The sequence below is a fragment of the Phenylobacterium sp. genome (assembly GCF_037968635.1).
Taxonomy (GTDB): domain Bacteria; phylum Pseudomonadota; class Alphaproteobacteria; order Caulobacterales; family Caulobacteraceae; genus Phenylobacterium.
Window position 1 is genome coordinate 1 of sequence record NZ_JBBKVV010000107.1, and the last position, 40,847, is coordinate 40,847.

Genomic DNA, 40,847 nt, shown 5'->3' on the forward strand with positions numbered 1-40,847 from the left:
GCCCTTCGTAAACGCAGATGCGTTCGAAAAGCACTAAGCTTTTCGAACGCATCTGCGTTTACGAAGGGCCGTCCCCATCCGGGGGCGGCCCTTTTCGTTGCGCGGTCTCATGAGCGATCAAACCCCGCCTTCCCCGCTGGTCTGGACTGAGGAGGGCCACCCGCGCTCCCGGCTCTATGACGATGTCTATTTCTCCAAAGAGGACGGCCTGGCGGAATCCCGCGCCGTCTTCCTTGCCGGCTGCGGCCTGCCCATCGCCTGGGCCGGACGTGACCGATTCGTGGTGGGAGAGCTCGGCTTCGGAACCGGCCTGAACCTACTGGCCCTGCTCGACCTGTGGCGCACGACCCGCGAGCCTCACGCGCATCTTCATGTCTTCTCCGTTGAGGCGCATCCGCTGAGCGCCGACGAAGCCCGTCGAGCCCTCGCCGCCTGGCCGGAACTGGCCGATCTCGCGCGCCTGCTGACCGACTGCTGGCCAGGCGAGGCCCGCGGGTTTCATCGTGTCGATCTCCCGGAAGTCCACGCCACCCTGGATCTGGCGGTGATGGGTGCCCATCAGGGCCTTGAAGGTTGGCAAGGTCGGGCCGACGCCTGGTTCCTCGACGGCTTCTCACCCGCGCTCAATCCCGACATGTGGGACGAAGCCTTGCTTGCCTTGGTGGCCAAACGCTCGGCGCCAGGGGCTCGCGCGGCGACGTTCACTGTGGCCGGCGCCGTGCGTCGCGGCCTTCAGGGCGCCGGTTTCACCGCTGAGAAGCGTCCTGGTCATGGCCGTAAGCGGGAGCGCCTGGAGGCCAGGTTGCCCGGCGCGCACCTTTCGGCGCCGACGCCGCGAGTGGTCATCGTGGGCGCGGGCATCGCCGGAGCCAGCGCGGCCCGGTCCCTGCGCGCCCTCGGCTGCGAGCCAATTCTGATCGACGCCGAGGGATTTGGGGCCGGGGCGTCGGGAAATCCGGCCGCCCTGGTGACACCACGCCTCGACGCCGGCCTTGGGCCGCTCGCCGCCCTCTTCGCCCAGGCCTATCGTCGCGCCCTGGCGCTCTACGAGGAGGTCCCCGACGCCATCCTGTCCCGCGGCGTGCTGCAGTTGGCCGACGGTGAGCGGGACCTCAGACGGTTCGCCAAGATCTCCGGCTCCGACCTCTTCGAACCCGGAGCCCTGGCGCCGCGCGACGCCAGCGAGGCCAGCGCCCGGATGGGTGAGGCTGTTTCGGCTGGCCTGGACCTCACCGGCGCCCTGACCATCACGCCTCCCGCGGTGCTGGCGGCTTGGGGCGGGGTGGTGCGACGGGCCACCGTGGTCGGCCTGCACCGGTCGGTCGGCGTTTGGCGTCTCGTCGGAGCGGACGGCGCGACGATTGCGGAGGCCGAGGCGGTGATCCTGGCCACCGGCCATCAACCCCTGTGGCCGCAGCCCGAAATCCGTCCCGTGCGTGGTCAGGCCAGTTGGGTCCAGGATTTCGACAAGGCCCCCGCCGCCGCCTGGGGTGGCTATGTCCTGCCGACCCGGCGTGGCCTGCTGTTCGGCGCCACCCACGACCGCGAAGATTTGGGGACCGAGGTTCGGGAGACCGATCACGCTCGGAACCGCGCCACCCTCACCGCCGCCCTCCCCGTTCTTGCGCGCCGGCTGGAGGGTCAGGCCCTGGAAGGCCGGGCCTCGGTCCGCGCCACCACGGCAGACCACCTGCCGCTGGCCGGCGCCGCGCCAGGGGCGGAGGACGGACTCTTCCTGCTGGGCGGATTTGGATCGCGGGGCTTCTGCCTGGCCCCGCTGCTGGCCGAGCACGTCGTGGCTCTGGCTCTGGGCGCGCCCTCTCCAATCCCGGCAGGGTTATCGGAACTGGTTGATCCGGCTCGCTTTCTTCGGCGCGCGATGCGTCGTGGCCGCACTTCCGCCCCGGGCTCCACGCCATAAGGTTTCCGGGACGGTCTTGCCGAGGAGACGAAGATGAAACCCCATTCGCTCACGCTCGCCATCGCGGCCTTGACGCTCCTGACCGGGGCGACGGCGGCGGCCGCGAAGTCGCCTCGAACCTGCTTCCCGGCGCGCAACGTCTCCAACTACGCGGTGGTCAACGAGACGACACTGAACATCCGGGTCGGGGTGCGCGACGTCTATCAACTGAACTTGATGGGCATCTGCCCCGACATCGGCAGCCAGAACCGGATCGCCATCAAGTCCCGGGGCTCATCGCTGGTGTGCTCCCCGCTCGACGCCACCATCGTCGCTGAGGGACCCTTCGGCCGGTTGCAGCGGTGTGAGGTGCGCGGGATGCGCAAGCTGACGCCGGAGGAAATCGCCCTCTTGCCGTCCCGCGAGAAGCCCTGACAAGAAAAGGGCGTCGCCCGGCTGGACGACGCCCTTCAGTTGCGTTGGGAAAGTCCGGCGACGGGAAGCCCGCCGCCGGTCGTTCTCTCTTGTCTAGAAGGTCTTCTTCAGACCGACCTTGAAGACGCGGCCCAGCGGGTTCCCGTTGGTGACGTCGTAGTTGTAGAAGCTCTGGGCGTAGGGCGGATCGGTATCCAGGATGTTCTGGATGCTGAAGCTCGCCGTGGTTTCCCAAGGCAGGTCGACCCGCAGGTTGAGGTCGTGCTGCCAGTAGTCGTCCAGCTTGCCGGTGCTCTGATAGGTGCCGGTAGAGTAGTTGTAGCGGCAGTCGGCGGTGGTGCCGGCGCCCGCATCACCCACGCAGACGGGCGCGGCGATGGTCGTGCCCTCACGGTAGAGCAGCTGGTAACGGAGGTTCCACTTTTCACCGGCGACATTGATGAAGGCCGAGGCGCGGGTCTTCGGGAACGAGTAGAATTCGCCCGTCAGGTCGTGCTTGCCGGCCCGGTCGATCGCCGGAGCGATGACCACAGAAGGATCTTCAAGCAAGGTGGTCTCACCGCGCTTGTATTCCTTCGTCAGGGTGGCTTCGGCGCCCACCGTCACCTGGGTGTCGTAGAAATCCATCCCGAAGAAGTTGTCGAAGTCATACTGGCCGCGAAGGTCGAAGCCGGAGGTCTTGGTGTTCTGGCCGTTGACGATCTTGATCGTGGCTTGCAGCACGTTGGCCTGGGTGGTGCAGACCGGGGCGCCGCCGACATTCACGAAGCGCGCCGCGAAGGCGGGCTTGGCGCAGTTGGCGGCGTTGAGGGCGGCGAGCAGTTGGCCCGCGTCCTCGACGATCAGTTCCTTCTTGAAGTCGAAGGTCCAGTAGTCGACCGAGGCGCTGAAGCCACCGGCCGTGACGATGACCCCCAGGTTGCCGGTCGTCGCGGTCTCAGGTTCGAGGAACGGGTTGTTCTCCGTCACCACGGCGCGATAGGAGCCCGCGATGTTGCGAACGCCCTTGCTGCTGCCGGGCGTCAGAGCCGTCTGGCCCGGCGCACGGAAGGTGGTGCCCGCCGAACCGCGGAAGGCCAGCCAGTCCATCGCCTGCCAGCGGGCCGAGATCCGCGGGTTGGTGGTGGAGCCGACGTTGCCGCCGAAGTCTTCGTGACGCACGGCGGCGCTGACTTCCAGCGTGTCGAGCACCGGCAGCTTGACCTCGGCGAAGGCCGCGCCGACCCGGCGGTCGACGTCATTGTCGGCTTGGGCGCCGAAGAAGACGAACGGGCCGGTGGGGTTCGCGCAGAGGCCCTGCTGGCCGTCGATGGAGTCGACGCAAGGCGTGGCTTGCACGTCGCCCAGATCGGACCAGTCGTCCACGTTGCGATTGAAGCGATACTGCACCCCGGCCGCCCAGGCGATGTTGCCGCCGCCCAGAGCGATGCTGGTTTCCTTGTTGATCACCGCATCGGCCACCAGGATCTGGTTGGTCGCCACATTGGTGTAGGTGCCGTAGAGCCAGGCCTTCATGGCCGGATCGTTGGCCACCGAAGCCACGTAGTAGGGGTTGGCGTTCCCATTGATCGCGCTGGTGGCGATACCGTTGCTGAAGGGGTTGAGGTACTTACAGGCGCCGACGCCGGGGGTGCCGGTGTTGTAGTTACAGCCCGCGCCGCCCAGGCCGTTGAAGGCCCGCTGGATGCGGTTCACCAGCAGGTCGTTGGTGGTGACGATGCCCTTGTTTTCCATGAAGGTCAGGGCCGTATCCCAGCCGATCCCATCCAGGAGCCCGCCGCTGAACCGGCCGTTCAGACCGGCGGAAACCCGGTACTGGGTCTGCTCGATCTGCTGGTAGTCGGCGCCGTCGGAATTCAGCGGATGACCTTCGACGCCGATCAGGCGCCAGGCGGTCTGGCTGGTGGTGACCCCGCCGGCCATGGCCGCGCATTGAGCCGCGGTAAGCGGCGCGGCGCAGTTGGTCCGCAGGGCGATCAGGCCGGGGTTCGACGCCGGCACGAAGTAGCGCGTCTGGTTGTTGTAGCCGGGAGGCGCCGTGGAGCCCGACGTATTGGCCGTGGGGAACTGGGTGGTCAGGTTGGCGGGCGAGAGGCGCTGATCGGGCACATCGTTGCGGTTCCAGGCGATCTCGGCGTGGAACCGGGTGGTGTCGGTCAGGTCGAAGTTGACTTCACCGTAGAGCTGATAGTGATGCTCTTCGTTCACCAAGTCGTTGAAGTTGCTGAATTGATACCGGCAAAGCGCGCCGCCGCTGGCGACCGGCTTCAGGGTGCCGGACAGTTCCTGGGAGCCCAGGACGTTACAGCCGTTGTCGCGGAACAGACCGGCGCCGCTGGGCGTGCCGTACGAACCGGGGCTCGCAGAGCCGGACCAGCCGCCGTAGAAGACCGATTCGAACGGCCGGACAGCGTAGTCGCGATCCTGGGCGTCGAGGCGGCCACGGGTACGGTAGCCCGCAGTCAGCAGCATGTTGCCGTTATCGAACTGCTTGCCGTAGGCGATGCTGGCATCCCAGTCGCCGCCGTCGGAGTCCTTGATGAACGCGTAGTTGCCGTTGAACTCGAAGCCGTCGAGATCCTTGCGGGTGATGAAGTTCACCACGCCGGCCACGGCGTCGGAGCCGTAGGTGGCGGCGGCGCCGTCCTTCAGGATTTCGATCCGGGCGATCGCGGCCGTGGGCATGAAGTTCAGGTCCTGACCACCGCCTTGGAAGGCCGCGGCGGTCGTGTCGGCGAGGCGTCGGCCGTTCATCAAGACCAAGGTGCGCGACGAACCGAGGCCCCGCAGGTTGATCGAGGCGGTACCGGCGCCGCCGTTATAGCGATTGCTTTCCCCAAGCGAGGACTGGGCCGCCGTCAGGGTCTTGACCAGCTGGACGACACTGGGCGCCCCTTGCTTGGCCAGTTCCTGAACGCCGATGACGTCCACCGGTTGGGCGGCCTTCTCGGACGACCCGGCGATGAATGAGCCGGTGACCACGACTTCCTCAACGACGGTGGCGTCCTGGGCGAAAGCGGAGCCCGCTCCCAATGTCAGGGCGACGGCCAGAATGGACCCGCCGCAGAAATATCTGCTCTTCAACATAATCGTTCCCCCTCGAGTGCGCCCTTGAATGTGGGTTTGGGCGTTTTGACTCATGCGAAGAAACAATCATCTGGCGCCGCCCCCCGCAGCGCCAGGGATTTTTCCGTGATGAAACAAAACGGCGTTATGTGTTGCGGCGCACACTAGCCTCTGGGTGATCGGCGATCAGGAAGTCCTTGTTTACGGACGGATTGCGGCGCGTTTGATTCCCCTCACAGGAGCGTCGCGCCAAGATTTCCCTTACGCAACAGCGGCGGTGAAAATTCGGCGAGCCGAGATATGCGACCTGAGGATGCGCGGGCGGTTTTTGAACCCCGCGTGAATTTTCGGAGTGTGCGGCGCCGCATTCACGCAAGGAGGCGCGTTGCATTAAAGACACGGCCAGGCGGAGAACTTGTAAGGCGCCTGCCGTGAGGGAAGCCTCGGCGGCGCACGGCGGCGCGGGCGCACCCGGCATGACGCTCCGGCGGCCGGCGAATCGAAGCGCGGGCGGCCTCAGGTGGGCCGAAAAAGAAAACGCCGCCCTCGTGAGAGGGCGGCGTCCAGTCTCGAGCCTTCGGGGCCGTAGCCCCGAGGCCTTTTAGAAGCGCTTCTTGATGCCGACGCTGTAGACGCGGCCCAGCGGGTTTCCGCTGCCGGGGTCGTAGTTGTACTGGGTGCCGATGGCGAACGGCGGGTCCTTGTCGAGAACGTTCATGACCGAGAGGGTCAGGGCGGTATCCCAGGGCAGTTCGGCCCGGTAGGTCACGTCGTGCTGCCAGTATTCGGCGATCTTGGCGGTCGATTTGACGTTGTTGGCGATAGCGACCGGGGTCGCCTCCGTCTGCAACGTCGAGGAGACGTGGCGAATCTGCCAGCGCAGGTTCTGACCGCCCGACGACCAGTTCATATAGGCGTTGGCGCGAAGGCGGTTGTAGCCCGTGAAGATCGAGGCCCGGTAAGTGCCCGCGCGCTTGATGACGCCCGCCGAGGTCTGGAAGCCTTCAATCGCGTAGGGCGACTCGTCGTAGTTCAGCAGGTAGGTGCCGTCGAAGCCGGTGCTCAGGTCACCGCCAAACAGCTCGCCGACCTGCAGGTTGGCCTGGAAGTCGACCCCATCGGTCTTCACGCCGCCGCCATTGATGTAGTTGGTGCGGTACGAGAGGATGTTGTCGCGACGGCAGGCGCCGGCGAAGGTGAACCGGGCCTGCACGGCGGCATAGGCTGCGTTGCCGCAATTGCCCGTGCTGGTCGGCGCCGCGGCGCCGGCCGGGAACATGATCGCGATCAGGTCGGCCGTGGCTTCCGAGGTCAGGGCGTCCTGGAAGTCGAAGTTCCAATAGTCGACCGTGGCGTCGAAGGGCCCGATCTTCACGATCGCGCCGACGCTGTAGGTCAGCGCCGTTTCCGGTTCCAGGTTCGGGTTGCCGTAGAGGTCGTTGGCCCGATAGGTGCCGCTCGCCGCCGTCAGACCCCGCGTGAAGTTCGTGGTTGTGATGGTGGCGGCCGGCGCCCGGAAGGTGGTGCTGACCGAACCGCGCAGGGCCAGCCAGTCCAGAGCCTGCCAACGCAGAGCGGCCTTCGGATTGAAGGTCTCACCCTGGCCTTGGTAGTACTCGTAACGCGCCGCCAGGGAGCCTTCCAGACTGTCGGTGATCGGCAGGCGGAGTTCGAAGAAGCCGGAACCGACCTTCCGCTCCACGTCGTAGGGACGCAGGTTGGCGTTGAACAGGAACGGACCGTTGGCCGTGGTGGGGCAATAGGGCGAACCGTCGCCGAACGGCGGGCTGTCGACGCAAGGCGTGGCGTTGGCGTCGTAGACCACGTCCGGGTCCTGGATCTGACGGTCGTAGCGGAACTGACCGCCGGCGGCCCAGGAGATGTTGTCCGAACCCCAGAGCTTGAAGCCGCTTTCGCCGCTGAAGACGACATCGGCGACGAACAGCTTGTTGGAGATTTCGTTGAACTGTTCTTCTTCCATCCAGTTGAAGACGGCGGCGCGGTTGGCGACGCTGTCGTTCAGACCCGCGATCGTCGAGCTTGAACCCACATAGTAGGGGTTGGCGGCGACGTTCGAAGTGCTCTGCTGGATCGCGTTGGCGAAGGGGTTGAAGTAGAAGCAACCCAGGGCGGCGTTACCGGCGTTGGTGGTGAAGTTCGCCGTTTCCGCTGCGGTGCACTGGTCCGCATTGCCAGCCCGGCTGCCGAAGCCGCTGAGGCCCAGCTGCAGGCGGTTCACCGAGGTGTCCTGCAGGTTGTAGTTGTAGTCCTGCTCTTGGTAGGTCAGGCCGACTTCCCAACCGACGCCGTTCTCGAACTTGCCCTTGAACCCACCGGCGACCCGGAACGTGTCGACCTTGTAGGAGTAATGGCTGTGGCGATCGTTGGTATAGGGATTGCCGGCGAAGCCGACGGGACGCCAGGAGGTCTGGCTGCCGGCGACGCCATAGAGGGCGGCGTTGGCGGCCTGGCTTTGCGCCAGGCCCAGGCCGGTGGCGCAGCTGGCCGCGTCCACGCCATAGGGTAGGACCGGACCTGCGCAGCTTGCGGTGGCGATCTGGCCGAGCAGGGCCAGCAGGCCCGGGTTGGTGTTGGGGATATAGAAGCGGGACTGCTCGCTGGTGCCCGTGGCCGGGATCGGCGAGGTGCCACCGCCGGGGGAGCCGCCTGAAGCCGCGATCGGGGTCGGGAACTGGTTCGGCCCGGTGATCGCCCAGCTCTGGTTGGGCGTGTCGTGCGAGGCGTAGAGAACCTCGATATTGCCTTCGATGTTGTCGGTGATGTCGACGTTCAGCTTGCCGTAGAGCTGGTAGTGATTTTCGTCTTCGATCAGGTTGTCGAAGGTCGTGTACTGGAAGTTGCACGAGGTCGGGCTGACGATGGCGCTGCCCAGGACGTAGGGCGAGCCGCCGTTGGCCGCGCAGCCGATGTCCGGCAGAGAGCCTGAGAACGCCCCTGCGGCCGCGTTGGCTGCGGAGGTCGCGGTGTTATACTGCCCCGGGTTACCGGTGCCGGCCCAGCCGCCCAGCGGGTTCTCAAGATAGCCGTTCGGGCCGGTGCGCAGGGCCCAGTCGCGTTCCTTGACCGACATCTCCGAACGATGGCGATAGCCTGCGCTCAGCAGCAGGTTGGCGCGGTCGCCCTTGTATCCGTAGGCGATGCTGCCTTCGTAGTCCCCGCCCGATCCGGAGATGCCCTGGTAGTTGGCGTTGAGCTCAAAGCCCTGCAGATCGGTCCGAGTGATGAAGTTGACCACGCCGCCGATGGCGTCGGAGCCGTAGGTCGCCGCCGCGCCGTCCTTCAGGACTTCCACGCGGCCGATGGCGGCGGTGGGCAGCAGGTTGATGTCGACCGACGAAATCGCTTGGGGCGAAGTCGGCAGACGCCGGCCATTGAACAGCACCAGGGTGCGCGAGCCGGTGACGGCCGAGTTCAGGTTGCGAAGGTTGATGGTCGCCGCGCCCGAGCCGGAGCCGAAGCGGTTGTTCTCACCAATCACCGCGCCCGACGACGGGATGGTCTTGATGAGCTGAACCATGGTGGGCGAGCCGCGGTTGGCGAGCTCCTTGGCGCCGATCACGTCGACCGGCAGGGCCGCGTCTTCCGGGCTGCCGGCGATGAAGGAGCCGGTCACCACGACTTCTTCAACCGTGGCGGAATCGTCCTGTGCAGCGGCGTTCCCGGCGAGCCCCATGGTCAGGGCGACGGCCAGGATCGATCCACCGCAGAAATATCTGCTTTTTGACATCAATGTTTCCTTTCCCCCTCAAACGGCCTGTCCCCAGTTTGAAATGCCTGGGAGCTAAGCGGCCGATGAGTGGCGCGATAATCGTGCGTCTCACTTGGGAGCGCCAGAGCCGCGTTCGGAATGTTTCGAGTTCGAAATGGACTTGACCAGACGCTAAGCTTTTGACATAACTGATAAATATATTACCCGGAAACATACCGAGGACAGAAAAAGTTTGATGGATCGCCGGCAGAATTCCTAGGAATTTGGTTTTAAAGGCGTTTTCTGGCGTTCGAATTCTCATAACGACGTTCGGATCGTGCCGGGATTTCGAAAAAACCGGCCGGTCGGTCGGCAGATGACGCGAAGGCCAGAAAAGCCACTGTTGCAACGCGGCCTCACCCTTCGGAAAAAGATTTCGCGGCGGCAGTCCGTCATGACGCCGGGTCATCCGGCGACCTGATTTGGGGCGATCTGCTGGTCTGGTCAGACGCCCCGCCTCAGGGCGCGGCTGGCCCCATGAACAGCCCGAAATCGGTGAGGATGTAGCCGAGCCCCAGCTTGGTGGCCTCGGCGAAGGCGTCGTCCGCCGTCTCAACGATAGGCACGCCCGGACCATTGAAGGAGGTGTTCATCAACACCCCCGGCGCGCCGACCTCGGTCATGGCAAGCAGCAGGTCGTGCAGCAGCCCCGTCTCGGCCCCCACATGCTGCAGTCGCGAGGTGTGGTCGAAGTGGGTCACAGCTGGCAGCGCCTGGGTCCGGCTGCGGTAGTTGAACAGCATGTAGCGCGACTCCGCCGGGCCGCGGTCGAAATAGGTCGCCGACTCGCTCTGCAGGACCGCCGGCGCAAATGGACGCCAGGGCTCGCGGCGCTTCAGGCGGTTCACCGCGGCCCAACTCCCCGCCGAGGCTGGATTGGCCAGGATCGAGCGGTGACCGAGCGCCCGCGGACCCACCTCGCTACGGCCTGAGCAGATGCCCACCGCCTGGTCCCCCAGCAACAGGGCGCATGTCCGCTTCAGAGGATCGACATCTTCCACGCGCCGCCACCCGTGGCGTTCGGCCGCCGCCGAGACATCGGGCTGCAGAATATCGGCCCCGAGATAGACAGCCTCGGCGTAGCTGGCGGGTGGTGCGGGATAGACACCATGAGCGTCGAAATAGGCGGCGACCGCGGCGCCGATCGACAGCCCCTCATCGTTGACGGCGGCTGGAACCACCACCGGGACGTCCTGGACCACCGACAGGTTGCTGTTGGCCGGACAGTTCAGCGCCAGACCGCCGGTCAGGGCGATCTGCTCGTATTGGAAGCCGGCGCGCCGGGCTATCGCCTGAGCGGCGCGCTGGATCGCCAGGACATTGTGTTCCAGCAGCAGCTGGGCCGAGGCTGCAATATCGGCCACGAGGTTCGGCGGGGTCTCGTCGAAGGTGTTCCAGGCCACCAGCTTGGCCGCGTCGATCCGCTGCCGAGCGAACCACCTTTGAATCACCTCGCGCATGCCGACCTTGTATTGGTCGGTGATCTGCCATCGCGTCCCCACCAGGGCGGCGTCGAAATAGATCGGGCGGCCATAGGGCGCGAGCCCCATAAGCTTGCCGGCTCCACCCGAGTCACCCAGGCCGAGCATGGACGCCACGGTGTCGTAGAACTCGCCAAGCCATCCGTCGGTGGGTGTGATCGCCTGCAGCTTCTGTCCCGGCGTCCAGAAATAGACGCCGCCCCCCGCGAAGGACGGGCCAACACCGCCGTCGGCGCTGATGACCAACGCCGGTCGATCAGGACTGACCGCATAGGCTGCATACTGGGCGTGCAGATAGTGATGCTGATAGAATCGGGCGCGATAGGCACGGCCGTCGAGCCGAAGTTCGCCATCGATGTGCATGGCGCGGGAGAGGGCCGGCGTCTGGGCGCCGACCATGGCCATGGCCTCGTAGGACTGGTTGAACCCCTCATTGGCGGCGCTGTAATAGGGAAAATTCTCCCGCACCAGCGCACCGCCCCGGCCGAGGAAGTCGGCGTGCCAGGGGATCAGCCTGCGATAGTGGTGGCCGGCCGGGATGCGGCCGAAAAAGTCTTCGGCGCCCATGGCCTCGCCGCCGGCCATCGTGATCTCGACATCGGCGTCGTGAAACATCGGAACCAGCTGGGTCGAGCACAATCCCAGCAGGACATCAGCGGGCGCGCCCTCCAACAGCTCGCGAAGGTCGTCAGAGGACAGTCCCAGGGCATGCTTGACCCGGGTGCGGCGTTCCTTGTTCAGAAATTGCGTGAGGCCGCCTTGATCCAGCACCGCCCCGCTGGCGTCGTGGCCGAAGTGCAATCCGATCGCCTGCATGAACACCGCGTCCGCTTGATTTGAGCGACCTGTCTCGCCGAACCGGTCACAACTGGCAAGGCGCGCGGCCCTAGGGCCGGAACCAGGGTGATCTGTTGGGAAGTGATGGTGGACGTGACAGGGATTGAACCTGTGACCCCCTCGATGTCAACGAGGTGCTCTCCCGCTGAGCTACACGTCCAGACCGTCAGGTCTCCCTTTCGGGAGCGGAGGCGGCGGTATAATGGAGCGCCGTTTCCGGCGCAAGCGCGGCCTTCAGGCGGCGGCCATCATGCGCTCGACCTCGGTGACGATCTCGCGCAGATGGATGGGCTTGGAGAGCACCTTGGCGCCGGGGGGCGCGCTCTCGCCGGCGGCCAGGGCCACGGCGGCGAAGCCGGTGATGAACATGATGCGCAGGCCCGGATGTTTGGCGGCGGCAAGGCGGGCCACCTCGATGCCATCCATGCCAGGCATGACGATGTCGGTGAGCAGCAGGTCCCAGTCCTGGTCCAGCACCGCCGCGGCCTCTTCGCCATCGGCGCAGGCGGTCACCTCATAGCCCGCGCGTTCCAACGCGCGACTGAGGAAGCCACGGAGGGAATCATCATCTTCGGCCAACAGGATCCGGGGCATGGGTGTTCCGCGCGAGTGGTCTAGAGGCCACACCATAGTGGGCCAGATGTAAACTCGCGATGAACCCTCAAGGATGCGCCGCGCCTGATCGTTTGACCGCCCGTGGGCGACGCCATCATATAAAGGCCAATGACCGCCATTGAGCCCCTTGTCGCTGACGACGCCGCGCCCAAGCCGGCGCCGGCCTTCGACATCTGGCGCGCGGCCCTCGACGGCCAGCCGGCGCCGACACCGCTGGTCTTCGCCTCCCCCCATTCCGGCCGACTCTATCCGGAAGACATGATGGCGGCCACCACCCTGGACGCCGTCGCCATCCGCGGCTCCGAGGACGCCTTTGTCGATGAGCTGATCGAGGCGGCCCCCGGCCTTGGCGCCGCGGTGATCTCCGCCCGCCTGGCGCGCGCCTATATGGACGTCAACCGTGAGGCCTTCGAACTCGACCCCTCCATGTTCGCCGACGAACTGCCCGACTTCGCCCGCGGCCGCTCGGCGAGGGTCGCCGCCGGCCTTGGCGCCATCGCCCGGGTGGTCTCCGAGGGTCAGGAGATTTACGCCCGCAAACTGACCTTCGCCGAGGCGCGTGGCCGCATCGAACTGGCGCACACCCCCTATCACGCCGCGCTCACCCGTTTGCTGGGGGAGGCTCACGCCGCCCACGGCTTTGCAATCCTGGTGGACTGGCACTCCATGCCGGCTGCGGCGGCCAGATCTGGCGGGGGCGCCTGCGACATGGTGCTGGGCGATCGCTTCGGCGCGGCCTGCGCCCCTGTGGTGACACAGAAGGTGGAGCGGGAGCTGGAGGCGATGGGCTACCGCGTCGCCCGCAACGCTCCCTATGCCGGCGGCTACACCACCGAGCATTATGGCCGCCCGGCCCGGCGGACCCATGCCCTGCAGATCGAAATCAGCCGCGGGCTCTATCTGGACGAAGCACGGCTTACGCCCACCGAGGGCTTCGCCAAATTGAAGCGTGACCTGCAGCAGCTCACCGCCATGCTGACCGGGACAGACTGGAGTGGTCTGAAGACCGCCTAGGGGCCTTTCAGCCGCCGTTTCATCCCCGGCCTTCGCACGCCCAGACGTCAGGCCAAAAAAAAGCCGGACCCGAGGGCCCGGCAGTTCATTAGGGAGGAAACGCCCAGGAAGGGCAGAGGCGACATGGCCGCCTCACAGGATTACAAGTACAGTGCGGCGCACAAAACTTCAAGTCCGAATGCGTTGTCGCCGTAAGTTATTTTGTCGAGTCCGGTAAATGTTGTTGATTTTCAATGATATGAAATTCGGGAATGTGCGGTATATGACTTGCTGCATCGCACAACAGCTCAACCATATGGTCAGCGCCCGCGACGAGATTGCGCTGGCGAAAGCCCACGCGCTCGCCTACAAGCCCCGCGCCCTTTCCGAGATAAGAATTAAATGTCGCTCCGCAACATCGCCATCATTGCCCACGTCGACCACGGCAAGACCACGCTGGTCGACCAACTGCTCGCCCAGTCCGGCGTCTTCCGCGCCAACGAGGCGACCGTCGAGCGCGCCATGGACTCCAACGACCAGGAGCGTGAGCGCGGGATCACCATCCTGGCCAAGTGCACCAGCGTGCTGTGGCACGGCGAGGCGGGCGACACGCGCATCAACATCATCGACACCCCCGGCCATGCCGACTTCGGCGGCGAGGTCGAGCGGATTCTCGGCATGGTGGATGGCTGCGTCATCCTGGTGGACGCCGAAGAGGGCGTCATGCCCCAGACCAAGTTCGTCCTGGGCAAGGCCCTGAAGATGGGCCTGAAGCCGATCCTCTGCCTCAACAAGGTCGACCGGCCGCACGCCGATCCCGACCGCATCCTGAACGACGCCTTCGACCTGTTCGCCGCCATGGGCGCGACGGACGAGCAGCTGGACTTCCCGCACATCTATGCCTCGGGCAAGAACGGCTGGGCGACCCTGGACCTGGCCAAGCCCAACGACAACCTGGCCCCCCTGTTCGACCTAATCGTGCGCCACGTGCCAGAGCCGAAGGTCATCGAGAACAAGGACAAGCCCTTCCAGATCCTGTCGGTGCTGATCGAGAACGACCCCTTCCTGGGCCGCCTGCTGACCGGCCGCATCCAGTCGGGCAAGGCCACGCCCGGTATGGCGATCCACGCCTTGTCGCTGGACGGCAAGGAAGTCGAGCGCGGCCGCATCACTAAGGTGCTGGCCTTCCGCGGCCTGAAGCGCCAGCCGATCGAGGACGCCGAAGCCGGCGACATCGTCGCCATCGCCGGCCTGTCGAAAGCCACCGTGGCCGACACCCTGTGCGCGATGGACGTCACCGAGGCCCTGCCGGCCCAGCCGATCGATCCGCCCACCATCTCCATGACCGTCTCGGTGAACAACAGCCCGCTGGCTGGCCGTGAAGGCGATAAGGTGCAGAGCCGCGTGATCGCCGCGCGCCTGCTGAAGGAAGCCCAGTCCAACGTCGCCATCCGGGTTACCGAGACCTCCGACAAGGACGCCTATGAAGTCGCCGGCCGTGGCGAACTGCAGCTGGGCGTGCTGATCGAGAGCATGCGACGCGAGGGCTTCGAACTGTCGATCAGCCGTCCCCGCGTGGTGTTCCAGACCGACCCGGAGACCGGCGATCGCCTGGAGCCGGTCGAGGACGTCATGATCGACGTGGACGACGAGTTCACCGGCATCGTCATCGAAAAGCTTTCGGCCCGCCGCGCCGAACTCAAGGACATGGGCCCGTCCGGCGCCGGCAAGACCCGCATCAGCCTGATGAGCCCGTCACGCTCGCTGATCGGCTACCAGGGCGAGTTCCTCACCGACACCCGCGGTTCGGGCGTGTTGAACCGCGTGTTCAGCCACTACGAGCCCTACAAGGGCGCCATCGACGCGGGCCGCAAGGGCGTGCTGGTCTCCAACTCCGACGGCGAGACGACGGACTTCGCCTTGTGGAACCTCGAGGACCGCGGCTTCATGTTCGTGGGCGGCGGCGAAAAGACCTACCAGGGCATGATCATCGGCGAGAACTCCCGCGCCGACGACCTGGACGTCAACCCGATGAAGGCCAAGGCGCTCAACAACATCCGCGCGTCCGGCAAGGACGAGGCCGTGCGCCTGACGCCGCCGCGCCGGATGACCCTGGAGCAGGCCATCGCCTATATCGAGGAAGACGAACTGGTCGAGGTGACGCCCAAGTCGATCCGTCTGCGCAAGCAGGTGCTGAACCCCAGCCTCCGCAAGCGTCGCGCCAAGGAAGAATAGGGCGCGCCGGGCCATTGGCGCGCGCCTGGCCCGGGGCTCACAAGAGCGGTGGTTGCATGAAGCCATCGGCCCTCGCATAGGGGGTCGAACGCGCCGGAAGCTGTGCTAGGCACGTCCCCGCTCAGGAGCGCGCCATGGCCCATCCCGTCTTCGCCAACCTTCCGACCACCGTCTTCGAGGAGATGTCGGGCCTGGCCCGCGAACGCGGCGCCATCAACCTGGGTCAGGGTTTCCCCGACGACCCCGGGCCGCTGGCGATCCGCCACAAGGCCGCCCAGGAGGTGCTGGAGGGCTACAACCAGTATCCGCCCATGGCGGGCTTGCCGGGGCTGCGCGAGGCCGTGGCGGGCCACTACAGGCGCGCCCAGGGGCTGGACCTGGACTGGAAGACCGAGGTCACCATCACCTCCGGCGCCACCGAGGCCCTGGCCGCGACCTTCCTGGCCCTGGTGCAGCCCGGCGACGAGGTGGTGGTGTTCCAGCCGGTCTATGACGCCTACCTGCCGCTGATCCGAAGGGCCGGCGGGATCCCCAGGCTGGTGCGTCTGGAGCCGCCGCACTGGCGTTTCAACCGGGCCATGCTGGAGGCCGCCTTCAGCGAGAAGACCCGGTTCGTGGTGCTGAACAACCCGATCAATCCGGCCGGCGTCGTCCTGCCCCGGGAGGACCTGGAGCTGCTGGCGGCGTTCTGCATCGCCCATGATGCGACGGCCATCTGCGACGAGGTCTGGGAGCAGGTGGTCTTCGATGGGGCCAAGCACATCCCCTTGATGTCGCTGCCGAATATGCGTGAGCGCACGGTGAAGATCGGCTCGGCGGGGAAGATGTTCGGGCTGACCGGCTGGAAGGTGGGCTTCCTCTGCGCGGCCCCGGCGCTGACCCATGCCCTGGCCCGCGCCCACCAGTTCCTGACCTTCACCACCCCGCCCAATCTGCAGGCCGCCGTGGCCTTCGGGCTGGACACTCCCGGCGACTGGTTCACCGCCATGCCGGCCGGTCTGCAGCGGTCGCGGGACAGGCTGGCGGCCGGGCTGACGGCGGAGGGGTTCAAGGTGCTGGCCAGCCAGGGGACCTACTTCCTCAATGTGGACCTGGCGGCCTCGGGGGTGAGCGAGCCCGACCGGGCCTTCGCCCTGCGGGCGGTGAAGGAGGCCGGCGTCGCGGCGATCCCGGTCTCGGCGCTCTATGAGGACGAGCCGGTCACAAGCATCCTGCGGCTCTGCTTCTCGAAGGGGGACGCGACCCTGGACGCCGGCATCGAGCGGCTGGCCAGGGCGCGGGAGCTGTCGCGGAAGGCGGTCGGCTGACACACATGTCGGCCGTCGCGGATGGAGGAAAACGCACTTTCGCGTCCCTCACCGCCATCCCTTGTGGGGCCTGGGTTTGCAGGCCGTCGGTCCGACCGACATGTGCCGACATGTGACCGCTGAGGCCCCGCTCAATCGCCCTGGAAGCGGCCCGGGCGCTTTTCGAAAAAGGCGGCCACGCCTTCGCGGAAGTCGGCCGAGCGGCTGGTGAGCAGGTACTGGTCGCGGTCCATGAAGGTGGCCGCATGGGCGCCGCCGGCGACGGCGGCGTTGACCGCCTCCTTGGTCATGCGCACCGGCAGGGGCGGCAGGGCGGCGAGCTTGGCGGCCCAGGTCCGGGCGGCGGCCATGGCCTGGCCCTCCGGCGCCACCTCGTCGCAGAAGCCCCAGTCGAGACAGGTCTGGGCATTGGTCGCCTCGCCGAACATCACGAAGCGCTTGGCCCGCGCCGGTCCCACCAGGGCGGTGATGCGCGGCAGGCTGCGCCAGCTCATATTGATGCCCAGGGGAACCTCCGGCAGGCGCAGATAGCCGCCCTCCCCCATGATCCGGAAATCGCAGGCCACGGCCAGGGCGCAGCCGCCGCCGATGCAGAACCCCTCCAGGGCCGCGATCGTCACCGCCTCGATGGCCTCCCAGGCCTCGCACATGTCGGGGCCGGCCATCACCGCCTCGCGGGTCTCCAGCAGGGTCGGGCGCGACCGCTCCCCCTGGCTGGCCAGGTCGGCGCCGGCGGAGAAGTAGGTCGCGGCCCCGGTGAGGATGACGGCGGTGAGGTCGCTGCGCCGCCGCACCGACCGCGCGAAGGCGGTCAGCTCCTCCATCAGGGCGGTGTTGAGCGCATTGCGGGCGGCAGGCCGGCTCAGCGCCACCTCGGCCACCGCGCCCTCGCGGCGGATGCTGAGGTGTTCCCAGGCGTGGGTGAATGGATCCATGGCGGCCTCCCCTTTGGGCAAGGATCGCGCGGGGGGCCGGAGGGCGCAAGGATGGGGGGGCGCCGATCAGCCCGCGATCAGCGCGCGGGTGACGGCCGATAGCGCCCAGGGGTGACGCCGAACTGGCGGCGGAAGGCGGTGATGAAGGCCGAGGGGCTGTCATAGCCGCAGTCCAGCGCCGCACCCGTCACCGAGGTTCCCGCGCACAGGGCGGCCACGGCGTGGATCATCCGGGCCTTCTGGCGCCAGGCGTCGAGGGAGAGGCCGGTCTCGCGGGGGAAGATCCGCTGCAGGGTGCGCAGGGAGGCGCCGGCGGCCCGCGCCAGGCCGGGCAGGTCGGTGCGGTCGTCGGGTGACGCCTGGACCTGTTCGGCGAGCGCCAGGGCGCGGGGGTCGATCGGCAGGGGCAGGGCCAGGTCCTCGCGCGGCGCGGCGGCGATCAGGTCCGCCAGCACCCCGGCCAGCCGCCCATGCTCCGGCACGGCCGGGTCCAGCATCCCGACCGACAGGATGTGCAGCACCAGCTCGCGCAGCAGCGGCCCCACCTCCAGAACGCAGGCCTCGTCCGGCAGGGGCCGGGCGATCTGCGGCGCGACATAGAGGGTGCGCATCGCCACCGCCCCGGCCATGCGGATCGAGTGGGGACGCAGGGGCGGCAGCCAGACGGCGCGGGTGGCCGGCGCCAGCCAGGATCGGCCCTCCGTGGTCACCCGCATCACGCCCGAGCGGCCATGGACCAGCTGGCCCCAGGGATGGTCGTGGTCGGCGATGACCATGCCGTCGGGATAGGTCGAGGCCAGCGACCGCACCAGGAACCCGTCTCCGCTCATGGAAAGACGCCGGGATCGTACTGCATGGCGCCGACGATATTGCCCTCCGGGTCCTGGAAATAGATCAGGTCGCCGACCCCTTCGATGCGGACCCGGGGCATGAGCACCTTGCAACCCGCGGCCTCGACGGCGGCCAGGGTGGCGGCGATGTCATCGACCGCGAAGGTGGTCTCCAGAGCGTTTGTCTTCACCCCCGGCGTCAGGTCGCGGCGGCCCTGCAGGGCGCCCATCACGCCCTCGCCCGCATCGCGGGTCTGGTAGAAGTCGGGCGGCCCCCAGGGGGTGAAGCTCCAGCCGAAGACGGCCTCGTAGAAGGCCTTGGCGCGGGGGACGTCGTCGGCGTTGATGGCGAAGTGGCGCAGGCGTGCGGTCATGGGAGCCTCCCTGTTTGTGGAGGGCAGGATGACTCCGAACGGCGTGGCGCGCTTGCGGGATTATGACGAAGAGTGTCGCCGACGCGCCAGCGGTCTCCGGGGTCGGGACTCAATTGGAGTCGCCGTTCCTTCTCCCCTTGCGGGAGAAGGTGGCCCTGCGGAGCAGGGTCGGATGAGGGGTTTATCAGCCTCTCAGGTTGAGAAGGTCAGGCTATCTGCGGATTGGGGAGTGTGACCCCTCATCCGACCGGTCTCCGACCGGCCACCTTCTCCCGCAAGGGGAGAAGGACCTAAATCGCGTATCACGAGTTGAGTCTGACCCCTCAGGCCACCTCGGGCAGGTCCTCGTCGAAGACTTCCAGGTCCTTGGGGCGAGGCTGGGAGCCGTCGCCGGACAGCCGGGCCAGGAGGTAGCCGACGGCCGCGATCATGTCGTCGACGCTGTAGGGCTTGGCGAGCGACCCCACCGCCACCGAGCGGGCGGCGACGGCCCGGTTGGGCTGGCCGCTGATGAACAGAACCGGGATTCCCATGTCCTTGAGGTCGACGGCGAGCGCGATGCCGTCATTGCGGCCGTAGAGCTTGATGTTGACCAGGGCGAGGTCGGGCTTGCGTTCACGGGCGGCGGCCAGGGCCTCCTCCGGGCGGCTGGTCAGGTCCATGACCTGATAGCCGGCCTCCTCGAAGCCCGCATGGAGCGACAGGGCCGCGAGGATCTCGTCCTCGACGATCAGCAGGGTGGGGGGCGTGGTCATGGCGGCGGTGTCCTTCAAAGGCCCGCGGCGGCCCGGCCGGCGGCGGGCTCATCAGCCTCCTCGTCGTCGACCAGGGCGATCTGGGTGTGGGTGATGGTGATGCGGGTCCCGGGATGGGCCGGGCCGGTCTCCACGGCGGCGTCCAGCTGGGTGGCGAGCGCCTGGACGATGCTGGTCCCCAGGCCGGTGCGGATCAGGCTGGGCTGGGCCGGCATGCCGACCCCGTCGTCGGTGACCGAGAGGCTCCAGTTGGGACCGCGCACCTGGCAGTCCACGACGATCCTGCCATGACGGCCGTCCGGGAAGGCGTGCTTGAGCGCATTGATCACCAGCTCGGTGACGATCAGACCCAGGCTGACGGAGGTGTGCGCCCCGACCATGCCGCCGTCCCCGGTGACGATCAGCGAGATCTGGTCGGGGTCGGCGATCATCGAGGCGGCGATGCTGTCGCAGAGGCTGACGAAATAGGTCTGGAGCTCAATCTCCTCCTCGGTGGACTGGCTGAGCTGGCGTTCCAGGGCGGCCACCGACATGACCCGGTTGTGGGCGTCCTTCAGGTGGCCGCGGGTCTCCTCCGACCGGGTCTTGCGGGCGTTCTGCAGGAGGACGCTGGCGATGATCTGCAGGCTGTTGGCGACCCGGTGGCGGACCTCGGACAGCAGGACCAGGCTCTGGGCCAGGGCGTCATCCTTGCGCTTGTGGTCGGAGCGGGACTGGGTGAGGTCGGTCACCGACACCAGCAGGCGCGGGTTGTCCAGGTCCAGATAGGCCAGCGGCTGGGCGTGGATGACCAGGCTGCGGGGCGGATGGCCCGGCCGCTGGAGAACCAGCTCATGGGCGTCGATCGGGGCGGCGCCCGAGGCTGTGGCGGCCAGCAGGGACAGCAGGCGCGGCCTGTCCCATTCCCCCGCGCCGAGGCCCGACAGCGGACCGCCGGCGGCCGCCTCCACATCGATCTCGAAGACCTCGCCGAAGGCCCGGCTGGCGGCGACGATGTTGAGATCGCCGTCCAGCAGCAGCAGCGGGCCTGGCGAGGCGGTGACGACGGCCAGGGTCAGGCTCAGCGCGGCCTGTTCGGTGGAATGCGGGGTCTGGGCCGCCATCGGGCGCCCTTCAAAACAACTGGAGACTCGCGAAACGAGAGCCGTACCCAGACAGAATATCACGGAGATCTTCGCCCTGAAGCGGGCGGATTATGTCGGATATAACACTCAAGCTGTGGATTTGTTGCATGCCATCCGCCGATAGAAGACGTCCACGCCCTCGCGGCCCACCTCTTCAAAGCCGAAGCGGGCGTAGAAGCGGTTGGCGGGGCTTTCCCGCAGGACGGTGAGGCGGACCTCCCGGCCCGCCGCGTCGGCTTCCGCCAGCAGGGCGGCCAGGACGGCGGCGCCCAGGCCCGCGCCCTGGTAGGCGGGGTCGAGGTAGAAGTGCTCGATCTCCCGGGCCTGCTCACGGGGGACGAAGGCGACGCAGCCGGCCAGGGCGTCGCCGACATGGATCAGGCGGGTGTGCTCGGGGCGGAAGCTGTCGACGAACCGGGCCCGGGCGCGCTGCGGCGTGAAGCGGCCCACGCGCTCCAGGCTGTCGCGCAGGGCGGCGATCCGCAGGGCGACGAGGGTTTCGAGGTCAGCGGCCGAGGCGGGATGGAAGCTGAACACTAGATCCTCCCCCAGGCCGCAGGCCGATGTGGGGGAGGAATTGGGGTGATCAGGACGTCGAGCCGCCGTCGATGACCACGGTCTGGCCGGTCATCCAGGAGCCGGCCTTGGAGGACAGGAAGACCGCGGCGCCGGCGATGTCGTCGGGCTCGCCCAGGCGGCGCAGGGGGGTGCCGGAGCTGGCGCGGGCCTCGCCGGCCGGGGTGTCCCACAGCGCCTTGGCGAAGTCGGTCTTCACCAGGCCCGGCGCGATGCAGTTGACCCGGATATTGTGGGGCGACAGCTCCTGGGCGAGGTTGCGGGCCAGCTGCATGTCGGCGGCCTTGGAGATGGCGTAGGCGCCGATCACCGAGGTGCCGCGCAGGCCGCCAATGGACGAGATGATGACGATGGCCCCGTCCTTGTTGGCCTTCATCTCCTCGGACGTCATGTTGATCAGCCAGTTGTTGGCGATGATGTTGTTCTCGAGGATCTTGCGGAAGGCGTCGTCGGGGATGCCGCTCATCGGCCCGTAATAGGGGTTGGACGCGGCGTTGCAGACCACGATGTCGATCTTGCCGAAGGCCTTGCGGGTCTCGTCCACCAGGCGCTGCAGATCGTCTTTCGAGGAGATGTTGGCGGGGACGGCGATGGCGGCGCCCGGGTGCTTGGCGTTGATCTGCGCGGCCACCTCTTCGCAGGGCCCGGCCTTGCGCGAGGAGATGGTGACCTTGGCGCCGTGCTCGGCCATGCGCTGGGCGATGGCCTTGCCGATCCCCCGCGAGGACCCGGTGATGACAGCGACCTTGCCGGTCAGATCGAACAGCTCACCCATGAGCGCAGCTCCCTTAAAACGTTTGTTTGGTTTCGCGCATTTGCGGGAGAGGGCGACGTTGCGTCAAGGGTTCGGGGGTTGGGTATGGTCCGACCGCTAGCGCGGCGCTAAACGGCCTTGCGTAGAATCTCGTTGATCCGGCTCTGCCAGCCCGGCCCCGACTCCCGCAGGCGGTCGATGAGATCGCTGTCGAGGCGGAGGGTGATCTGACGCTTGGGATTGTCGAGCTTGGGGCGGCCGCGCTTGGTGAGCGTCCCCTGGGCGGGACGCAGGATGCGGTCGCCGTCCTTCAACTCCGCGCGCGCGAAGACGTCGTTGGTCAGTTCGGGCGCGTCATCGGGATCAGTCCAGATGGGCGTTTTCTTGTTCCCTGACATTTCGCGTCCTTGGCGGTGGCCTGCGGCCCACCGACATTTACTGTAACTACAGAAATTCTGGAGCGTGAGCGCAATCCCTGATCGACAAGGGCCGTTGTCAGGCACGCACCCCGCGCCCTAGAAACACTCCCAGCAACACACCAACGGGAGAGCGCCATGTTTTCGCATATCATGATCGGGACCAACGACGTCGAGCGGTCCAAGACCTTCTATGACGCGGTGCTGGGGACGCTCGGCGTGCCGGCGGGGAATATCGACGGCGGGCGCCGCGTGTTCTACCGGACCAAGACCGGGGTGTTCTCGGTGACCAAGCCCATCGACGGCGAGCCGGCCTCGGCGCCCAATGGCGGGACCATCGGGTTTGCCTGTGAGTCCGCCGAACAGGCCGACGCCTGGCATGCGGCGGGTGTGGCCAATGGCGGCACGGCCATCGAAGAGCCGCCCGGCGAGCGCGAGGGTTCGGGCCTGTACCTGGCCTATCTGCGCGATCCGGACGGGAACAAGATCTGCGGGCTGTATCGGATGCCGCGGGCTTAAGACCTTCGGTCCCTTCTCCCCTTGCGGGAGAAGGTGGCCGGTCGGAGACCGGTCGGATGAGGGGTCGCTCTCCCCTCTCCGCGCACCTCGAAACCCCCCAACCCGAGAGGCTTATCAACCCTCATCCGACCCTGCTCCGCAGGGCCACCTTCTCCCGCAAGGGGAGAAGGACCCTTCAGTCGAAGTCGAACATGACGTCGTCGGGGTTGGGGCGGACGCCGCCGGCGCTGGCGTAGAGGGCCATGGCGGCGTCGTTGTCGGCGTTGGTGAAGACGAACATCTCGTCCCAGCGGCCGGTGGCGCCCAGGTCGCTCAGGGCGGCGAGCATGGCCTTGGCCAGGCCCCGGCGCTGGTAGGCCTCGTCGACATCCACCGAGTAGATGAAGAAGCTGGTGGCCTCGAAGCGGCGCAGGACGTGGCCGTAGATGAAGCCGACGGGCGCGCCGTCCTCGATGGCCACGACATTGACCAGGTCGGGATCGGCCAGGTGACGGGACGCGGCCTCACGGCCGATCGGGCCCTCGTCGGAGAGGTCGACGGCGGCGATCAGCAGGGCCTCGTCGCCCGCGCCCAGGATGCGGATATCCATCAGCGGAACGCGAAGCTGAGCTTGGCGCCGAGGAACCGGCCCTGGCTGTCGAAGCCGTGGGCCGAGCCGATGGCCTCGTTGGCGCGGGGCTGCAGGCCGCAGAGGAAGCCGAGAGAGGCCGTGGCGGTCCCAGAGAAGCTGTGGTCCACCGACGTCTTGGCGATCCCGGCTTGGCGCAGAGCGTTGGCCTGGGCGATCTCCGGGGCGATGGAGACGCGGGGCGCAGGCGCGGCGAACACCGCGGTGGTCAGACTGGTCAGGGCGTGGGCGGCGCCGGCCAGGCTGGCAAGACTGGAGAGAGCGGCGGCGGCGGTGAGCAGCAGGCGGGTCATGGCGGGCTCCTTGGGCGTCTATCAGATCAGTTCGCGCGGCGGCTGGCGAGGTTACGTGTCCAGGGGCTAGAAGGACGCCATGATCCCCTGGGAACACCTCGACACCGCCACCGTGCCTGATGAGGGGGGCGAGCTGCGGCTGATGCGGCGGGGCGCCGAATATTCGATCATGGCCGGGTCCATCGAGCTGATGAACAGCCGGCTGAGCGGGTCGGAGGCGGCGCTGGCCACCCTGGTGATCGCGCGGGTGGGGCCCGCCGCGCGGCTGCTGATCGGCGGCTATGGCATGGGCTTCACCCTGCGGGCGGCGCTGGGGGCGCTCGGGCCATCGGCGAAGGTGGTGGTGGGGGAACTGGTCCCGCAGGTGGTGGACTGGGCCCGCGGGCCGATGGCGCATCTGTCGGCCGGTTGCCTGGAAGACCCCCGGGTGCGGGTCGTGCTGGGGGATGTTGGGCTGGCGATCGGCGCCGGCGCCAAGGCCTATGACGCCATCCTGCTGGACGTGGACAACGGGCCCGAGGGGCTGAGCCGCAAGGGCAATGACGCGCTGTATGACCGCCGGGGGCTGGCGGCGGCGCGGGCGGCGCTGGCGCCCAAGGGCGTGCTGGCGGTGTGGTCCTCGGCGCCGAGCGAGGCCTTCACCAAGCGGCTGAGGTCGGCGGGGTTTTCCGTCGACGTGGTCCCGGTCCGCGCCGGCGGCGGCAAGCGCGGCGCGCGGCATGTGATCTGGCTGGCGGTGAATCCGTAACGGCGCTTCCTTCTCCCCTTGCGGGGTCGAGAGCGGCGTTTCGCCAAATCGTTGGCGAACCGCATAGCCGGGCTTGAGTAGCCCGGCTCGCTCTCGACGGTGGCCCTGCGGCGCAGGGTCGGATGAGGGGTCGAAAGGCCTATCGGCATAACCCACTACGTCATCCCGGCCGCAGCGACGCGGAGAGCCGGGACCCAGGGGCCGCAATCAATCCCCCTGGGTCCCGGGTCTCCCCTGCGGGTCGCCCGGGATGACGGATACTATTCTGAGAGGGACGCGCGACCCCTCATCCGTCAGCTTCGCTGACACCTTCTCCCGCAAGGGGAGAAGGAGGCGCCGCACCCCAAACATTACACCCCCGTTAAGTACTGTTACTCGGCTGTCATGTATGTACGTTCGGTAACTCCCTTAAATCTCTGTCATTACCTGGTATTCACAAGACTTCCCAAGTCGACCCTCGTATCTCGAAGTCATCGGCGGCGTGTCGCCGCCCACCACATCGAAGACCTTAGAGGGACCACCCCATGTTCAAGCTGACCCAGACCGTTTCCGGCATCGCTTCCCTGGCCCTGGCCGCCATTCCGATGCTGGCCCTGACCACCGCGGCCCACGCCGCACCGATGAGCCTGAAGGTCGGCGACCTTTCCACCGCCGCCGGCGTGGCGGCCTTCGAGCAAAGCCTGGACAGGCTGGCCACCAGCGTCTGCGCCGCCCAGACCCCCGCCACCGGGACCCGCCTGGTCAAGATGCAGGGCTGCATCGAGGCGGTCCGCGCCGAGGCGATGGACAAGCTCTCCGAGCGCCAGCGCAGCCAGATCGCCGCCTACGGCCGCTCGGAACTCGCCGCCCGCTAGGACGTCTCTTCCTCCCCAGTCGGGGACGCCCAGCCGAAAAGCCCGCCCACCCCGGCGGGCTTTTTTGCGTTTGGCGGCCCCGGCGGCATGGGCCTAGCCTGCCCGCTCAGGAGAACAGCCCATGCCCGAGTTTCGCACGATCGACCTGCCCGACCTTTCGCTGCGGGTCGCCATGGAGGGCCAGGGGCCGCTGGTGGTCCTGGTCCACGGCTTTCCGGAGAGCTGGTACAGCTGGCGCCACCAGATGGGGCCGATCGCGGACGCCGGCTTCACCGCCTGCGCCATCGACGTGCGCGGCTATGGCGGCTCGGCCAAGCCCGCCGACATTGCAGCCTATGACATGGAACACATGGTGGGCGACGTGGCCGCCCTGATCGAGCATCTGACGCCGGGCGAGAAGGCGGTGCTGGTGGGCCACGACTGGGGGGCGCCCATCGTCTGGCACTCGGCCCTGATCCGGCCCGACAGGGTGCGCGCGGTGGCCGGCCTGTCGGTGCCCTATACGGGCATCCCCAAGACCAGCTTCATGGAGCTGGTGGACAAGGTGTTCACCAGCCGGGGCAAGTTCTTCTACCAGGCCTGGTTCCAGAACGTGGGGCCGGCCGAGGCCGAGCTGGAAGCCGACCCGCGCATGAGCCTCCGCAAGTTCTACTACGCCATCAGCGGCGACGCCCCGGACGGGACCTGGCCCAACGACAAGGTCCACGGCCAGAGCCTGCTCGACGGACTGGTGGACCCCGATCCCTTCCCCGCCTGGCTGAGCGACGCCGACCTGGACTATTACGCGAGCGAATTCGCGGGGTCGGGGTTCTTCGGGCCGGTCAGCCGCTACCGCAACCACCAGCGGGACTTCGAGTATCTGAGCACGTTCGAGGGTCGGAAGATCGAGCAGCCCAGCCTGTTCATCGGCGGCGAGCGCGACCTGGTGCTCTCCATGCTGGGGCGCGGCAACTTGCTGGAGATCATGGGCGAGCAGATGACCGACCTGCGCGGCGCCGACATCCTGGAGGGCTGCGGCCACTGGACCCAGCAGGAGCGCCCCGCCGAGGTGAACGCCCGGCTGATTCCCTGGCTGAAGGGGCTCTAGCGGGCGCTCGCCAGATATTGCTCGGCGATGGCGGCGTGCAGGGCCACACCGTGGGCCATGGCGTCCTCGTCCATGACCATGCGGTTGGAATGGCACGAGTGGGCGTGGGCGGGCTTTACGTCCGTCGGAGCGACGCCGAGGAAGACCATGCAGCCGGGCAGGCGTTGGAGGACGTAGGACCAGTCCTCGGCCCCCATCACCGGGCTTGGCATGTCGCGATAGCCCTTTTCGCCCAGCAGAGCGGTGGTGACGCCCTTCACCCGCTCGACGAAGGCGGCGTTGTTGACGGTGACGGGGTAGCCGGCGGTGATCTCCACCGTCCCCTCCATCTCGTGGGCCTCGGCGATCTTGGTGACGATGCGGCGAATGCCCTCGTGGGCCTTGGCGCGGGAGCGTTCGGAGAAGGAGCGCAGGGTGCCCAGCATGTGGGCGCTCTCGGGGATGACGTTGTGGGTGGTGCCGGCCTCGATCTTGGCGATGGTCAGGACCACCGGATCGAAGGCGTCGATGCGCCGGGCCACCAAAGCCTGCAGCGCCATGACCATCTCGGCGGCCACCGGGATCGGGTCGCGGGCCAGGTGGGGGGTGGAGGCGTGGCCGCCCTGGCCCTTGATGGAGATGGCGATCTGATCGGGGGCGGCCATGAAGGCGCCGGGCTTGGAGGCGATGACGCCCGACGGAATATTGGGGCTGATGTGGATGGCGAAGGCTGCGGTGGGGGCAGGCGCCAGGTCCAGCAGGCCGTCCTCGATCATGTGACGGGCGCCGAAGTCGCCCTCCTCGCCCGGCTGGAACATGAACTTCACGGTGCCGGCCAAACGGTCACGGTGGGCGTGCATCAGGTGGACGGCGGAGACCAGCATGGCGGTGTGGGCGTCGTGACCGCAGGCGTGCATGGCGCCGGGCGTCCGCGACTTGAACGGCACGTCGGTGTCCTCGTCCATCGGCAGGGCGTCCATGTCGCCGCGCAGCAGGATGGTGGCGCCGGCCGGGTCGCCCTTCAGGGTGACGATCAGGCCGGAGTTGGAGGTCCCCTGGACGATGTCGACATCCAGGCCCTGCAGGGCCGATCTCACCGCCGCAGTGGTGCGGGGCAGGTCCAGGCCAAGCTCCGGGTGCTGGTGGATATCGCGCCGGAAAGCGACGGTCTTGGATTGCAGGGCGCGGGCGTCTTCCAGCCAGGGGGTGGTCATGGGCGATCCTCCTGGCGGCAGGCTGTCACAGACGGCGCCGGCACGCACCCTCGATGTCAGGCCGAGGTGGTGGCCGGCGCAACGGGAAGGGCCGAGGCGGTGTCGCACAGCCAGCGCTCGGCCTGGACAAAGCCGGTCACCGCGCCGCGCACCATGTCGTCGCCGGCCTTTTCCGAGACCGAGCCCTCACGCTCCAGGATCAGCACGAACTTGCGCCAGCGCTCACCGGTCTCCGCGCCATAGGGGTCGAGGAAGGACAGGCCCCTCATATTCATGCCCCGTGCGGTGACCTGGCGGGCCACGGCCTTGGCGCTCTGGGTCATGGTCTCCAGGACATAGAGGCGGCCCATGGCCTCAGCGGCGTTGGAGGGGGTGGCGATGCGGCGCCCCGACTGAGTCTGCCCGCCGAGGACGGCCAGGTCGCTGGCCAGTTCCACCGACCGGCGGCGGCCGGCATAGCCGAGGCCGACGATGCCCGAGAGCAGCGGGGCCATCACCCCTTCGGCCCCAAGGTGCAGGGCCTGGAAGCGCTCCACCAGCCGGCGGCGTTCGTCCGGGATGGCGATGCGCTCGATCAGGTCAAGCCGAGTTTCCAGACGCAGTTGCGCTTCGGAGGTGGCGGCGCGCAGCCGGGCCAGGACAGTTTCGACCATGACGTTTTCCAAGATATCAGCGCACCCTTGGCTACGACTAGCCGAGGCCCGGGGGCTGTCGATCGCCGAAACGACCGTCAACCGCCGGCAAGCGCCGTCGCCAGCCAATCGATGAAAAGGCTGGCCGAGGCCGACTGGTATCTGTCTCCCGACGGAATAGCCACCAAGCCTTGCCCGAAAACCACGAAGCCGCAGGGCGCGCGCAGCCGTCCGTCGGCCAGTTCGGCGCTGATCAGCCGGCGCTCCACCAAGGCGACGCCGAGGCCGGTGATGGCCGCCTCGATGCAGAGATGGGTGTGGGGGAAGCTCAGCTCGGTCGCGCCGCTCACTCTGCGGCCGGTGGCGGCGGCCCACTGGTCCCAGGCGCTGGAGGTGAAGTCGTGGTCGATGCGGCAGGGCACGGCGATCTCCGCGCCCAGCACCTCGTCGAAGGGGTAGCCCGGCGCGCAGACCGGGCCGAAGGCCACCGGCGCCAGGGGGATGGCGCGGGCCCGGTCGGCGGCGGGGAAGCCCTTCCAGTCCCAGGCGATCACCAGGTCGGCGCCCTCGTCGCGCATCTCGCGGGCCGAGGTCATGGAGAGGCGGACCCGGACCTCCGGGTGGCCCCTGTAGAAATCGGCCAGTCGCGGGGCAAGCCAGCGGGTGGCGAAGGTGGCGCTGCAGGCGACGTGGACGCCAGGACCGCGGGCCTCGTCGCGCGCCCGGCGCCAGCCCTGCTCCAGGCGGTCGAGAGCCTCGGCGACCACGGCGTGCAGGGCCTGGCCCTGAGCATTGAGGCGCAGGCCCGCGCCGGCCTTGTCGAACAGGGGCGCCCCCAGATGGTCCTGCAGCCCGCGGATCTGGCGGCTGACGGCCCCGTGGGTGCGGCCAAGCTCCTCGGCGGCGCGGGTCACCGACCCCAGGCGAGCGGTGGCGTCGAAGGCCCGCAGGGCCGAGAGGGGCGGAAGCTGGCGCATCTGTGAGAATTTCTCACCGAAGACGGCCGACTAGTCAATTTTGTTGGCGGAATTCCTGGGTCATGGTGACGATCTGGTGATGAAAGCTCACATATGACCGCCCTGACCACGATCGAAGACCTGGAAGCGATCTACGGCCTGCCCGGCCCCTCCTCCACCTTGAAGGAGCTGGATCACCTGAATGGAGAATACGCCGCGGTGATCACCGCCTCGCCCTTCGCCGCCCTGGCGACGGTCGGGCCGGAGGGGCTGGACTGCTCGCCGCGCGGCGACGCCGGCCAGGTGGTGCGGATCGCCGATGCGCGGACCTTGCTGATGCCCGACCGGCGGGGAAACAACCGGGCCGACTCGCTGCGGAACATCGTGCGCGACCCGCGCGTGGCGTTGCTGTTCCTGATCCCCGGGTCGGGCTCGACCTTGCGCGTGAACGGCCGGGCGGAGCTGCGGACGGACAAGAGTTTGCTGGAGGCTTTCCACATGGAGGGAAAGCCGCCGCGCTGCGTGATCGTGATCGCCATCGACACCGTCTTCTTCCAGTGCGCGCGGGCGGTCATCCGGGCGGATCTTTGGAATCCGGAGAAGCATGTGGATCCGGCGCGGTTGCCCAGCGCCGGACAGATGCTGAGCGCGGCGAGCGCCGGGGTTCAGGGCGGAGCCGACTACGACGCCGAATGGCCCGCCCGGGCGGCGGCGAGCATGTGGTGACGAGAACGGTGTCGACTACGTCGATCCCCCTCCGACATCCGGCTTCGCCGGCTGCCACCTCCCCCACATCGCGCTGACGCGCTGGGGGAGGATCTTGAGACGGCGCCGACCTAAGATCCTCCCCCAGGCTCGTCGCGCCGATGTGGGGGAGGTGGATCGGCGCGCCAGCGACGAGACGGAGGGGGATGGCCGTAGGCCACACAACCCCCGCCCTCAGTCGCCCGCCTCCAGCATCGCGAAGGTCTTCACCCCCATGGCCAGGAGGCGCGGGTCATTGACGCGGCCGGAGTCGGCCAGCACCACGGCGTAGTTCACCGCCCACCCGGCGGCCCGCGCCCAGGTGGCGTCGCTGGCGCCGTAGGCGGCCATGGCGGCGTGGCGCGCGGCGATGTCCGGCAGCAGCATCCAGAGGCTGGAGAGGTCGGTGGCGCGATCGCCGCGGCACATGTCGCCCCAGTCGATGACGGCGGTCAGGCGGCCGTCCTGCGACAGCACATTGCGGGCGTGGGGGTCGCCGTGCAGCCAGGTCGCCTCGACGTCGATGGGGGTGACCAGCGCGCGCTCCCAGACCTCACGGATACGCGGGGTTATAAAACCCGTCTCCGCCGCCAGCCGGGCGATGCGGGGCGTGAGATAGTCCAGCCGGTCGGCCAGCGGCACGCCGCGATGGGCGTTGCGCGGCGCCTCGGCGGGCGCCGGCTGGTGCAGAGCCTTGAGGAACCCGGCCAGCACCGGTGCCTGGTCGGCGCGCAAAGGGTCGAGATCCACCGGACCGCCGGGCATCCAGGGCAGGATGCTCCAGGGCCAGGGATAGCCCTCGCCGGGGACGCCCAGCCTCAGGGGTGCGGGGATCGGCAGGGGCAGGCGCGGCAGGGTCGGCAACCATCGTTGCTCGTTGGCGATCAGTTCCACGCCGGCCAGCCGACGGGGCAGACGCACGGCCATGTCGTCGCCAAGACGGAACATGTCGTTGTCCCAGCCGGAGGCCACAAGGGTGATGGGCAGGTGGGCGAGGTCGGGATGCTGGGCGGCCAGCAGGCTGCGGGCCAGGGCCTCGCCGATCTCGATCTCGGCGGGGGGGACGCCGACGGTGGTGGTGCGGAGGGGGGCGCTCACCGGGGTGACTCCGTGGAAAAGCTGGTGTATCGCGGTTTCTGTCATGACCCGCACCGCCGCCCAAGCCTGGTATTTTAGCTTTCCGACGCCTCTGGCGGAGGAAGGTCTTGGCTTGACGTGACAGCGTCCTAGACAAGCACCCACCCACCGCCAGTCACCCTGGCGGTTTTTTTATGCCCGCCACGGTGACCTCCCCGACCCGGAGATCCCCATGTCCAGCACCGACGACCTTCGCATCACCAGCCTTACCGAGCTCAGCCCGCCGTCCCAGGTGATGGCCGAGTTCGCCCGCACGCCCTCGGCCAGCGTGACGGTGACCGCCGCCCGCCACGCCCTGCACGCCATCCTGCACGGCCAGGACGACCGGCTGGCGGTGGTGATCGGCCCCTGCTCCATCCACGACCCGGAGGCCGCCATGGACTATGCGGGCCGCCTGCTGAAGCAGCGCCAGCGCTTCGGCGGCGAGCTGGAAATCCTGATGCGCGTCTATTTCGAAAAGCCCCGGACCACGGTCGGGTGGAAGGGGCTGATCAACGATCCCTATCTGGACGGCACGTTCCGCATCAATGAGGGCCTGCGCCTGGCCCGCGGCCTGTTGCTGGACATCAACGACATGGGGCTGCCGGCGGCGGTGGAGTTCCTGGACGTGATCACGCCCCAGTATGTGGCCGACCTGGTGGGTTGGGGCGCGATCGGGGCGCGGACCACTGAGAGCCAGGTGCACCGCGAGATGGCCTCGGGCCTCTCCTGCCCGGTGGGTTTCAAGAACGGCACCGGCGGCGACGTGAAGATCGCCGTCGACGCCTGCAAGGCCGCAAGCGCGCCGCACCATTTCCTGGCGGTGAGCAAGGACGGCCGCTCCTCCATCGCCGCCACTACCGGCAACGAGGACTGCCACGTGGTGCTGCGGGGTGGGACCACCACCAACTATGACGCCGCCAGCGTGGCGGCGGCGGCGGCCGTGATCGAGAAATCGGGCCTGCGCGCGTCGATCATGATCGACGCCAGCCACGCGAACTCGTCCAAGGACCCCGCCAACCAGCCCAAGGTGATGGATGAGGTCGCCCGGCAACTGGCGGGCGGCGAGCAGCGTATCGTGGGCGTGATGGTGGAGAGCCACATCGAGGCGGGCCGCCAGGACCTCGTGGCCGGCCAGCCCCTCGTCTATGGCCAGAGCATCACCGACGGCTGCATCGACTGGGACACCTCGGTGGCGGTGCTGGAACGGCTGGCCGAGGGGGTGCGGGCCCGGCGGCGGGTTGTGGCTCAAGGGGTGAAGGAAGGGGCGATGGCCTGATGATGCTCCCCTCCTGGGGGAGCTGTCAGCGAAGCTGACTGAGGGGGACTTTGACTCTTGTTTTGAGCTCGAAGGTGTCGCCTACGGCGATCCCCCTCCGTCCCGCGTCCGCGACGCGGTCCACCTCCCCCACATCGCGCTGCCGCGCTGGGGGAGGATCTCAGGTCAGCGCCTCTGATTCGGACTCGGTTCGTTCACCCTCAGTTCCATCTGTTAACCATGGTGAATTTTGTGTTAATTCTGGCTTTGTTCCGCGAGCGGAATTACCGGCAGAGCGCCCCGCCGCCCATGTCCAGGTGCAGGTGGTTGGCGTGGGCGGCGTTGTAGTCGGGCGAGAGCACGGTGATGAAGACGCGGCAGCCGCCGTCGCGGATGCGGCGCAGGAAGCGGCCCTTCGGCCCGGGATCGCTCCAGTCCTTCAGCACGCTGATGGTCTCACCGTTGGCCAGGCGGAAACCGGCGACGTCCAGGGCGTTGGCGCTGGCGTGCTCGCTGATCGGACCCTCGGCCTGGCCGTAGATGCGGCGGCAGGCGTAGGAGCCGTAGTTGTCGATGGCCACCACAGCCTCCCCCAGCACCTCGAAGGCGGCGGGCTGCACCACCTGGCGTTCCCAGATGGAGACGGCGAGCGCCTCCTTGCAGGTCATGGAGACGTCGGCGGGCTTGAACGGCGCCATGCCGCCGGTGAAGCGCAGGGCGTCGCGCACCTGGCACATGCCGTCGGCGGAGACCTCCTGCACCTCCTTGAAGGAGATGCCCCCCTGGGTGAGCACCGCGCGGCAGGCGGCGGCGTCCTCGCCGGTGCGGGCGGCCTTGGCCTTGGTGGCCACGCCGACGGGATCGATGACGCTGAGCGTCTTCCAGGGCAGGTGCTGGGCCGGGATGCTGCGTTCGGCCAGCAGGGCCATGATCCCGACGATGCCCCAGATCAGCACCAGGCCGACCACGCGGGCCATCAGGGTCTGGTGGCGGGCATGCTTTTCGATGTGGGGATGACGGGGCGCGCGGTAGGCCATGGGGTGACTAACGGCGAAGCTTGATCATGGTTTCCTCGGTCTGGCGGCAAGCAGCCTAGCACACCCCTTTCCTCACCTTGCGAGAAGCGCCTAGGGTCGAAAATCACTTGGGGGCGGGATGATGAAAACCTTGGCGAGGATCGGCCTGGGCGTGGGCGGGGCCGCGGTCCTGCTGGTGGGTGTGATCGCGGTGCGCACCGCGACCTTCAAGGCGCCGGCGGCGGCCGATCTCTCCAGCGTGAAGCTGGCGCCGGCGGTGACCGTGGACCGGGCCATGGCCGCCCAGCACCTGTCCCAGGCCATCCAGATCCGGACCATCAGCCACCAGGACAGGGCCGATGACCAGCCCGCCGAATGGGACCGGCTGCACGCCTGGCTGCAGGCCACCTACCCCGCCGCCCACGCGGCCATGAGCCGGGAGGTCGTGGCCGGCCACACCCTGATCTACACCTGGAAAGGGTCCGATCCCGCCCTGCCGCCCATCGTGCTGATGGCCCACCAGGACGTGGTGCCGGTGACGCCCGGCACCGAGGCCGACTGGAAACACCCGCCCTTCGCCGGCGTGATCGCGCAGGGCGCGGTCTGGGGCCGGGGCGCGGTGGACGACAAGGGGTCACTGGTCACCCTGTTCGAGGGCGCCGAGATCCTGGCCAGGCAGGGCTTCGCGCCGCGCCGGACGGTGATGATCATCTCCAGCCACGACGAGGAGGTGCGCGGCGAGGGGGCCCGGGCCGCGGCGGCCTGGATGAAGACCAAGGGAATCCGCGCCGAGTTCGTGCTGGACGAGGGCCAGGCGGTGATCTCCGACAACCCGATCACCGGCGGGCCGGTGGCGCTGATCGGCCTGGCCGAGAAGGGCTACGCCACCCTGAAGATCACCGCCCGCGCCCCCGGCGGGCACTCCTCGGCGCCGCCCAAGGACGGGGGTGGGGTGGTGACGCTCTCCAAGGCCGTCACCGCCATCGCCGAGCGACCCTTCCCGATGAAATTTTCGGGCCCCGGCGCGGCCATGCTCACCAGCCTGGCGCCCAGCGGGCCCCTGCCGATCCGGATGGCGGTGGCCAACAGTTGGTTGTTCCGCCCGCTGCTCGTGGCCCAGACCGCCTCGACCCCGGCGGGCGCGGCCCTGCTGCACACCACCATCGCGCCCACCATGCTGAAGGGCAGCCCCAAGGAGAACGTGCTGCCGCAGGACGCGACGGCCTGGATCAACTATCGCATCGCGCCCGGAGACAGCTCGGCCAAGGTGATGGCCCAGGCCAGGGCGGCGGTCGGCGATCTGCCCGTGGACCTGACCTGGGTGAAGACCCCCGACGAGCCGTCGCCGGTGTCGTCGACCCGGTCGCTCGGCTGGAAGACCATCGCCGCGGTGGCGGGCGACCTGGCCAAGGCGCCCGTCGCGCCGGGCCTGGTGACCGCCGGCACCGACAGCCGCTACCTGGCCGGCGTGGCCAACGACGTCTATCGCTTCCAGCCGATGACCTTTTCGCTGGCCGACACGACGATGATCCACGGCACCAACGAGCACCTGTCGCTGGCCAACCTGGAGCAGTGCGTGCAGTTCTACGCCCGCCTGATCGCGACGGCGGCGCGGTAGCCCGCGACGACACGTCCGCCGGTTTCGCCCAATAAAACAGCCGATCTTAACCCTGCAGACCTTGCGATCCGCTGCGGCGCAACGCACGTTCCGTCCAACTCGAGACCTGGAGACGACTTGATGCGCAATTGGCGGTTGGACGAAGACGACGAGGGCGAAGACGGCGCCCGCAAGCCCGACATGCCGATGACGGCGGGCCCGGTGCAGAACGGGCTCTACAAGTCCCGCACGGTGCTGATTTTCGGCGAGATCGACATGCGGCTGGCCGAGCGGGTCACCGCCCAGCTCCTGGCCCTGTCCAACGACAGCGACGCCGACATCCGGGTGATCGTCAATTCCCCCGGCGGCCACGTCGAGAGCGGCGACACCATCCACGACATGATCACCTTCTGCGGCCCCAAGGTGAAGATGATCGGCACCGGCTGGGTCGCCAGCGCCGGCGCCCACATCTATCTGGGCGCGCCGAAGGAAAACCGGATGTGCCTGCCCAACACCCGCTTCCTGCTGCACCAGCCCTCGGGCGGGGTGCGCGGCCAGGCCTCGGACATCGAGATCGAGGCCGAGGAAATCGTGAAGATGCGGGAGCGGGTCAACCGCATGATCGCGCGCGAGACCGGCCAGCCCTATGACAAGGTGGTCAAGGACACGATCCGGAACTTCTGGATGGGCGCCGAGAAGGCCAAGGAATACGGCATCGTCTCGCGCATCATCAGCCGCGCCGACGAGGCCTGAGGATGTCGGCCGCGCCCTGGTGGAAGGGCGCGGTCGTCTATCACATCTATGTCCGGAGTTTCTTTGACTCCGACGGCGACGGCCACGGCGACCTTGCAGGCGTCACGGCCAAGCTGGACTACATCGCCGACCTGGGGGTCGACGCCATCTGGCTGTCGCCGATCCACCCCTCGCCCAACCGCGACTGGGGCTATGACGTCTCCGACTTCGAGGGCGTGCATCCCGACTACGGATCGATGGCCGACCTCGAGGCCCTGGTGGACGCCGCCCACGGGCGCGGCCTGAAGGTGATGCTGGACGAGGTGCTGTCCCATACCTCCGACGAGCACGCCTGGTTCGCGGCCAGCCGCGACGGCGGGGCGCAGGGGGAGAAGGCGTCCTGGTACGTCTGGGCCGATCCGGCCGACGACGGCACCGCGCCCAACAACTGGCTCTCGGTGTTCGGCGGCCCGGCTTGGGCCTATCAGCCGGCGCGCCGGCAGCACTATCACCACAAGTTCCTGCGCCAGCAGCCCAAGCTGAACTGGCGCAACCCCGACGCCAAGGAAGCCGCCATCAGCGTGCTGGACTTCTGGCTGGCCAAGGGGATCGACGGCTTCCGCCTGGATGTGGCCGGCACCTTCCTGCACGACGACACCCTGACCGATAATCCCGCCGTGCCAGCATCCGACCGCACCCGCCACCACTGGGCCCACGCCAGCGAGATGCAGGTTCACCTGAATGACTCGAACCTGCCGGAAAACATCCCGCTGCTGGACGAGATCCGCACCCGGGTGGACCGCCATGGCGACCGCTTCGTGTTCGGGGAGTTCTCGGAGGAGGAGGAGCGCTGCGGCGCCTATTGCACGCCGGAAGACGGCCTGCACTCGGCCTATACCTTCGTGCTGCTGCATGCCCGCAAGCTGAACCCGCAGATCTTCCGCGACCACTTCGAGACCCTGGCGCGCCATCCCGGGCACTGGCCCTGCATCTCCTTCTGCAACCACGACATCATGCGCACCGCCACCCGGTTCGGCGGCGGCGAGGCGATCGCGCGGCTGATGCTGGCCCTGCTGCTGTCGTTGAAGGGTACGACGCTGCTGTATCAAGGCGAGGAGCTGGGCTTGCCGCAGGCCCAGAGCCTGACGCGCACGGAAATCCGCGATCCGGTGGGCGACCTCTACTGGCCGATCTCCAAGGGCCGCGACGGCTCGCGCACGCCGATGCCGTGGACGCCGGGCGCGAACCTCGGCTTCTCCAGCGCCAAGCCCTGGCTGCCCAGCGCGCCGGAGCACCGTGACCTGACGGTGGCGGCCCAGGCGGCGGACCCCAATTCGACCCTGGCCTTCTCCAAGGCCCTGATCGCCCTGCGCAAGAGCTCGGCGGCCCTGACGCGGGGCGACATCACCATGCTGCCGGCGACGGGCCAGGTGCTGGCCTTCACCCGGACCGAAGGCGACGAGACGATCGTTTGCGTCTTCAACATGGGCGAGGCGGCGGCGAGTTTCGGGACCGGTGGCGATCTGCTGGCCGTGTCGGCGGGCGATGTCACCCGCGCGGACGGCAAGCTCCGGCTCGGGTCGTACGCCGCAGCCTTCATACGTGTCGCATGATCGGCTAGAAGGCTCGCATGGCCGACGGTGACACCAAGCCCGCGAAAGCTCCTGCCGCCGACAACCGGTTCGGGCGCGGGTTCCTGGGCGATATCTGGTATTTCGCGGCGCTCTCCAGCGACCTGAAGCCCGGCAAGCTGGCCCGCTATGAGCTGCTGGGCGAACCGGTGCTGATATATCGCGACCGCAAGGGCGCGGTGCACGCCATGAAGGACATCTGTCCGCATCGGGCCGCGCCACTTTCCGCAGGGATTTTGACCACCGAGGCCGATGGCCGCGAGGTGGTGGCCTGCCCCTATCACGGCTGGCGGTTCGGGGCGGACGGCGCCTGCACCGCGATCCCGTCCCTGGTGGCCGAGCAGGCGATGGACACCAGCCGCATCCGCGTACGCCGCTATCCGGCCGCCGAGAGCCAGGGTCTGGTCTTCGTCTGGGTGAGCTCCGATCCGCGCTTCGACGGTGAGCCCGGCGAGCCGCCGCCAGTGTTCGAGGGCGTGGTGGGCGGCGCGCCAAAGCTGGTGGATCGCATGGTGTTCGACGCCCATATCGACCACGCGGTGGTGGGGCTGATGGATCCGGCCCACGGCCCCTATGTTCACCAGCAGTGGTGGTGGCGCTCGGCCAAGAGCCAGCACGACAAGGCCAAGAAATTCGAGCCCCGCGAGCAGGGCTTCGCCATGGTCCGCCACGAGCCGTCGAAGAACAGCCGCGCCTACGCCATCCTGGGCGGTGAGCCGCTGACCGAGATCACCTTCCGCATCCCCGGCCTGCGCTGGGAGCATGTCACCGTCGGCAAGCGCCAGGTGCTGTCGCTGACCTGCCTGACCCCGGTCAACGAGACCCAGACCAAGATCACCCAGATCGTCTGGTCCGATCACCCGGCCTTCTTCTTCCTCAAGCCCTTCGTGGCCTGGGGCGCGCGGATCTTCCTGCGCCAGGACGGCGACATGGTGAACCTGCAGAACGAGGGCCTGCGCTACGATCCGTCCCTGCTGTGGATCGATGACGCCGACCGCCAGGCCAAGTGGTATCAGCAGCTGAAACGCGAATGGACCGCCAGCCGCAAGGAGGGCCGCACCTTCCGAAATCCCGTCGAGGCCGCCGTCCTGAAATGGCGAAGCTGAGGCGTTGACCTAACTACGTTCGCGCGCGACGCTCCACCCTTGGGGGTTGAGTGTCATGGCGTGGAACCGCTCCGCACACCTGATCATCGGACTGGGCGCCTGGCTGGCCTGCGCCATGCCGGCCGCCGCCGGCGTGCTGATCCGCGCGCCGGCCTATGTGAACCTCAGCGCCCAGGCGCGGACCTGGCGGCTGACGGACTCCAACTGGGGCTTCGTCAGCCCCTTGTCCCAGGCCGTCGCGCGCGAGCTGGAGTCCTGCAAGAAGGTCGATCCCTCGGTCGCCGCGCCGCTGCAGATGTCTCCCAACCGGCTGGACAGGGCCTCTGCCGAGGCGCTGGCCGCCCTCCGTAGCTGCCGCAAGCGCTGGTTCGAGAAGACCACGCCCGTCGGAGCCGCCGACGAAAAGCTGTGGGCCAAGATCATGGATCAGCCCCTGCCCTCGCCCCTGGACCGCGCAAAGGTGATCGCCTTCGGCGCCGCGCCGCTGACGCCGGACTATGACCGCACCCTGTGGGACTGGGACCGGGGCTCGGGATTCACCAGCGCCGATCCGGCGGCGATCTTCAGCTGGGGCCCGTACAAGTCCACGGCGGGCCATGGCTGCACCTTCCAGCGGGTGCTGACCGTGCTGACCGCGGGCGCCGTCACCGGGCCGATGGTGCGCGAGGCCTTCGCCGAGGAAGGTCCGCTGCTGGACCAACTGACCGACCAGTCAAGGCCCGAGTGGTGCGCCGGCGCGGCGGACATTCTCAAGCCCGTGTTCGAAGACTCCGAACGCCGGGAAAACTTCCGGATCATCTTCGCCAGGCTGGCGGGCCATCCGGAGATTCGCGCCGGCTATGACGGCTATTTCCTGGGGCCGAACGGTTATCTGGGCCGTCGCATCGCCAGGCACTACGACCTCTATGCGCGGGCGGGCCTGAAACCCACCAAGATGGACTTCGCCTACTTCCTCGACCGGTCCCTGGACTATCCGCCCCTGACCGAGGCGCAGATCGCCGACCTGGCGGCCACGGTGCGCGCCGGCCAGATGACCAACTGGCAGGCGCGGCGGCTGATCGCCAACGTCACCCCCTTCTCCTCGCCCGGCGCGCGCAGCTACCAGATCGGCCGCGACGCGGTCCACTTCATCGACGCGGTCGGCCAGGAGGGCCTGGACGAGGTGGAGCGCACCTCCTGGATCAAGAACAGCCGGCTGAAAGCCTCCGACGTCGGCCTGACCGATGAGGCCTACGTTCCGCCCTGCGACGTGGTCTTCCTGCCCGGCTGCCCGGGAGGCCAGCCATGAGGGCCTTGATGCTCGCCGGAGCCCTGGCCACCAGTGTGGTGGCCGCCCCGCCCCCGGCCCGGGCGGCGGGCTATGTCATCGACCGCATCCAGTTGAAGGCGGCCTGCGTCTCGGCCGCCGCCAAGCCGCCGCCGCCGATCGGAACCGAGATCGCCCGCGTCGCCACCGACCAGTGGGCCAAGTTCGGCTACGGCCGGGTCAAGGAGACCGCCGCCGACGCGGTGATCGAGAAACAGGGCGACGGGGCGCTGGCCGGTTCGCTCTCCTGGGACGCCGTCTGGCAATTCTGGGCCTTCACCGGCTACGACAGCATGCTGACCTTCCCTTACGAGGTGGTGATCAAGAGCGGCAATCCGCAGATCCTGAAGGCCAACAGCAAGTCCAACATCGACGCCGCCAACGCCAAGTTCGGGGCCGGCACGACCTCGGCCCGGGCCATCGCCGGGGCCATCAAACGCTCCAGCACCTCGTCGCTGCCGTGGTCGGCGGTGTTCGTATCTTCGGTGATGAAACGGGCGGGCCTGACGAGCGACCAGTTCCGCCCGGCCGCGGCCCATGCGGGCTACATCCAGGCCGCCATCGACGGCTATGGCTTCAAGCGCGCCGCCTATGCCTACCTGCCCTGCGATCCCAGCTGGATCGCGCCACGGGTCGGCGACGTGATCTGCTATTCGCGCAACGCCAGCCCGGTGCGGTCCTTCCCGCAGGTCCTGGCCGGGGTTGAGAACGCATCGGCCAGCAAGGGGGCCTACTCCTACGAGAGCCATTGCGACGTCGTCAGTCAGGTGGCCCTGGCGCCCAAGCGCGTCGTCCATTCCATCGGCGGCAATGTCGGCGACACGGTCACCAAGACGGAGCGAGCACTCTCCGGCGGTCCGATCACCACCGGGCGGCCCATCGCCTGGATCGCGGTGCTGGTGCTCAAGCCCGACCCGACTGTCGCGCCGCCGGCGCCTGTGCCTCCGAGCCCGCCGCCGCCGCCGCCGCCGCCGCCCGTATCTCCTGTTCCGCCGGCTCCCGCGACGCCGGAACCCGCGCCGCCAGCTC

General features: G+C 68.0%; 36 protein-coding genes and 1 tRNA gene. 17 read left to right on the plus strand and 20 right to left on the minus strand.

What is annotated here, in order from left to right; all coding sequences use genetic code 11:
- The first annotated feature begins 109 nt into the window (after positions 1-109).
- Together mnmD and AAC997_RS12870 are read left to right on the plus strand one after the other, a co-directional pair.
- Positions 110-1,921: a tRNA (5-methylaminomethyl-2-thiouridine)(34)-methyltransferase MnmD gene (mnmD, locus tag AAC997_RS12865; protein ID WP_340646098.1), complete on the plus strand. Its 1,812-nt coding sequence runs from the start codon at positions 110-112 to the stop codon at positions 1,919-1,921.
- Positions 1,922-1,954: 33 nt separating this feature from the next.
- Positions 1,955-2,335 carry a DUF6491 family protein gene (locus AAC997_RS12870; RefSeq protein ID WP_340646099.1) on the plus strand — a complete coding sequence of 127 codons (381 nt, stop codon included), beginning with the start codon at positions 1,955-1,957 and terminating at the stop codon, positions 2,333-2,335.
- Positions 2,336-2,428: 93 nt separating this feature from the next.
- Here the strand turns inward: AAC997_RS12870 and AAC997_RS12875 are convergent, their stop codons facing one another.
- The 5 genes from AAC997_RS12875 to AAC997_RS12895 all read right to left on the minus strand — a co-directional run bounded on the left by AAC997_RS12875 (position 2,429) and on the right by AAC997_RS12895 (position 12,082).
- On the minus strand, positions 2,429-5,422 hold the full coding sequence (locus AAC997_RS12875; protein WP_340646100.1) for a TonB-dependent receptor: 2,994 nt from the start codon (positions 5,420-5,422) through the stop codon (positions 2,429-2,431).
- Between the two features lie 580 nt (positions 5,423-6,002).
- Positions 6,003-9,149 carry a TonB-dependent receptor gene (locus AAC997_RS12880; protein WP_340646101.1) on the minus strand — a complete coding sequence of 1,049 codons (3,147 nt, stop codon included), beginning with the start codon at positions 9,147-9,149 and terminating at the stop codon, positions 6,003-6,005.
- A gap of 479 nt (positions 9,150-9,628) precedes the next feature.
- Positions 9,629-11,467, minus strand: a complete 1,839-nt coding sequence (locus AAC997_RS12885; protein WP_340646102.1) for a carbamoyltransferase C-terminal domain-containing protein — start codon at positions 11,465-11,467, stop codon at positions 9,629-9,631.
- A gap of 106 nt (positions 11,468-11,573) precedes the next feature.
- Positions 11,574-11,648, minus strand: a tRNA-Val gene (locus AAC997_RS12890).
- A gap of 74 nt (positions 11,649-11,722) precedes the next feature.
- Positions 11,723-12,082, minus strand: coding sequence for a response regulator (locus tag AAC997_RS12895; protein ID WP_340646103.1), 360 nt, complete (start codon positions 12,080-12,082; stop codon positions 11,723-11,725).
- Positions 12,083-12,211: 129 nt separating this feature from the next.
- Between AAC997_RS12895 and AAC997_RS12900 the strand changes: the two genes are divergently transcribed.
- From AAC997_RS12900 to AAC997_RS12910, 3 genes are all read left to right on the plus strand, one after another.
- Positions 12,212-13,117 carry an N-formylglutamate amidohydrolase gene (locus AAC997_RS12900; protein ID WP_340646104.1) on the plus strand — a complete coding sequence of 302 codons (906 nt, stop codon included), beginning with the start codon at positions 12,212-12,214 and terminating at the stop codon, positions 13,115-13,117.
- A 381-nt stretch (positions 13,118-13,498) separates the two neighbouring features.
- The gene (typA, locus tag AAC997_RS12905) at positions 13,499-15,331 is read left to right on the plus strand and encodes a translational GTPase TypA (RefSeq protein WP_340646105.1); all 1,833 of its coding nucleotides are present in this window, start codon (positions 13,499-13,501) and stop codon (positions 15,329-15,331) included.
- 134 nt (positions 15,332-15,465) lie between these two features.
- Positions 15,466-16,638, plus strand: coding sequence for an aminotransferase (locus tag AAC997_RS12910; protein ID WP_340646106.1), 1,173 nt, complete (start codon positions 15,466-15,468; stop codon positions 16,636-16,638).
- A gap of 131 nt (positions 16,639-16,769) precedes the next feature.
- Here AAC997_RS12910 and AAC997_RS12915 read toward each other — a convergent pair whose 3' ends face one another.
- The 8 genes from AAC997_RS12915 to AAC997_RS12950 all read right to left on the minus strand — a co-directional run bounded on the left by AAC997_RS12915 (position 16,770) and on the right by AAC997_RS12950 (position 22,384).
- Positions 16,770-17,573: an enoyl-CoA hydratase/isomerase family protein gene (locus AAC997_RS12915; protein ID WP_340646107.1), complete on the minus strand. Its 804-nt coding sequence runs from the start codon at positions 17,571-17,573 to the stop codon at positions 16,770-16,772.
- A 77-nt stretch (positions 17,574-17,650) separates the two neighbouring features.
- Positions 17,651-18,403 (minus strand): helix-turn-helix transcriptional regulator, encoded by a 753-nt coding sequence (locus AAC997_RS12920; RefSeq protein ID WP_340646108.1) that lies wholly within the window; start codon positions 18,401-18,403, stop codon positions 17,651-17,653.
- Positions 18,400-18,777, minus strand: a complete 378-nt coding sequence (locus AAC997_RS12925; protein ID WP_340646109.1) for a VOC family protein — start codon at positions 18,775-18,777, stop codon at positions 18,400-18,402. Before AAC997_RS12925 ends, AAC997_RS12920 begins: the two co-directional genes overlap by 4 nt.
- Before the next feature lie 323 nt (positions 18,778-19,100).
- Positions 19,101-19,532 carry a response regulator gene (locus tag AAC997_RS12930; protein WP_340646110.1) on the minus strand — a complete coding sequence of 144 codons (432 nt, stop codon included), beginning with the start codon at positions 19,530-19,532 and terminating at the stop codon, positions 19,101-19,103.
- Between the two features lie 14 nt (positions 19,533-19,546).
- Entirely contained in the window at positions 19,547-20,635 is a 1,089-nt protein-coding gene (locus AAC997_RS12935) for a sensor histidine kinase (RefSeq protein WP_340646111.1), read from the minus strand.
- A gap of 108 nt (positions 20,636-20,743) precedes the next feature.
- Positions 20,744-21,193, minus strand: a complete 450-nt coding sequence (locus tag AAC997_RS12940; protein ID WP_340646112.1) for a GNAT family N-acetyltransferase — start codon at positions 21,191-21,193, stop codon at positions 20,744-20,746.
- Between the two features lie 49 nt (positions 21,194-21,242).
- Positions 21,243-22,007, minus strand: coding sequence for an SDR family oxidoreductase (locus AAC997_RS12945; protein WP_340646113.1), 765 nt, complete (start codon positions 22,005-22,007; stop codon positions 21,243-21,245).
- 107 nt (positions 22,008-22,114) lie between these two features.
- Complete coding sequence (locus AAC997_RS12950) at positions 22,115-22,384, minus strand: BrnA antitoxin family protein (protein WP_340646114.1); 270 nt, start codon at positions 22,382-22,384, stop codon at positions 22,115-22,117.
- A 156-nt stretch (positions 22,385-22,540) separates the two neighbouring features.
- Between AAC997_RS12950 and AAC997_RS12955 the strand changes: the two genes are divergently transcribed.
- Positions 22,541-22,921 carry a VOC family protein gene (locus AAC997_RS12955; RefSeq protein WP_340646115.1) on the plus strand — a complete coding sequence of 127 codons (381 nt, stop codon included), beginning with the start codon at positions 22,541-22,543 and terminating at the stop codon, positions 22,919-22,921.
- A gap of 175 nt (positions 22,922-23,096) precedes the next feature.
- Here the strand turns inward: AAC997_RS12955 and AAC997_RS12960 are convergent, their stop codons facing one another.
- Both AAC997_RS12960 and AAC997_RS12965 read right to left on the minus strand, forming a co-directional pair.
- Positions 23,097-23,510 (minus strand): GNAT family N-acetyltransferase, encoded by a 414-nt coding sequence (locus tag AAC997_RS12960; RefSeq protein WP_340646116.1) that lies wholly within the window; start codon positions 23,508-23,510, stop codon positions 23,097-23,099.
- Positions 23,510-23,842 (minus strand): hypothetical protein, encoded by a 333-nt coding sequence (locus AAC997_RS12965; protein ID WP_340646117.1) that lies wholly within the window; start codon positions 23,840-23,842, stop codon positions 23,510-23,512. The genes AAC997_RS12960 and AAC997_RS12965 overlap by 1 nt, the downstream gene beginning before the upstream one ends.
- A 79-nt stretch (positions 23,843-23,921) precedes the next feature.
- On the opposite strand from AAC997_RS12965, the gene AAC997_RS12970 reads away from it, so the two are divergent.
- From AAC997_RS12970 to AAC997_RS12980, 3 genes are all read left to right on the plus strand, one after another.
- The gene (locus tag AAC997_RS12970; RefSeq protein ID WP_340646118.1) at positions 23,922-24,590 is read left to right on the plus strand and encodes a spermidine synthase; all 669 of its coding nucleotides are present in this window, start codon (positions 23,922-23,924) and stop codon (positions 24,588-24,590) included.
- A gap of 524 nt (positions 24,591-25,114) precedes the next feature.
- Positions 25,115-25,444: a UrcA family protein gene (locus AAC997_RS12975; RefSeq protein WP_340646119.1), complete on the plus strand. Its 330-nt coding sequence runs from the start codon at positions 25,115-25,117 to the stop codon at positions 25,442-25,444.
- 121 nt (positions 25,445-25,565) lie between these two features.
- Positions 25,566-26,531: an alpha/beta hydrolase gene (locus AAC997_RS12980; RefSeq protein WP_340646120.1), complete on the plus strand. Its 966-nt coding sequence runs from the start codon at positions 25,566-25,568 to the stop codon at positions 26,529-26,531.
- Here AAC997_RS12980 and AAC997_RS12985 read toward each other — a convergent pair.
- From AAC997_RS12985 to AAC997_RS12995, 3 genes are all read right to left on the minus strand, one after another.
- Complete coding sequence (locus AAC997_RS12985) at positions 26,528-27,724, minus strand: M20 family metallopeptidase (RefSeq protein ID WP_340646121.1); 1,197 nt, start codon at positions 27,722-27,724, stop codon at positions 26,528-26,530. The genes AAC997_RS12980 and AAC997_RS12985 overlap by 4 nt on opposite strands.
- A 56-nt stretch (positions 27,725-27,780) precedes the next feature.
- Positions 27,781-28,377: a biliverdin-producing heme oxygenase gene (locus AAC997_RS12990; RefSeq protein ID WP_340646122.1), complete on the minus strand. Its 597-nt coding sequence runs from the start codon at positions 28,375-28,377 to the stop codon at positions 27,781-27,783.
- Positions 28,378-28,454: 77 nt separating this feature from the next.
- Positions 28,455-29,333, minus strand: a complete 879-nt coding sequence (locus AAC997_RS12995; RefSeq protein ID WP_340646123.1) for a LysR substrate-binding domain-containing protein — start codon at positions 29,331-29,333, stop codon at positions 28,455-28,457.
- Between the two features lie 93 nt (positions 29,334-29,426).
- Between AAC997_RS12995 and AAC997_RS13000 the strand changes: the two genes are divergently transcribed.
- Positions 29,427-30,038, plus strand: coding sequence for a pyridoxamine 5'-phosphate oxidase family protein (locus AAC997_RS13000; protein WP_340646124.1), 612 nt, complete (start codon positions 29,427-29,429; stop codon positions 30,036-30,038).
- A gap of 213 nt (positions 30,039-30,251) precedes the next feature.
- On the opposite strand, the gene AAC997_RS13005 is transcribed toward AAC997_RS13000, so the two are convergent.
- Positions 30,252-31,154 (minus strand): aminoglycoside phosphotransferase family protein, encoded by a 903-nt coding sequence (locus AAC997_RS13005; protein WP_340646125.1) that lies wholly within the window; start codon positions 31,152-31,154, stop codon positions 30,252-30,254.
- Between the two features lie 211 nt (positions 31,155-31,365).
- Between AAC997_RS13005 and AAC997_RS13010 the strand changes: the two genes are divergently transcribed.
- Positions 31,366-32,451 (plus strand): 3-deoxy-7-phosphoheptulonate synthase, encoded by a 1,086-nt coding sequence (locus tag AAC997_RS13010; protein WP_340646126.1) that lies wholly within the window; start codon positions 31,366-31,368, stop codon positions 32,449-32,451.
- Between the two features lie 263 nt (positions 32,452-32,714).
- Here the strand turns inward: AAC997_RS13010 and AAC997_RS13015 are convergent, their stop codons facing one another.
- Complete coding sequence (locus AAC997_RS13015; RefSeq protein WP_340646127.1) at positions 32,715-33,467, minus strand: extensin family protein; 753 nt, start codon at positions 33,465-33,467, stop codon at positions 32,715-32,717.
- A gap of 121 nt (positions 33,468-33,588) precedes the next feature.
- Here AAC997_RS13015 and AAC997_RS13020 point away from each other — a divergent pair, with 121 nt between their 5' ends.
- The 6 genes from AAC997_RS13020 to AAC997_RS13045 form a co-directional block, all read left to right on the plus strand.
- Positions 33,589-35,064, plus strand: coding sequence for a M20 family peptidase (locus tag AAC997_RS13020; RefSeq protein WP_340646133.1), 1,476 nt, complete (start codon positions 33,589-33,591; stop codon positions 35,062-35,064).
- A 120-nt stretch (positions 35,065-35,184) separates the two neighbouring features.
- Entirely contained in the window at positions 35,185-35,796 is a 612-nt protein-coding gene (locus AAC997_RS13025) for an ATP-dependent Clp protease proteolytic subunit (RefSeq protein ID WP_340646128.1), read from the plus strand.
- A gap of 2 nt (positions 35,797-35,798) precedes the next feature.
- On the plus strand, positions 35,799-37,388 hold the full coding sequence (locus AAC997_RS13030) for an alpha-amylase family glycosyl hydrolase (protein ID WP_340646129.1): 1,590 nt from the start codon (positions 35,799-35,801) through the stop codon (positions 37,386-37,388).
- A 17-nt stretch (positions 37,389-37,405) separates the two neighbouring features.
- Positions 37,406-38,512 carry an aromatic ring-hydroxylating dioxygenase subunit alpha gene (locus AAC997_RS13035; RefSeq protein ID WP_340646130.1) on the plus strand — a complete coding sequence of 369 codons (1,107 nt, stop codon included), beginning with the start codon at positions 37,406-37,408 and terminating at the stop codon, positions 38,510-38,512.
- 55 nt (positions 38,513-38,567) lie between these two features.
- A complete protein-coding gene (locus AAC997_RS13040) occupies positions 38,568-39,800 on the plus strand; it encodes a hypothetical protein (RefSeq protein ID WP_340646131.1) in 1,233 nt (410 codons plus the stop codon).
- Positions 39,797-40,847 (plus strand): DUF2272 domain-containing protein (locus AAC997_RS13045; protein ID WP_340646132.1); only part of this gene is annotated, 1,051 nt, incomplete at its 3' end. The genes AAC997_RS13040 and AAC997_RS13045, both read left to right, overlap by 4 nt.

Excerpts from the sequence above, each read along its gene's own strand:
- mnmD (WP_340646098.1), top strand. The coding sequence starts at position 110 with ATGAGCGATCAAACCCCGCCTTCCCCGCTGGTCTGGACTGAGGAGGGC.
- AAC997_RS12870 (WP_340646099.1), top strand. The coding sequence starts at position 1,955 with ATGAAACCCCATTCGCTCACGCTCGCCATCGCGGCCTTGACGCTCCTG.
- AAC997_RS12875 (WP_340646100.1), bottom strand. The coding sequence starts at position 5,422 with ATGTTGAAGAGCAGATATTTCTGCGGCGGGTCCATTCTGGCCGTCGCC.
- AAC997_RS12880 (WP_340646101.1), bottom strand. The coding sequence starts at position 9,149 with ATGTCAAAAAGCAGATATTTCTGCGGTGGATCGATCCTGGCCGTCGCC.
- AAC997_RS12885 (WP_340646102.1), bottom strand. The coding sequence starts at position 11,467 with ATGCAGGCGATCGGATTGCACTTCGGCCACGACGCCAGCGGGGCGGTG.
- AAC997_RS12895 (WP_340646103.1), bottom strand. The coding sequence starts at position 12,082 with ATGCCCCGGATCCTGTTGGCCGAAGATGATGATTCCCTCCGTGGCTTC.
- AAC997_RS12900 (WP_340646104.1), top strand. The coding sequence starts at position 12,212 with ATGACCGCCATTGAGCCCCTTGTCGCTGACGACGCCGCGCCCAAGCCG.
- typA (WP_340646105.1), top strand. The coding sequence starts at position 13,499 with ATGTCGCTCCGCAACATCGCCATCATTGCCCACGTCGACCACGGCAAG.
- AAC997_RS12910 (WP_340646106.1), top strand. The coding sequence starts at position 15,466 with ATGGCCCATCCCGTCTTCGCCAACCTTCCGACCACCGTCTTCGAGGAG.
- AAC997_RS12915 (WP_340646107.1), bottom strand. The coding sequence starts at position 17,573 with ATGGATCCATTCACCCACGCCTGGGAACACCTCAGCATCCGCCGCGAG.
- AAC997_RS12920 (WP_340646108.1), bottom strand. The coding sequence starts at position 18,403 with ATGAGCGGAGACGGGTTCCTGGTGCGGTCGCTGGCCTCGACCTATCCC.
- AAC997_RS12925 (WP_340646109.1), bottom strand. The coding sequence starts at position 18,777 with ATGACCGCACGCCTGCGCCACTTCGCCATCAACGCCGACGACGTCCCC.
- AAC997_RS12930 (WP_340646110.1), bottom strand. The coding sequence starts at position 19,532 with ATGACCACGCCCCCCACCCTGCTGATCGTCGAGGACGAGATCCTCGCG.
- AAC997_RS12935 (WP_340646111.1), bottom strand. The coding sequence starts at position 20,635 with ATGGCGGCCCAGACCCCGCATTCCACCGAACAGGCCGCGCTGAGCCTG.
- AAC997_RS12945 (WP_340646113.1), bottom strand. The coding sequence starts at position 22,007 with ATGGGTGAGCTGTTCGATCTGACCGGCAAGGTCGCTGTCATCACCGGG.
- AAC997_RS12950 (WP_340646114.1), bottom strand. The coding sequence starts at position 22,384 with ATGTCAGGGAACAAGAAAACGCCCATCTGGACTGATCCCGATGACGCG.
- AAC997_RS12955 (WP_340646115.1), top strand. The coding sequence starts at position 22,541 with ATGTTTTCGCATATCATGATCGGGACCAACGACGTCGAGCGGTCCAAG.
- AAC997_RS12960 (WP_340646116.1), bottom strand. The coding sequence starts at position 23,510 with ATGGATATCCGCATCCTGGGCGCGGGCGACGAGGCCCTGCTGATCGCC.
- AAC997_RS12965 (WP_340646117.1), bottom strand. The coding sequence starts at position 23,842 with ATGACCCGCCTGCTGCTCACCGCCGCCGCCGCTCTCTCCAGTCTTGCC.
- AAC997_RS12970 (WP_340646118.1), top strand. The coding sequence starts at position 23,922 with ATGATCCCCTGGGAACACCTCGACACCGCCACCGTGCCTGATGAGGGG.
- AAC997_RS12975 (WP_340646119.1), top strand. The coding sequence starts at position 25,115 with ATGTTCAAGCTGACCCAGACCGTTTCCGGCATCGCTTCCCTGGCCCTG.
- AAC997_RS12980 (WP_340646120.1), top strand. The coding sequence starts at position 25,566 with ATGCCCGAGTTTCGCACGATCGACCTGCCCGACCTTTCGCTGCGGGTC.
- AAC997_RS12985 (WP_340646121.1), bottom strand. The coding sequence starts at position 27,724 with ATGACCACCCCCTGGCTGGAAGACGCCCGCGCCCTGCAATCCAAGACC.
- AAC997_RS12990 (WP_340646122.1), bottom strand. The coding sequence starts at position 28,377 with ATGGTCGAAACTGTCCTGGCCCGGCTGCGCGCCGCCACCTCCGAAGCG.
- AAC997_RS12995 (WP_340646123.1), bottom strand. The coding sequence starts at position 29,333 with ATGCGCCAGCTTCCGCCCCTCTCGGCCCTGCGGGCCTTCGACGCCACC.
- AAC997_RS13000 (WP_340646124.1), top strand. The coding sequence starts at position 29,427 with ATGACCGCCCTGACCACGATCGAAGACCTGGAAGCGATCTACGGCCTG.
- AAC997_RS13010 (WP_340646126.1), top strand. The coding sequence starts at position 31,366 with ATGTCCAGCACCGACGACCTTCGCATCACCAGCCTTACCGAGCTCAGC.
- AAC997_RS13015 (WP_340646127.1), bottom strand. The coding sequence starts at position 33,467 with ATGGCCTACCGCGCGCCCCGTCATCCCCACATCGAAAAGCATGCCCGC.
- AAC997_RS13020 (WP_340646133.1), top strand. The coding sequence starts at position 33,589 with ATGAAAACCTTGGCGAGGATCGGCCTGGGCGTGGGCGGGGCCGCGGTC.
- AAC997_RS13025 (WP_340646128.1), top strand. The coding sequence starts at position 35,185 with ATGCGCAATTGGCGGTTGGACGAAGACGACGAGGGCGAAGACGGCGCC.
- AAC997_RS13030 (WP_340646129.1), top strand. The coding sequence starts at position 35,799 with ATGTCGGCCGCGCCCTGGTGGAAGGGCGCGGTCGTCTATCACATCTAT.
- AAC997_RS13035 (WP_340646130.1), top strand. The coding sequence starts at position 37,406 with ATGGCCGACGGTGACACCAAGCCCGCGAAAGCTCCTGCCGCCGACAAC.
- AAC997_RS13040 (WP_340646131.1), top strand. The coding sequence starts at position 38,568 with ATGGCGTGGAACCGCTCCGCACACCTGATCATCGGACTGGGCGCCTGG.